Consider the following 57,671-nt stretch of genomic DNA (forward strand, 5'->3'; position numbering starts at 1 on the left):
CAATGAAGTATGTAAGGATGAACCTTTCAGGAAATTGATCAACCAGGGAATGATTCAGGGACGATCGAATTTTGTTTATCGTGATAAGAAATCCAATAAATACGTTTCTCACGGATTAATAGAGGAATATGATACCACAGCAATTCACGTTGATGTGAATATTGTGAAAAATGATGTTCTTGATTTGGAAGCCTTTAAAAACTGGATGCCTGAATATAAGAATGCAGAATTCATTTTAGAAGACGGAAAATACCATTGTGGCTGGGCTGTTGAAAAGATGTCTAAGTCCATGTTTAATGTGGTAAATCCTGACGTAATTGTTGAAGAATACGGAGCTGATACTTTGCGTTTATACGAAATGTTTTTGGGACCGTTGGAAGCGCATAAGCCATGGGATACAAATGGAATAGATGGAGTTCATAAATTCCTGAAAAAATTATGGCGGTTGTTTCATAATGAAGCAGGTGAATTTGAATTGGCAAGCAGTGAGCCAACACAAGACGAATTAAAGGTTCTTCACAAAACCATTAAGAAAATACAGGATGATATTGAGCGTTTTTCATTCAATACCTCAGTTTCAGCTTTCATGATTTGTGTGAATGAGTTGTATACTTTGAAGTGTAACAATAAAGCCGTTCTTGAAAATCTTTTGGTTATTCTTGCTCCTTTTGCACCTCATGTTGCTGAGGAACTATGGGCTTTATGTGGAAATACAACAAGTATAACGAAGGCAGATTTCCCGGAGTTCAACGAAAGTTTCGTTCAGGAAAATATTCATAAATATCCTGTTTCATTTAATGGTAAAATGAGATTTATATTGGAATTACCAGTAAATCTTAGCAAAGATGAAATTGAAAAGGAAGTTCTTTCTTTAGAAAAATCTCAAAAATGGATTGATGGAAAGACTCCTAAGAAAATTATTATCGTTCCTAATAAGATCATAAATATAGTAGTATAAATAAATTATTCAAATAAGTTCTTGGCTTTAAGCTTTGTTGACTATTTGACAACAAAACTTAAAGCTTTTTTTTTGATACGAGATGAAAATAAATTATTCTGAATTAAAATCCCTGGTAATAATTACAGTTGGGATGGCAATATATTGTTTTAGTTGGGCTGCCTTTTTAATCCCATCCGGTATAATCGGAGGGGGGGTTAGTGGTATTGGCACATTAATTTATTTTGCAAGCGCAAAAGCAATTCCTGTTGGTTATTCTTATTTTATTATTAATGCCTTTTTAATACTGATAGCTCTAAAAATATTGGGTAGTAAATTTGGTGTTAAAACAGTATTTGCAATTATTGTAGGGTCGGTATTACTTTCAGTTTTGCCTAAGCTTATTCCTGAACCTTTAGTGAATGAAAAATTTATGGCTGCAATTATTGGAGGTGCATTATCCGGGATTGGAGTTGGTATCACGATATCTCAAGGAGGTAGTTCCGGAGGTACTGATATTATAGCAATGATTATCAATAAATACAAAAATATCAGTCCCGGACGTATTATATTATATCTTGATATTTTTATCATTGCTTCATCTTATATCGTGTTTAAAGATGTACCTACTATTGTGTATGGTTACGTAGTAATGTCTATTACAGCTTACGCTATTGATATGGTAATTTCCGGATCGAAACAATCTGCTCAGCTTTTTATTATTTCGACAGAGTTTGAGAAGATTGCCAATGAAATTACCGGAACCATGAACAGGGGAGTGTCGGTGATGGATGCAACAGGTTGGTACTCAAAAGAAAATAAAAAAATATTGATGGTAGTGGTTCGAAAACATGAAGCACCATCAATATTTAAATTAGTAAAGCAAATCGATGGAAATGCCTTTATATCAATGGGATCGGTAATGGGGGTTTATGGCTTAGGTTTTGAAGAAATAAGAGGGTAGTTATTATGAAAAAAAGCAGTTCGATACAAATGTCAAAATTTGATTTTCAATCATACCTAATTATCACAATAGGCTTGTTGGTCGGTTCGCTTGCGTGGACCGGATTCATTATTCCTGCAGAAATTGTAGGTTCGGGTGTTGGTGGTATTGCAACCATGATTTACTATGTTACAGGTTTTAAGGTTGGATATAGTGTTTTCCTTATCAACTCTGTTTTTCTTCTTGTGGCATTGCGTGTATTGGGTTTTGGTTTTGGGATTAAAACCATTTATGGAATTACTGTTCTTTCCTTTTTTCTTTGGTTGTTTCAGTCTTTGATAACGGAACCGTTGGTTTCTGATCGATTCATGTGTGCTATCATTGGAGGAATACTGGCTGGTGCCAGTGCCGGAATGATATTGTCACGAGGAGGGAGTACAGGGGGAACTGATATTCTGGCCATGATGATTAATAAGTATAAGAATTACAGCCCCGGACAATTGTTACTTACAATTGATGTTGTTATTATTTCGTCTTCGTATTTGTTAGAGCATTCCATTGAACAGGTTGTATATGGATTTGTTACCATGGGAGTAAGTGCCTATTGTGTTGATATGATTATTGAGGGAAGTAAACAGTCTGTACAGATTTTTATTTTTACACGAAAGCCTGATGAGATTAGAAAAGAGGTTGTTTATTCTCTTGATCAGGGAATAACTGTTCTTAGTGCAACAGGTGGTTTTAGTGGGGAAGATGTTAAAGTATTAATGCTGTTGGCCAGGAAAAGAGAATCTCAAACTATTTTGAATATGATTAAGTTGGTGGATCCGGATGCATTTATTTCTCTGGGAAGCGTAATGGGAGTTTACGGAAAGGGATTCGATAAGATTAAATAGCAATTTCTTAAAAAAGCTTAAAACAGATATCTGTCAGTAATATTAGTTGTGTGACTATAAAAACAGTTATACCTTTAGGCCTCACAAAAATAAATATCCATGATAAAAAAATTCTTGAACTATAGGTTTCTATTAATTGCAGGTGCCGTTCTGTTAGGTTTAATTATATTTAAATGGTATTCAAACAGAGAGTTAGTAGAACAAATTGATCAGGAAGAAGTGGTAATTGACTCCACAGAGGTAGCGCAGGTGCATTTAAAATATGGATTTCCCATTGAAGAATTTTCTGTAGAAACTAATAAGGTAAAACGAAATCACAGCTTATCAACGATATTACGGCAATATGATGTTAGTTTTGGTACTATTGATAATATTGCAAGGAAAGCAAAGAAGGTTTTTAATGTCAGAAGGATTAAGTCCGGGCATGAGTATTCGGTTCTTTTCACCAAAGACAGTTTGAAAACGCCGGAGTACTTTATTTATGAAAACACTCCCGTAGAATATATCGTATTCGATTTACGCGATACTCTGGATGTATTTAAGGGTGAAAAGGAAATCATTAAATATAGGAAGCAAATAAAAGGGAGTATTGAGTCGTCATTGTGGAATGCAATGGTTGAAGCCAATTCTGATCCTTTACTATCGATTGAACTTTCAGATATTTACGCCTGGACTATTGATTTTTTTGGCATAGGGAAGGGTGATCAGTTTAATGTTATATACGAAGAATCATATGTGGATGACAAACCAATTCATCAAATAAAAGTGATTGCGGCAAATTTTGTACACCATAACTCAGATAATTATGCTTTTGCATTTGTTGAAGGTGATAAAGAAGGTTACTTTGATGAGGAAGGTAAAAGTCTGCAGAAAGCATTTTTAAAAGCTCCTTTGCGATATTCACGAATTAGCTCTAAGTTTTCTAATAACAGGTATCATCCTGTTTTAAAAAGGTATCGGGCTCATCATGGTGTTGATTACGCAGCGCCTACAGGTACGCCTGTTCACACAATTGGTGATGGTGTTATTACCAAAAGAGGATATCAGGCAAATGGAGGAGGAAACTATCTGACTATTAAACACAATAGCGTTTACACAACAACTTATATGCATCTTTCCCGGTTTGCTAAAAAAATGAATACCGGCACCAGAGTTAAGCAGGGTGAAACAATAGGATATGTTGGAGCAACCGGTCTTGCAACAGGTCCTCATTTAGATTTTAGAGTTTATAAAAATGGAACTCCAATAAATCCATTAAATATGAAATCACCTCCAGTGTCCCCAGTGAAAGAAGAAAACGTGCTTAGATATAAGCAGGAAATGGAAAAGTTGATGCAGGAACTGAATCCGAAGGAAGCAATTACTTTAGAGTAATTGCTCAATTATTTTAGGGAAGAATTCATGTTCCAGTTTATGAATTTTTTCAGCAACATCTTCTGCAGAATCATTTGGAGAAATACTGCATTTGGCCTGAAATACGATTTTCCCTTCATCATATTTCTCATTTACCATATGAATGGTAATACCGCTTTCGGTCTCTTTATTATCAACAACTGCCTGATGGACTTTCATGCCATACATTCCTTTTCCACCATATTTTGGTAAAAGGGCAGGGTGAATATTAACAATGGAATTGGGATATTTACGCAGTAAATTAAGAGGAAGCAGCCAAAGAAATCCTGCTAAAACAACAAAATCGACCTTTTTTTCAGCCAAAAAATCAATTATTTTATCCGTTTCATTAAATTCTGACCGGGAAAAAATTAAAGTTGGAATATTTAGGCTTCTTGCTCTGGAAAGTACAAAGGCATTGGCGTTGTTGGAAAGTATTGCCGAAATCTCAAATTCGGTTTTGTCGCTAAAATACCTTGCGATATTTTCAGCATTACTTCCTGATCCAGAGGCAAATATGGCTAGTCGTTTCATGTTGTATTTTCAAATGTAACTAAAACACACAAATATATGCAAAAGGCATTTCGCAGTGAAATAATTTCGCAGAAAAGGAAAAAGAATTACCTTTGACCGCAACTTTGTGAAATAAATTTGAATTATTTAGAGTAAATTTATTTCTTTGCACAGTTGAAAATTAATTAGTTTAAATATTTAATCACTTAAAATTTTAAAGTTATGTCTGATATTGCATCTAGAGTAAAAGCTATCATAGTTGATAAGTTGGGTGTGGACGAAACTGAGGTAACACTTGAGGCTAGTTTCACTAACGATCTTGGAGCTGATTCATTGGATACAGTTGAGCTTATCATGGAATTCGAAAAAGAATTTAATATCGCTATTCCAGACGATCAAGCAGAAAACATTGGTACTGTAGGTGACGCTATTTCTTACATCGGAGAAAACGCTAAGTAATTATTAACCAGAACCTTTTTTATGGAATTTAGAAGAGTAGTAGTAACTGGGCTCGGAACAATTAACCCAATTGGTAATTCTGTTGCCGAATATTGGGATAGTTTGGAGAACGGAGTGGGTGGATCAGGATTGATTACTCATTTTGATGCTTCAAAGTTCAAAACTCAGTTTGCTTGCGAAGTTAAAAATTTCGAGCCGAATGATCATTTCGACCGCAAGGAAGTTAGAAAATTAGATCTGTATGCTCAGTATGCTTTGGTTGCGGCCAAACAAGCTATTGAAGATTCAAATCTTGACCTTGAATCGGAAGATTTAACAAAGGCTGGAGTAATCTGGGGTTCTGGTATTGGCGGAATTAAAACTTTCTTAGATGAAGTTACAGGATATGCAAACGGGGATGGAACTCCTCGTTTCTCTCCTTTTTTCATTCCTAAGATGATTTCTGATATTGCCGCCGGTCATATTTCAATGAAATATGGATTCCAAGGACCTAATTATGGTACTGTTTCTGCATGCGCTTCGGCTTCACATGCAATGATTGATGCAATGAATTACATCCGTTTGGGTAAAGCTAATATCTTTATTACAGGAGGTTCTGAAGCATCTATCAATGAAGCAGGGTTGGGTGGATTTAATTCTATGCAGGCATTATCTACAAACAATGAAGAGTATAAAACTGCATCTCGTCCGTTCTGTAATACCCGTGACGGTTTTGTTATGGGTGAAGGAAGTGGTTGCTTGATATTTGAAGAATACGAGCACGCCAAAAAACGAGGAGCAAAAATTTACGCCGAAATTGTTGGTGGTGGAATGTCTGGTGATGCTTATCACCTAACAGCAACTCATCCGGAAGGAAGAGGTGCGATTAACGCTATGAAAATGGCGTTAGAAGACGCTTGTCTGAAACCAGAAGAAATTGATTATATCAATGTTCATGGAACTTCAACACCTGTAGGTGATATTCCTGAAACAAAAGCGGTTCAGACAGTGTTTGGCGATCATGCCTATAAATTGAACATTAGTGCTACAAAATCAATGACTGGTCACTTGCTGGGAGCAGCAGGAGCTGTTGAAGCTATTGCCTGTATTTTGGCAATAAACAATCAAACAGTTCCTCCTACAATTAACTTTAGCGAGGCGGATCCTAACATTGATGAAAAACTAAACCTTACACTTCATAAGGCTCAGAAACGCGAAATTCGCACTGCCCTGAGCAATACATTTGGGTTTGGTGGCCATAATGCTTCGGTTATTTTCAAATCATTCATTGAATAATTTGTGATAAAGTCTATATTTCAATCCATAAAACTTTTTTTCTATCCTGAAAGGGAGTTTTATGGATTGTTTTTTGATTCACTGGGGGTTAAACCTAATAATCCTGATTTGTATGAACTCGCTTTCATACACAAATCTGCAACCATCCAAAAAAAAGGTTACGGTTTAAATAATGAACGTCTCGAATATCTTGGAGATGCTATTCTCGGTGCCATAATCGCTGATATTTTATACAAGTACTTTCCCAATAAGGACGAAGGTTTTCTTACCCAAATCAGATCTAAAATTGTCAGCAGGCAATCCTTAAATAAGCTGGCGGTTAAAATTGAGCTCGACAAGCAGGTTGTCTCCAATGTGAACTTGAATAATAACAAGCATATTTACGGAGATGCATTTGAAGCTTTTATTGGAGCTATTTATCTCGATCAGGGGTACGACAGAACAAGAAAATTTATCGAGGATAAGATTTTTAGGACTCACATCAATTTGGAAGAAGTGGTTACTGTTGAAACCAATTTTAAAAGCAAATTGATTGAGTGGGCTCAAAAAAATAAGAAAGATGTTTATTTTGATACACACGAAGGTGGTATTGATGATGCATTGAATTTGCCATTGTTTACTTCTGAAGTTGAGGTGGAAGAAGTGAAAATGGGTACGGGGATGGGTACATCTAAAAAGGAAGCTCAACAAAAAGCTGCTCAAGAGGCTCTTGCACGAATAAGTCAAATGGAATTGGCTTGCTAAATCTCTCCTGTTACACTCTGTTAGTGATTTTCAAAAAAAGAAATTTGTGGTTGGTTTTAAGTTGAAGGTGGATTTTTTCATCTCCTTTTGCGAATAAAACTGTATAAAAAAAAGGACGGTAACCACAACCGCCCTTTCATCTAACTATTAACCAAAATTTTTAATCAAGGAGATTGTTTCTTATAGATTCGCTCTCCGTTGGCAAATATAGTGTCAAATTATTAACTTCAAAGTCGTTTTTGTGAAAATTTATCGAAAAACAGCCGTTTTTGTCTAAAATAGATTAAATCCAAATCTATAAAGTGGTGATGAGTTTTGGTAACCGAAATTTTGGTAATTGTATCCATTTAAACTTGTGTTAAAGATTGTTAAGCTGGAATAGCTACAGCTGGTTTTTTTTATATTTGTATCTATGAATCAAAAATATATTTGGCTTGTAACAATTGTACTCTGTATTTCCTTATCGGGATTGATATTGGTTCAGATTAACTTTTTTCAGTCAGCCTCTAAAATTAAAGAAGAACAACTTGCTCTTACTGTTAGTAAGGCTTTAGATCAGGTTGTCTCAGAATTAGAAAGAGCAGAGAAAGAGCAGATTATTTTGGAAGGTGATGTTTCCAACTTTAATAATGGTACAATAATCAGCTCTAAAAGTTCAGGGTTTAGTATTAATATTCCTATGGACTTCACTCATGAAAAAGCCAGATTGAGTTTTTACTCCGAAAACAAAGAATATAATATTGGGGAAGGGTATTTAAATCCAGAAGGTATATCCGGACTTTCAAAAATGCAGTCTCAGTTTAATAAAACTCTAAAATCGGGTAATTCCAGATATGCTCTAATTGCAGGACAATTAGCTAACTCGCAGCTCTCTTTGAGTGAAAGGATAAAAATGGAAAAGTTGCCGCAGCTTATTCAGGAAAAGCTGCGGGAGAACGGGATTAAGCTGAACTTTGAATATGCAGTGAAATCAAATAATAAATTTGAGAAGAGATCAAAAAATTATTTTCGAAATCCTTCTTTCGAAAAATACAGCAAGCAGTTGTTTCCCAATGATTTTTTCTCCAATCTAAACTTTTTATATATTTATTTCCCTGGTCAACAGAGGTATATGTTACAATCATACTCTTTGTTACTTCCATCTTTCATATTGACTCTGGTTTTAATTCTTTCCAGTGCATTCACGATTTTCATTATTTTTCGTCAGAAAAGGTTATCAAACATAAAGAATGACTTCATTAATAATATGACACATGAGTTTAAAACTCCTATTGCAACTATTTCGTTAGCTTCTCAGATGTTGAAGGATAATACTGTTACCACAACCGCATCAACAAGAGATCATATTGCTAAGATTATTAATGATGAAAGTCGGAGACTAACCTATCAGGTTGAGAAAGTTTTGCAGATGGCGGTTTTTAATGAGGTTAGAATGAAATTGAAATTGAAGACAATAAGTGTTCATAAAATAATTCAAAATTTATTACCTAACTTTACTATAAGAGTTGAAGACAAAAAGGGGAACATGTATCAGAATATTGATGCAGAGCATGATCTGGTAATGGCTGATGAGGTTCATTTAAGTAATGTAATTGCGAATTTATTGGATAATGCCATTAAATACTGTAAAGATGCTCCGGAACTTAGTATTAGTACAAGAAATAAAAATAAGGGTATTGTTATTACAGTTACAGATAACGGCATTGGAATTTCGAAAGAAGATCAAAAAATGATTTTTGAGCGTTTTTTTAGAGTGCATACGGGAAATGTTCATGACGTTAAAGGATTTGGTTTGGGATTGTCTTACGTTAAAAAGATAGTAGATGCCCATAATGGACAGGTTAGTGTTGACAGTATACCTGATAAAGGATCCAAATTTGAAATATATCTTCCCTTAAAAAAATAGATACATATGGAACAAGTTAAAATTTTATTAGCAGAAGATGACGCTAACCTAGGACTTCTGTTAAAAGAGTATTTGGTTGCAAAAGGCTACAACACCACACTTCGTGAAGATGGCGATAAGGCATACGATGAATTTTTAAAAAATCCATATGATCTGTGTATTTTTGATATCATGATGCCGCATAGGGATGGTTTTACTTTGGCCAAGGATATTCGTTTGATCAATAGTGAGATTCCAATCATTTTTCTAACTGCGAAGTCCATGAAAGAAGATGTTTTGGAGGGGTTTAAATTGGGAGCCGATGATTATATGACAAAGCCTTTTAGTATGGAAGAGCTATTGGTTCGTATCGAAGCTGTTTTAAGAAGAACTTCAGGGGTAAAAAGTGAAAATACCCAGGAAGAGTTTAAATTAGGGCGCTTTTTATTCGATTCAAAGAAGCAGTTTCTTCAGGATGGTGAATCAACAATTAAGCTGACAACGAAAGAATCAGAATTGTTAAAACTTCTCTGTAATAATGTGAATAAAGTTTTGGAACGAAATTTAGCTCTTAGAACGATCTGGTCCGATGATAATTATTTTAACGCCAGAAGTATGGATGTGTATATTACTAAGCTAAGAAAGCATTTAAAGCCTGAGCCGGGCATTGAAATCATCAATGTTCATGGTCGAGGATATAAACTAATCATGTAACAGTTACCTGATATAGAAAACGCCGGTCAAATGATCGGCGTTTTTTTATGAGATATTTATTCTGAAACCTTTTCAGTAGAATCAGATTGTTCTGCTTTCTCTTCTTTTTTAGCGACTTCTTTTTCGCGTTGTATCATATCCTGATACATACTCCGCATGAATTTAATCCCAAATTGCAAAGCGTCTTTTTTGCTCTGAAAATTTGATTTGATTAATTGATGCATGCTTAATTCTTCACTCGGATCATCGGTATAATAGAAAATATCAATATTAGGTCTGTTCCCTTTCTTTTTGATTTCCATTCCGAACCAGGTTTCGAATTCCTGGTCTCCTACTTTAATATGACGTACAAATTTTATCATCTTCTGATTTTTTTTTCCGTTGCGAAGATACTTTATTTTTTTTAAAGGATGAATATTCAAATTTGAGATGGTATAAAAAAGAGGATCTTCAATTGAAGATCCTCGAAATTTATAAAGTAACTTACTTATTATAATGAAAGCTGAGGGTTGGTAACATCAGAAAGTATCTCATGATAGCGACCCGAATAATTTTCCAGACACCAATTTTTAAGTTTCTCAAAATCAGTTGGTGTTAGCCACTGAAAGGCTTTTGTCAACTCTTTACGAAAAAGAGCAAAATCAAAACTTACATTAGCGAGGACGATTTTTGTTTGTTCAAGCATGATTATTCAAGTTTATAGTGTTTAACAGAACTTGTTCCACTAAGCTACAATTTTCTTTGAGGATTGAAGAATACATTAAGAAGTCTTAACATTTTTTACGGTTTTATTAATGTAAGCTTATTCATTTATTGTTCTCAGGTTGAAGGCGTAAAAAAAGGAGCTGCTATAGCTCCTCATTCTGTTTTTTTTCCAACTCTTTAATCTTCTTTTCCTGATTGTTCAATAATACCATCGAAATTGTAAGGATAAACATGACAATCAGTTCAATATAGATTCCGCTTCTGTCTGGGGTTTCTGCCGAAGAGTTCAGGAGGTTTAATATTGCAGCCACCATAATTAAAAAGGTGGACATGATTAGCAGGAGTTTAATTAGTTTCATGTGTTTTTAATTTTAGCGAATCTTAATAGATGAGTTGCTGAGTATTTATTCCAGATGAATTTTATTTATAGAATGAAATTATTAAAAAATCAGTTCAAAAAAAAATGGCCTTCCTGAGAAAGCCATAGTATTTTATTTTTCAGGGATAAAATCCGGTTTTTTTAATTCCAATCTGTTTTTTACAGGATTCGCATAGATTTCCAGGAATATATGATTTAATCTTTCTAGATTTCCTTCATCCGGATTAATTTTCTTTTCCATGTGCTTTAAGAAAAGATCTTTTTCTTCAGATGTATATTTATCCGCGAACTCATCCGTTTGGTTCACGATATCATAGGCAATGTAATTGTCAGGCCAAAGTTTGTAGTTCTTGTGTATTCTGTAGTCAATCAAATCAGCAAGAGCTTTGAATTTATCTCTGCTGTCATCCATTTCTTCAATAACATCGAGCATTGCAGAGATCGGTTTTCCGATAACAAAATTAACGCGGCCTTTTTCATTAACCATTCCTTTGATCATGCTTCGTAAATCGTCCTTAGGAGTTTTCTTAAAACCTTCTTCGGTTTCTTTTTTGTATACTTCTAAGGTTTTCATTGCATCGCATGGCTCGTATTCGTATGAAATGGCAACAGGAACAATTCGTAAGCTTTTAAAGTGCTCAGAGAAAGTAACATCTCCACTCATTTGCAGCATTTTCAACAAACTTTGCTGAGTTCTGTCATCACCATCTTTGGTACGGCCTTCTCGTTGCGCTATCCAAATAGATGATTTTTTAGTGTTTAATGCATACTGAATGTAAGATGATAATTGCTTAGAGCTGGTAAGCATCTGACGAACAGTTACGTTTCTTTGTACAACGAAGCTTTTGTTTAGTTTAACTAAATCGGCTATCCACGGTTGAATTAAAAGATTACTGCCAATAGCGATTTCAGTTGTTTCAAAACCATTGTTGTAAAGCATCACGTTAAGTAAGGCTGAATCCAAAATGATATCTCTATGATCCGAAATAAATAAATAACTTTCTTTTGGATCAAGATTTTCCAGTCCGTCAATGGTTATTCCTTTGGTGGTGTGGTCAATAATGTGTTGTGCCAGTCGTACAATGAAGTTGCTCTGAAATTCCTTTATTGTTTTTACTTCTCCCAATGCTTTCACAATCATCTCTTTCGAAAATCCTGGAAATAACTGTTGTGAGAATCGAATAAAAGCTTCTTCTTTTATTAAACGTCCGATGGTTTCTACAACTTCGGAATCGTTATATGGTCGAATAGCATCAAAATCTGAGTCAGTGAACATTGCTTGGTTCTTTTTGTTTTAAGGAAAGGCAAAAATAAGCAAATTATATGGAATGTCTAGGAAATGGTACCTGCTTTTTGTTTTTATTGATGATTAACTCCCTTGAAATTCAAATATTTACATTTGTGAATAGGTGTACTATCTAGCTGTGTTTGGGGAGGATGGCTCTTAATTAAGGTGCTGCAATAACTGTCAAATCGACATGAAATGTATTTGAATCAATCTTGGCAGAGAATTTGAGTTTTTTATCTAAAATGTCTGTTAAATTAATTGGAGGAATTGTAATGGGAGGAATTTGGATCATATTTATTGCTTTTACTTTGTTGAGCTGGCTGGTGAGTAGTCAATTAAAAGCAAGATTTAAAAGGTATTCTCAAATACCTACGGCAAATGGTATGACGGGACGCGAGGTGGTTGAGCAGATGTTGAGGGATCATGGTGTGAGAGGGGTACGGATCGGTTCTGTTGATGGTCAGTTATCTGATCATTACAATCCGGAAAATAAAACCATTAATCTGAGTAAGGATGTTTACTATGGTAGAAGTATAGCGTCAGCGTCAGTAGCTGCGCATGAAACCGGACATGCAATTCAACATGCTGAAGCATATGCATGGCTGCAAATGCGATCGGCTTTGGTACCCATTGTTAGTTTTAGTTCCAATTGGATACAGTGGTTGCTTTTGGCTGGAATTGTCATGGTGAATACTTTCCCTCAACTACTTTTGACAGGGATAGTACTGTTTGCCGGCACTACTCTTTTTAGTATTATCACCTTGCCTGTAGAGGTGGATGCTAGTCGAAGAGCCTTGGTTTGGCTGAAAACATCAGGTATTACAACCTATGAAACACAGAAAAGCGCTTTTGATGCATTGAAATGGGCGGCATATACTTATTTTATTGCAGCTCTGTCTTCCTTGGCAACATTACTTTACTATGTAATGATTTATATGGGAAGAAGGAATTAGACTCTTAAATGTGTGAAAAAAATTAAAAAGTATTGTCCTTTTACTATCAGAAAATTCAGTGGCTGATGTAAAAGGACTTTTTTGCTTATATCAATTTAATTTCAAAACAGACTTTAATTAAAATGAATTAATTTTAGCTGTATCAAGGCAAAAAAGTAAAGCAAAGCAATGTTACGTTGCATCTTTTTTAACGAAGATATAGCTGAAAAGAAACATTTTATAAGGCATGTTTTGATGTTAATTTGGTATTGTTTCCGTATCGATTGATTCCAAGTGTTTGTAATAGTTCTGCTAAAAAGTAAAGAATTAGAATCCTTTTTCTTATTTTTAATCTTTCAAAATAAGAAAAAGAGATATGACTAAAATAGCAAAATACGGATTTGTGCTTTCCTTCGTTTGGGTAGGGTTTTTATTGGCGATTAGCTTTATGGAAGCCTGGGTTAAGTTTCGGGCTGTGTCGCTCGACCTGCCAATAGGATTGGATGTGGGAGTTCATGTATTTGGCGCTTTAAATATGATTGAGCGCATCTTTTCAGCAATGCTTTTGGTTTATGTGTTTATCAATTATACCGATAAAGTTGTTGTGCTTACCGGCTTAACGATTTTCACCTTTGTAGTTGCTCAGTCGGGATATTTGCTCCCTGAATTAAATCAGCATGCACAGTTAATTATTATGGGAATGGTGCCTGAGAAAAATTCAATTCACCACATATACGTGCTTATGGAAGTTGTAAAACTGGTGGCATTGCTGGTTTTGGGGTTCAGACAAGTGAGAATATTCAAACAAGCATAGTTTCCCTGAAATTGTAATTTCGTAACGCTCTGTATTCCTAATAAATACAGATGGAAACCAAATATGGTATGGTTTCTTGCGCATTTGTTAAAAAACAAACAAATTAGTTTGTGGCAAAGTTCGGATTCTCCCAAAAATAATTTTAATAGCTGTTACTTTAAATAGGCAGATTTTACTTTTAATTTAATTGATTGTAGAGTTGTAAGCATTAAGATTTGAAGATTTTTTGTGAAAAACCGTTAAAACATTAAATGGTGTTGTAAAACATATTCGTCAATAAATGAAAAGGCGCATGTTGTATGACATGTTTTTGATGTGATAGTTTGTATAGCGTGCGATTAAAATTAACACTAATGTTAAAATAATAACATTAAAATAGTCAAAAATAGCCTTTTTGAACCTTTCTGCAAGCTTGTTTAGAATGAATAAAAAGACTGAAGAGTTTCATATTTGTGCCATTTAGAATGGGTCTTGATACGGAGTTCTGCAATCGTTTTCATCAATGAACTAAAAAATTATCTTTGTTTCGAAAATAGATTTAAAACTACTGTATTATTAAGAATTCAGAGTTTTTAAGCAAAATGTAAAAACAAATTTTCGATGAACAAGATAATCTCAATTAAAGAAGCAGTTGCCAAATTGCAGGATGGAATGACCATCATGATCGGAGGATTTCTTTCGGTTGGAACAGCAAATAATATGATCGATCAGGTCGTTTCTTCCAATGTTAAAAATTTAACTATCATTTGTAATGATACTGCTTTTGCTGATAAAGGTTTGGGAAAATTGATTGCCAACAGACAGGTTGTTAAGGTGATTACTTCTCATATTGGAACAAATCCTGCTACGATTGAGCAAATGAATAATGGAGAAATAGAAGTGGAATTTAGTCCTCAGGGTACTTTGGCTGAGCGCGTTCGTTCTGGTGGAGCTGGGTTAGGTGGAGTTCTTACTCCAACAGGTTTGGGAACCATGGTTGCCGAAGGTAAGGAGATTATAACTGTTGATGGAAAAGAGTTTTTGCTTGAGAAACCTTTGCGGGCAGATGTTGCCTTGATTGGAGCAAGCATTTCTGATACTCAGGGTAATCTTACTTATAGAGGAACCACTCAGAATTTTAATCCATTAATGGCTACTGCTGCCGATTTGGTAATTGTAGAAGCTAAGCAGATGGTAGAGGCTGGAACACTGAAGCCGGAAGAGGTGAAAACTCCATCTATTTTTGTAGATTTTATTGTAAACAACTAACTAATATAGACAAATGGAAAAGGCAATGATAAGAATGCGCATGAGTTCTCATGACGCTCATTATGGTGGAAATTTGGTTGATGGAGCAAAAATGCTTCAGTTATTTGGTGACGTAGCAACAGAATTATTAATCCGTCGCGATGGTGATGAAGGATTGTTTGCAGGATACGAAAGTGTTGAATTTTTAGCTCCTGTTTATGCAGGAGATTACATCGAAGCTGTTGGCGAAATTATAAAAGAAGGCAACTCAAGCCGTAAAATGACTTTCGAGGCCCGCAAAGTAATTGTGCCAAGAACAGATATTTCTGAATCGGCAGCTGATTTTTTAGAAGAGCCAGTTGTAGTTTGCAGAGCTGTCGGAACATGTGTTACTCCTAAGAAATCTCAACGTAAATAATTATAAGCCATGGAAAAACTGATCATCACAGCAGCCATTTGTGGCGCAGAAGTTACCAAAGAGCACAATCCAAATGTTCCTTACACTATCGAAGAATGCGTGCGCGAAGCAGGTTTGGCTTATGAGGCTGGAGCAAGTATAATTCATCTTCATGTGAGAACCGATGATGGAACTCCTACCCAGGATAAGAGCCGTTTTAAAATGGTGATGGATGCGATTCACGAGAAATATCCTGATGTAATTATTCAGCCATCAACTGGTGGTGCTGTAGGTATGACGAACGATGAAAGATTGCAGCCAACTGAGTTGAACCCGGAAATGGCAACTTTAGATTGCGGGACTTTGAATTTTGGTGGGGATGAGATTTTTGAGAATACTGAAAATACAATTAAGTATTTCGGTGAGAGAATGATCGAGAGAGGGATTAAACCAGAATTGGAAGTGTTCGATAAATCGATGATTGATATGGCACTTCGTCTTCACAAAAAAGGGTTTATTAAATCGCCGATGCACTTCGATTTTGTAATGGGAGTGAATGGAGGAATTTCGGGTACTCTTCGCGACTTCGTTTTCTTACGGGAAAGCATTCCTGCGGATGCAACTTATACGGTTGCTGGTGTTGGTCGTTTTGAATTCCCATTGGCCACTGCGGCCATTATTGATGGGGGGCATGTTCGTGTAGGATTTGAAGACAATACAATGATTTCGAGAGGAGTTGTGGCTGAGTCGAATGGTCAGTTGGTTGAGAAAGTAGTTCGTTTGGCGAAGGAATTAGGCCGCGGGATTGCAACACCAGCCGAAGCTCGGGAAATTTTAGGGTTAAAGCAAAAATAAGATTAGATCAAGGAAGTTGAGCAGGAGTCTTTTTCTCATGTCTCAAATCTCAAATCTCAAATCTAATAATAGGAAATGAACAAAGGAAATAAATACGGAACACACAGAGTACTTGAACCAAAAGGTACTCTTCCACAACCAGCTCAAAAGTTGGATAACAACATGTCGGTTTACGACAATGAGGTTTTAATTGATGTTCAAACATTGAATATTGATTCGGCAAGTTTTACTCAGATTAAGGGCGCTTGTGATGCTGATAAAGCAAAAATGGAAGAAATGATTCTTTCTATTGTTGCTGAACGCGGTAAAATGCAAAATCCGGTAACGGGTTCTGGTGGAATGTTGATAGGAACGGTTAAGGCAGTTGGTCCTAACTTCCCAAATCAGGATTTAAAAGTTGGTGATAAGATAGCCACATTGGTTTCTTTATCATTAACTCCTTTAAATATTCAAAAAATTAAAAATATTAATCTGTCTAACGATCAGGTTGATGTAGACGCTCAGGCGATTCTTTTTGCGAGTGGTTTGTATGCAGTTCTTCCAACAGACTTGCCTGAGAAATTGGCTTTGGCAGCTCTTGATGTTGCAGGTGCTCCTGCTCAGGTAGATCGTTTGGTGAAAGAAGACGACACGGTTTGTATTATCGGTGGTGGTGGAAAATCGGGTGTGCTTTGCTGCTATCAGGCAATGCAGAAGGTTGGGCCAAAAGGAAAAGTGATTGTTGTGGAGTATTCGAAAGAAAATGCACAGCGTATTAAAAATCTTGGTTTGGCTACTGATGTTTTGGTTGGTGATGCAACAGATGTAATGGATGTTTACACACGAGTAACCGAAATAACTGGTGAGGAAGGATGCGATGTGGTAATCAACAATGTAAATGTTGCTTCTACCGAAATGTCATCAATCTTAATTACCAAAGACAGAGGTTGTGTTTACTTCTTTTCAATGGCCACATCGTTTAGTAAAGCAGCTCTTGGAGCAGAGGGTGTGGGTAAAGATGTTGATATGATTGTTGGGAATGGTTATGCAATTGGACATGCCGACCTAACATTAGATATTATCAGAAATTCAAAAGGAATTAGAGAATTGTTCGAAAAATTATACGTGTAATGACTAACAACGACAGACGCAGAGAAATGTTTCCTGAGGTAACCGATATTCAGTGGAATGACTGGAAATGGCAGGTGCGTAACCGTATTGAAACATTGAATCAGTTAAAGAAATACATTAGTTTGACTGAAGAGGAAGAAGAAGGAGTTCGCAGATCATTGGCATCATTGCGTATGGCTATTACTCCATATTACATGACTCTAATTGATCAGAATAACCCAAATTGTCCGGTTCGTAAGCAGGCAATTCCAACAGCCGCGGAAGTATATCATTCTCCGGCAGATCTTTTGGATCCATTGCATGAGGATGAAGATTCTCCTGTTCCTGGTTTAACTCACCGTTATCCGGATCGTGTTTTGTTTTTGATAACTGATATGTGTTCGATGTATTGCCGTCATTGTACCCGCCGTCGTTTTGCCGGACAGTCTGATGCTTCAACTCCTCAGGATAATATCGAGAAAGCAATTGAGTATATCGCAAATACGTCGCAGGTAAGAGATGTTGTTCTTTCAGGTGGGGATGCTTTGTTGATCAGCGATGATAAATTAGAATATATTATCAGCCGTTTGCGAGCTATTCCTCATGTTGAGATTATTCGTATTGGAACACGTACTCCTGTTGTTTTGCCACAACGTATTACCGATAATTTGGTGAAAATGTTGAGTAAATATCATCCAATTTGGCTGAATACTCATTTTAATCACTCCGACGAGATGACTGAGGATTCTAAAAATGCATTGGCTCGCATGGCAAATGCAGGAATCCCTTTGGGAAATCAATCGGTTCTTTTAAAAGGGGTGAACGATTGTGTTCACATCATGAAAAAGTTAATGCACAACTTAGTAATGAACAGAGTTCGTCCTTACTATATTTATCAGTGTGATCTTTCGATGGGATTGGAGCATTTTAGAACTCCGGTTTCTAAGGGAATTGAGATCATTGAAAATCTTCGGGGGCATACTTCTGGTTTTGCGGTGCCAACTTTTGTAGTTGATGCTCCGGGAGGAGGAGGAAAAACTCCGGTGATGCCTCAGTATGTAATTTCTCAGAGTCCTGGAAAAGTGGTAATGAGAAATTTTGAAGGAGTGATTACAACTTATACTGAACCTTCTCATTACGATAATAAATGCACTTGTCCTGATTGTACGATGAATGAGAAACACGAAGGGGTTGCATCTCTTTTAAATGGAGATAGATTATCAATAGAACCAGATCATTTGGCTAGAAAAGACAGAAATAAAAAAATAGATGCCGTTTCTTAACGACATAGAAAATTATAAGAGTCTTTCGATTGTAGGACTTGAGAAAAATACCGGGAAGACCGAGTGTTTGAATTACGTGCTGTCCCGGCTTAGGGACAGCCGTAAACAAATAGCTCTGACTTCAATTGGTATTGATGGCGAAAGCTGTGATCAGGTTACACAAACAAATAAGCCCGAAATAGAGCTTCGTGAAGGGATGATTTTTGTGACTTCGGAATTGCATTACAAACAGCGAAAGCTGATATCTGAAGTGATAGATGTATCCCGTCAATCAACAAGTTTAGGTCGGTTGGTAAGCGCAAAAGTTTTAAGCAAGGGTAAGGTTCTTTTGTCGGGACCCGTTAGCAATCATTCCATTAAGGAGTTAATTGCTGATTTAAAAAATAAAGGAGTAGAGCTGTGCATTGTTGATGGTGCTTTATCCCGCAAAAGTATAGGTTCGCCAGCTGTAACCGAGGCCATGATTTTGGCGACGGGAGCAGCTCTTTCGGCAAATATTACGCAATTGGTTTATAAGACTAAATATGTGTATGATTTGATTCAGTTGCCGGAAATTGAAATGAATTTGAAAGCTCAATTATCTGAAGTAGATAATGGCATTTGGGCAATCGATTCGAAAGGCAAGTTTCAGGATACTGGAATTAGTTCTGTTTTGCTGATTAAAAAAGAAAAAGATAAGCTTTTTCAGTATGGCAATAGCTTTTTTGTGAGTGGCGCTGTAACCGATCAGTTTTTAGAATTCTTGAAAAATCAGAAGCAGATATCTGAAATAAAGCTGATTGTCAGGGATTTTACAAGAGTATTTGCAAATCCTGAAACCTATTATGCTTTTGTAAAGCGAGGCGGAAGAATACAGGTTTTAAATAAAACCAATTTGTTGGCGATTACAATTAATCCTGTTTCGCCTGATGGATACCGATTGAATTCGGATGAGTTGAAAAGTGCATTGCAGGATAAAGTAAATGTGCCGGTTTACGATATAAAAAGATTGTAGAAATGTTTCGGGAAGTAGTATCACATACAAGCGGATTGCAATTTCTGATGGAGAATCTGGATTTAAGATCTCCCATGGGAAGACGTTGTCTGCTGGATTCGAAAATGATGTGCTGCGAAAAGGAAATTACTGCCGAATTGAACTTGGTGGATCGGATAGTACAAGCTTTGGAGTTGAATTCAGATTTTATTTTTCAAATTCAGAATAAATTAGCTCAGTTGCGCGATATCCGTGGAAGCGTGAATAATTTGCTTGGTAATTTGGTGCTTGATGATGTTGAACTGTTCGAAATTAAGGTGTTTGCTTTAGTGGCTCAGGATATTGTTGAACTTCAAAAAGAAGGAAAGCAGAGTTTTCTGGAAATTCAGGATCTGAGTCAATTGATTCGTTTGCTTGATCCTCAAAATACAAAAATTCCATCTTTTTACATCTACGATAATTATTCAGAGGAATTGGCTGTAGCTCGTAAAGAGTTGAGATTCGCTAAGAGTAAAAATGGAGATTCTGAATTGGATATTGAAGTTTTATTTAGCAAATCACAAGAAATTGAGGCAAAGGTTCGTGAGGATCTATGTTCTAAAATCTCCTTACACGGATCCGGTTTAGCAAATGCCTTGCAGCAATTGGCTCATTTGGATTTATTGATCGCGAAAGCTGTTCAAGCTAAAAGTTTACAGCTGAGTAAGGGAGAAGTATCTAAGGGAAATACAATATATAGGGGCTTGTTCAACCCAATGATCAAAAATGAACTGGCAAACCAGAATAAAGATTACCAGACTATAGATATTGAGCTTGAAAGTTCGGTTTGTGTAATTACAGGAGCGAATATGGCTGGGAAAACGGTGGTGTTAAAAACACTTGCTCTTTGTCAGTATTTGTTTCAGTTTGGATTTTTTGTTCCGGCCGCATCGGCACAAATCAGCATTGTAGATAAAGTTATGATATCGGTTGGCGATGAGCAATCAGAATTGAATGGCTTGTCTTCATTCGCCTCTGAAATGTTGAATGTGAGCCGTATGGTAAAAGATTCTAAAAGCCATAAAAATGTTTTGGTTTTGATTGATGAATTGGCTCGGACAACAAATCCGGTAGAAGGTTTGGCAATTGTAAATGCCGTAGCGGATATTTTTTATCAAGGAAAAATAAAAAGCGTAATCACTACACATTACAGTGGTTTAAAATCCAAGTTCAGAAAACTTCGGGTGAAAGGTCTGGACAAGGATTTGGGTGCAAATGTAATCACCCATAAAAATATAAACAGTTATATGGATTATTCATTGGTAGAGGATCTGGAAGGGGAAGTTCCTCACGAAGCGCTTCGGATTGCTTCTTTATTGGGAATCGATAAAGAGATTATTGAAAGAGCGCAGAACCAATTAGCGAGTAAGAATAAATTATGAGTTATTAATTATAAATGATGAATTGTGTAATACAGTTTCCTGATTTATAATTCATAATTCTTAAATCATAATTAGGAAGAAATGGAGAGGAGTAAACTAGGTCTTGACTTTGAGAAAGTTGGACACGCAAAAGAGGTGTCGAAGCGAATTGCAGACGAGGTTCAGAAATTCGTAGAGAACTATTCAACTGTTTCAGTTGAGAGAACTTTGTGTCGTCTTTTGGGAATCGATGGAGTTGATAACAACGAGGTGCCGTTACCAAATGTTGTTGTTGATGAATTGCAGGAAAAAGGAGTTTTGAGCGAAGGTGTAATGTTCTTTTTGGGAAATGCTGTTTTGGAAACAGGTTTAAACCCGCAGGAAATTGCAGAGAAAATCGCTGTTGGAGAATTGGATCTAACTAAGATTCCGGTTCATTCAACTGAAGAAATTCACAAGGCAATTCAACCTTTTGTAATGAAAAGTATTCAGGTGATTAAGGATCGCAAAGCGAAAAGAGATAATTACATAGAAACAATAGGTGAAGGACCAAAGCCTTATTTATATGTAATTGTGGCAACTGGTAATATCTACGAAGATGTTGTTCAGGCAGAGGCGGCTGCTCGTCAGGGTGCCGATATTATTGCTGTAATTCGTACTACCGGACAAAGTTTGCTTGACTACGTTCCTTACGGAGCAACAACCGAAGGTTTTGGTGGAACTGTGGCAACTCAAGAAAATTTCCGAATTATGCGTACTCACCTTGATAAAATTGGTGAGGAAGAAGGCAAATACATCCGTTTGTGTAACTACTGTTCTGGTTTGTGTATGCCAGAGATTGCTGCAATGGGAGCAATTGAAGGTTTGGACGTGATGTTGAACGATGCATTGTACGGTATCCTTTTCCGCGATATCAACATGCAACGTACTATTGTCGATCAGTACTTTTCAAGATTATTGAATGGTTTTGCTGGTGTAATTATTAACACCGGAGAAGATAATTACCTGACAACTGCTGATGCATTTGATGAGGCTCACACTGTGTTGGCTTCCGATTTTATTAACGAGCAGTTGGCTTTGGTAGCAGGTTTACCTGAAGAACAAATGGGGTTAGGTCACGCTTTCGAAATGGAACCGGGACTAGAGAATGGTTTCCTTTATGAGTTGGGTCAAGCTCAAATGATCCGAGAGATTTTTCCTAAGGCTCCTCTAAAATATATGCCTCCAACAAAATTCATGACCGGGAATGTATTTAAAGGCCATGTTCAGGATGCATTGTTCAACCAAATTTCAATTTGGACCGGACAAGGAATTCAGTTGCTGGGAATGCTTACTGAAGCAATTCACACACCATTCATGTCCGACAGATATCTTTCTATTGAAAACGCTAAATACATTTTCAACAACATGAAGAGTATTGGTGATGAAATGGAATTCAAAGAAGGCGGAATCATTCGTCAGCGTGCAGCAAAAGTTCTTGATGATGCAACTGAATTGGTTGAGAAAATCGAAAAAGAAGGATTGTTTACAGCACTTGAAAAAGGAATTTTTGCTGATATCAAACGTCCGAAAAACGGCGGTAAAGGTTTGGCTGGAGTTGTGGAAAAAGGAAGCAACTACTTCAATCCGTTTATTGAATTATTGCATAAAAAGTAACAAGTATAAAGTAACAAGTACAAAGCATCAAGTAAAAAGTTCCAAAAAAATAAGTTTTGGGAGCTGGGAAGTCCCCCTTTCAGAGGGGATTAGGGGGGTGTTAAAAGACACGGGTGCGATTGCATTTGATATTTAAAATATAAAGGAGACAAAAAAATGAGTGGAGGTCTTTATTCAACTGATTCCAACGAATTTGATAAAACACTTGATCTAACTAAGATCAAGCCTTACGGCGATACCATGAACGATGGTAAAACTCAGGTTAGTTTTACTTTGCCGGTAGCCAAAGGCGACGAAGCCATCGAAGCAGCCAAGCAAATGATGAGGAAAATGGGTTTTGAAAATCCTCAGGTTGTATATGTGCAGGAGCTAATGGCAGGATTTACATTCTTCAATTGTTATGGAAATTGTATTCATACTGTCGATTTTACAGGAATAACTGTTCCTAAAGTGGAAGCAACGGCTATGGATATGCACGAAACGGATGATTTCATTAAAGAAAACATTGGTCGTCCGATTCGTGTTTTAGGCGCCAGTACAGGTTCCGATGCGCATACTGTTGGAATCGATGCCATCATGAATATGAAAGGTTTTGCCGGACACTATGGTTTGGAGCGTTACGAAATGATGGAAGCTTTAAACATGGGAAGTCAGGTGCCAAACGAAGAGTTTATTGCGAAAGCAATAGAATTTGAAGCTGATGTTCTTTTGGTATCACAAACAGTTACTCAAAAAGATGTTCACATTAAGAATTTGGTAGAACTGGTTGAGCTAATGGAAGCTGAAGGATTGCGCGAGAAAGTAATTTTAATTTGCGGCGGACCGCGGATTTCTCATGAGTTGGCAAAAGAATTAGGTTACGATGCCGGTTTTGGAATGAATAAATATGCCGATGATGTTGCATCATACGCAGCTCAGGAGTTAAGCAGAAGAATAAATAGATAAAAATTAGACATGAGATATTAGATATGAGAAAAGCAAGTCTCATATTTCAAGTCTCACATCTCACATCTAAAAATAGTCTCACATGGATAAAAATGAAATCAGAGAGGTAATTGCCAGAAGAGCAGCTCTCGAATTACACAATGGTGATGTAGTAAATCTTGGAATCGGATTGCCAACAATTATCCCCAATTACGTTCCTGAAGATGTGAATGTGATTTTACAATCGGAGAATGGATTGTTGGGGATGGGTGTTGCTCCTGCTGAAGGAGAAGAAGATCCTGATTTTGTAAATGCCGGTGGTGGATTTATTACTTGTAAAAATGGCGCCAGTAGTTTCGATAGTTCTGTTTCTTTTGGAATTATTAGAGGTGGTCATGTTGATGTTACTATTTTGGGAGCCCTTCAGGTAGACGAAAAAGGAAATTTAGCAAACTGGATTATTCCAGGCAAAAAAACTCCGGGAATGGGAGGAGCTATGGATTTGATCGTTGGAGCCAAGCGTGTGATTCTTGCCATGGAGCATACTGCACGCGGAAGTCATAAGATCATGACGGATTGTAATCTTCCATTAACTGCGGCAGGTCAGGTAAACATGATTATTACAGAAATGGGTGTTATGGATATCGTTCCGGAAGGAATTCTTTTAAAAGAGATCAATCCTTTATTTACCATTGAGCAAATTCAGGAAGCTACCGATGCAAAATTAATTATTGCTGAGGATTTAATTGAAATGAGAAAAAACTAGATATGAGAAACTAGATATGAGATATCAGACATGAGATATTAGATTTAAGAAATTAAATAGTCGTAAAGACAGATGGTTTTAATTTTAGGTCTCATATTTCAGTTTTCAGTTCTCACATCTTTCATCTCAAAATCTCAAATCTAAAAAAGATATGAGCAAAGTATATATTGTTGCAGCCAAGCGAACTGCAATCGGGAAATTTTTAGGAGCATTAACTCCTGTTAAAGCCACTGATTTGGCAGCCACAGTAATCAAGAACATCATTGAAGAAACCGGCGTTGATGCGGCTAAGATTGATGAGGTTGTTGTTGGTAATATCCTTATGGCTGGTCAAGGTCAGGGGATTGCCCGTCAGGCTTCCATTAAAGCAGGTATTCCTCAGGAAGTTCCTGCTTACGGAATCAACATGATTTGTGGTTCAGGTATGAAAACAATCAATTTGGCCTATGCGAACATTAAAGCCGGTGAAGCGAATTTAATACTTGCCGGAGGAACCGAGAACATGTCGGATGCTGGTTTTGTAATGCCGGGAACTGTTCGTACAGGACACAAAATGATGGATTTGAAAGCCGTTGATCACATGGTTTTTGATGGTTTAACAGATGCTTTTGAAGGATACCATATGGGAATTACGGCAGAAAACATTGCTGCTAAATATAACTTAACCCGCGAAGAGCAGGATGCTTTTTCTTTTGCTTCTCAGCAAAAAGCAATGGCCGCTCAGGATAAGGGAAATTTTAAGAATGAAATTGTTCCTGTAGAGATAAAATCCCGCAGAGAAACAATCATTTTCGATGCGGATGAATTCATTAATCGCGGAACCAGCGTAGAAAAATTAGCTGGCTTACGTCCCGCTTTTAAAAAGGATGGAACGGTAACTGCTGGTAATGCTTCAGGGATTAATGATGGTGCTGCTTTTGTATTGGTTGCTTCGGAAGAAGCAGTAAAAGAATTTGGTTTAACTCCTCTTGCAGAGATTGTGGCTACCGGTCAGGGTGGTGTTGATCCGGCAATTATGGGGATGGGACCTGTTCCTGCAATTGCAATTGCATTGAAGAAAGCGAATATGAAATTGGAGCAAATGGAAGTGCTTGAATTGAATGAAGCTTTTGCGGCTCAATCATTGGGAGTGGTGAAACAATTGTGCGAAGATCACGCTGTTGATGCTGATTTCTTTGCTGAAAGATGCAATGTGAACGGAGGAGCTATCGCTTTAGGTCACCCAATTGGTGCATCAGGAACCCGTATTACCGTAAGTTTAATTCACGAAATGAAGCGTACCGGAAAAGAGTTTGGTTTGGCTTCGCTTTGTATTGGTGGCGGAATGGGGACTGCAATTATTTTGAAAAATGTGTAATGAGAAGTGAGATATTAGATGTGAGACATGAGAAATTCTTGCACTTGATATCTTGAATCTTAAATTTCAACTTATCTGTGGTTTTAGTTCAGAGATTATTTAGAAAGATATATAACTTATGATGAGATATGAGTCACTGGATGTGAGCTGTGAATAAATCTCACATCTAAAATCTCATATCTGAAATCTATATTTAAACAATGAATTTTAGCTTAACAAAAGAACAGGAATTATTCCAGCAAATGATTAAGGATTTTGCTGAGAATGAAGTGAAACCTTTGGCTGCTGAAGTAGATGATTTGGAAAGATTTCCGGTTGAAACAGTTGAGAAAATGGCCAAAATTGGAATTATGGGTATTCCTATTCCAAAGCAATATGGTGGTGCAGGCGGAACAAATGTAATGTACTCGATGGCCGTTGAAGAACTGTCGGCAGTGTGTGCAACTACAGGGGTTATTGTATCGGCTCACACATCATTGTGTGCGGCTCCTATTTTGGAGCACGGAACAGAGGCACAAAAGCAAAAATACCTTCCAAAACTTGCTTCAGGAGAATGGATTGGGGCTTTTGGTTTGACTGAACCTAACGCGGGTACCGATGCTGCAGGACAACAGACAACCGCAATTGAGGATGGCGATAATTATATCATCAACGGAAGTAAAATATTTATTACCAATGCAGAATTTGCTCACGTTTATGTGATTTTGGCAATGACTGATAAATCACAAGGTACACGTGGTATCACTGCTTTTATCATTGAAAAGGGAACTCCTGGTTTTTCTATCGGAAAAAAAGAAAAGAAAATGGGTATCCGCGGATCTGCAACCTGCGAATTGGTATTCGAAAACTGTATTGTTCCTAAGGAAAACATGTTGGGTAAATTGAGTAAAGGTTTCGGTATTGCGATGAAAACTTTGGATGGCGGACGTATTGGTATTGCCGCTCAGGCTTTGGGTATTGCGCAGGGAGCTATCGACGAAACAGTGAAATATGTGAAAGAAAGAAAGCAGTTCGGTCGACCGATTTCTGCCTTCCAAAACACACAATTTCAGTTGGCTGATATGAATACCAAAACGGAAGCGTCGCGTATGCTGGTTCGCAAAGCAGCTTACAAAAAAGATGCTAAACTTCCTTATTCGGTTGATGCTGCAATGGCTAAACTATACGCTGCTGAAACAGCAATGGAAGTGACCAATAAGGCAGTTCAACTTCACGGTGGATATGGTTATACCAGAGAATATCCGGTGGAGCGTATGATGCGTGATGCAAAAATCACAGAAATCTACGAAGGAACATCAGAAGTTCAGAGAATGGTAATTTCAGCCAATATGTTAAAATAAGGATTTAATTATTCGTAGGGACACGACATGTCGTGTCCGTTTAACACGAAACGATTTAAGGACACGACATGTCGTGTCCCTACAATCCCAATAAAAAGAAAACAAAATGAAAATAGTTGTCTGTATTAAACAGGTACCGGATACAACCGAAATAAAAATTGATCCGGTAACGGGAACTTTAATCCGCGACGGTGTGCCAAGTATTATGAACCCTGATGATAAAAGTGGTTTGGAAATGGCATTGCAGTTAAAAGATGAAAAAGGAGCTCATGTTACCGTAATTACCATGGGACCTCCTCAGGCCGATTTAATTCTTCGTGAGGCTTACGCTATGGGCGTTGATCGGGCGATTCACTTAACGGATCGAAAATTTGCAGGAGCAGATACTTTGGCTACTTCGCACGCTTTGGCAGGTGCATTACGGAAGATCGATTTTGATCTTTTGATCACAGGTCGTCAGGCGATTGATGGTGATACTGCTCAGGTAGGTCCTCAGATTGCTGAGCATTTGGATTTGCCTCAGGTATCTTATTTGGAAGATTTAAAATTCGACGGAGATAAGACATTCACAATGAAACGTCATATCGAAGACGGATACCAAATGCTGGAGGTAGAAGCTCCTTGTGTGGTAACCGTTCTTTCATCGGCAAACACTCCACGTTACATGAATGTTGGCGGCATTGTTGATGCCTACCAAAAAGAGGTTGAGGTTTGGGGATTCAACGAAATTGAAGTTGATGAGAAAGATTTGGGATTAAAAGGATCACCAACAAGCGTACACAAAGCATTTGCCCGTGGTTTGAAACCAGCAGGTGAACTTTACGAAGTTGGTACTGATGAGGCCGTAGGAATCATCATCAAGAAATTAAAAGAGAAATTCATTCTAAACTAGTTACAGCTATGAAATTAGAGGATTACAAAGGTATATACGTCTTCATCGAACAACGTGAAGGTATCATTCAAAACGTAGCTTTGGAATTGTTAGGACAGGCTAGAAAGCTGGCTGATGAGTTGAGCGACAAAGTGTATGCGATGTTATTGGGGCATCAGATTACTGATCAGGCACAAGGCTTAATCGCTCGTGGTGCCGATGAGGTAATTGTTGTGGATGCTCCTGAACTAAAAGAATATACTACAGAACCATATACACAGGCAATTTGCCAAATTATCAGAGAAAGAAAACCGGAATCTTTATTTATCGGGGCAACCACTTTGGGTCGTGATTTGGGGCCAAGAGTTTCGGCTCGTGTAGGCACTGGTTTAACTGCTGATTGTACCAAGATTGAGATTGGCGAAAATGGCGAAATGTTAATGACTCGTCCTGCTTTCGGAGGTAACCTTATGGCGACTATTGTTTGTAAAAACCACCGTCCGCAAATGGGAACGGTTCGTCCGGGAGTATTGTTTGCAATGGATGCTGACGAAAGTCGTACCGGAGCTATCGTGAACTACGAGGTGAAATTCAATGCGGCTAAGTTTCGTGTGAAATTGTTGGAAACCGTAAAGGAAGACAACAATTTAATCGATATTACCGAAGCCAGAATTTTGGTTTCAGGCGGACGTGGAATTGGTAATAAAGAAGGGTTTGAAGCAATGGATGCATTGGCTACGACTTTAGATGCGGAAGTTTCGGCTTCCCGTGCTATGGTTGATGCCGGTTACATTGGTCACGATCGTCAGGTGGGTCAGACAGGGAAAACTGTTCGTCCCGACTTGTACTTTGCATTTGGTATTTCAGGAGCCATCCAGCATGTTGCCGGTATGGAAGATTCTGATTTGATTATTGCCGTAAACAAAGACAAACACGCACCAATTTTTCAGGTTTCCGATTTGGGTATCGTTGGGGACGCTAAACAAATCATTAAAAAGCTAACCGAGAGATTGGAAAAACAAAATTAATCACACCATTAACTACAAGTTGAAAGACTCGCTCGATTGTTTTCGGGCGGGTCTTTTTTTTAGGAAACCAGACAGGTTTACTTGCGTCTTGTAAATTTAACCTGTCTGGTTGAAGAATAAATTAAATCTCCAGCCATTCATCCATCTCCATAAAATCAACGTGTTGCTGATGCATAAATCTGAAGTTAGCTTCATCATCGAACCATTCAATTACATCTTTTCGTTTCAATTTTGTTGGTTTAACCGATAAACAAGTTAGATAGCTGCTCCACGGATAGTCCACGGCAATATCCGTAAATCCGTGATGAATGGGATTGTTGTGGATGTATAAGACCAGCGTTCGAAGATAGGTCTCGTCTTCTACCAGTTTTCTTTTGAAAGGTCTTTCGAAAAGGGATCCTGTTCGTTGGTACTTTTTATTAATGTATTTGGAGTAGGCATTAAAAAGATGTGAAAAGTGTTTTGTGGGATTTGGCTTTTTGATACCAACTCTATCAGGTTCTTCGAACTCTGACAGGTTTACACTTGGTTGGGTTTGAAACCTGACGGAGTCTTTAGACCCGTCAGAGTTTAAATTTTTGTAAATTCCAATTTCCTTCTCCGATTTTATTCTAATCAGCAAATGAAAATGATTAGGCATCAAAACCCAAACAAAAGTATCTGCGATTGGATCAATATACTTCTCGTAAAGTTTTAAGAAATGTTTGTAATCATTAATCTCCCGATATAAATTACATCCGTCAATACCACGATTATAAATGTGATAATAGGATTCGGATTCTAAAGGAATGGTTGCTGATGGCATATTAGACTGATTATTTTTAGGTGCCTTTATAAAGATTGTATGAAAGTGTTGAATTAATTACTTCACATATATTTAAAGAAAGGGTCAGACTTAACTAAAGTCTAACCCTGAAAATAGCAATTACACATTTTGCGGGATAGTGACTACTAATTAAAATTAACATTAATTTTTTTCTTACCTGAAACCATACTTCTGTCGTTAATGTAGATTTCGGCAGTTTCAGCAAATTCATTATCCGTAATATCACCATCTACGTATTCTTTTATTTTATCAATACTTGTTATGAATGCAACTGATTCTCCTTCCAAAGATGATGTAGAACTATCATATGGATCTTTACTACCATAAGTACAAATAAATCCAAAACGCATAATTTTACTGTTCCTGAAATGTTTAATAAGGTAATTTAATGACGGTAATACGTGATTAGTAATAATCTCTGCCGCTCTCTCTTTACTTGATAATTTTTGTATGTTATAAACTTCACGACACCACAATCCAGAGAATATGATTGTTAATTCGCCTTCTTTATCTACAGTAAAGAAACTAGGAATAAAATTGCTACTATAATAGAAATAATCAGCAAGAAAAAGACCAGATTCTTCGATATACTCTTTTATTGCTTCTTTATTTTCTAAAACTAATTCATATTGACCTTTGTATTTTTCATCTAATGAGTCTATATTTTTTTTATCAAAATTTGATATGTCAAACACTGTCTTGTCTAGGTCTTTAGCAATATTCTGTCCAAGACTCATACCACTCCAGAGAAAATTATTAACAGCGAAGGAACTATTTAAGTATTCCTTAGTTGTTAATAATGATGTTGTATCTAGTTGTGAGAATAAAAGTTGATTTGAGGTTATTAGGATGATAATTGATAATAGTATCTTCATTTCGTTTATTTTTTATAGATAACAACAGTAGTTAATTTCATCATAAAGTTGAATGTTAATAGGGTTAGGTGTTTATGTGATTTATTTAAAATACTTAACAGCCATACTGTGTATTCCTAACCCACCAGGGTCTAGTTTGTACCGTAATAAGATACCATTACTCGAAGTTTTCCACTCACGGCAGATGTAATCTCCATTTTTTGAAGCTGCGCATACTCCATATTTATGCTAAAACCAATGAATTAAGAAGGTTGTATTGTCGTAAGTACCATTAAAGTTTATCGAAACTTCGAATAACTCATCTTCACTATTAAAATTGTAATGTCTGGCAAATTCACCGTTTTTTTTACTAAAATAGAAAAGTCTATAACCTTTAGATAAGATATCAGATTGGACTAAAACTCCACCATCTGTATTATTACCTTCCCAATATGGAGCTCCAATTTTTGCCTTAATCTGTTGGAGGTTCGGAATAACTGGTGAGAGTGTGCATTTCCTCAGCAGTTAATTCCTCATCTTTTGAGCAAGAAAATAGGATACTAGCCAAAGCAAGAATAAAAAATGTTTTTTTCATTTTATATTATTTTAAATCAAATGATATATAAATGTATTAAGAACTAAAGACAATCTATCCTGTCAAACCTGCCAAGTTGAATAATTTGATAATAGATAAATCTCACAGCAGCAGATTAAATAAGAATGCCTGATTGTTGTTTGCCTAAATAACATCATTGAATGTTGTATGTTTCATTGTGGTTCTGTTTTAGGTCTTTCTGCTCGTGATATATTTAACAAAGTCTAAATGTATAAAAAAATAGAATGAGATTTTGCTGATTATAATGCATTGAATTGGCAGGATGAAATTACCTGTTCTGTACTTCCGATTCATTAGTGGCTAAGCAATGGTTTTGATAATGAGAAATATTTTATGTTTGCTCTTATTTAGATTTATTATTCGTAATAATTGCTTCCTGTTTGATTCTGTAGGGTGGTGCCAGATCTTGTTGCAGCAAGGTTTTATACCATTGTGCTGATATTATTACTACATCAGAAGAATAAACGAGAGTATTTGCGTAACAGATTATATACTCAGCTGAATAAATGATACTATTTGCGAATGATTTTATATTATCAGCTGAATATATAATCTGTTCAGATGACATCTGAGAACTGATTTTAGTCATCGGAAGATGATATTTTATTAGCTGATGATGCGATTTAATAAAATGAACTTGTAATTATTTAGCAGAGTAACTTAATTCATCAGTAGTATAAGATAATTATTAAGCTGAGTATATTATTTCATTTCGAATAAGTTGTGAGCCATGGCGGGCGAAAGAAATCTAAAAGTTTTAATAATTGCATGCCGTTTTGAAATCCAAAAAGGCAGATACATTTAACAATCAATAATAGCGGAATAGGTGTTGAGTTTGTTTCGATACAGAATTTTTGTGAAGCCTTTGCTGTATGCAATTGAGATCGTAAATAAAAAGGGAACCCGTTACAAACAGATTCCCTTCCCTCTAACTAAAATGTACTTCTACTACATTATTGCTTAACAATTTTGAAGCTGACAGCTTCGTTTTGGTTGATAAAGTGAACAAAATACAATCCTGCCGGATAACTTGTCAAGTCTAGAGTGGTTGTTGGTTCCAGTTGTTTGTACAAGATTAGTTTTCCGGCTGAATCGAACAATTCTACCTGTATGTTGGCTGAGTAATTGAAATTTTCATGCAAATCGATCACCAACTTTCCTTTTGTTGGGTTCGGATAAATGGAGATGTTCTTTTTGATAAGCTCTTCAATTCCTACCAAAATGACTTCTACCTGTTCCGATATTTCTGATTTGCATCCATATTGATTCCAAACCTCTACGGAATAGTTTCCATCCTGCGATGGCGAGAATTCCTGATTGGTGGTTCCATTCTGCACCTCGTTGTTTCTGTACCATTGGTATTCAGTTGCAGATGTAGAAGACAGAATGCCGTTGTTGTAAGTTGCGACAGGAATTTGCGGTAAGTCATGAACGGTTATCAATACTTGATCGGCAGCCGAACAGCCATTGCTGTTTTCTACACGAAGAGTGCAGGTGCCGGTTGAACCGATTTCATGCGCATTTGTGCCTTCCACGTCGTTCCAAAAGTAGTGAGCGTAGGCATCCGAAACCGTAAAAGTATGAGTTTCACCCTCGCAAAGATCAATATCGTCGCCCAAATTAATATCCGGACTTTCCTTAAAAGTTAGGCTCACCATGTCTGTTGCTTCGCAACCATTGGCATCAATCACTTTCAAGGTGTAATCTCCTTCAGCGGAAGCGATTAATTCATTGATGCCTTCTGTGTTGTTCCAGAAATACTGCGCAAAATTGTCTGCGGCACTAAAAGTATGCTCGCTGCCTTGGCAGATTTGTACATCAGCACCCAAATCAACCGATGGAGCAGTATGGAAGGAAAGATTTGCCACGTCAGTAGCTTCGCATCCGTTGTTGTCCACCACTTTTAGGGTGTAATCTCCTTCCACCGAAGCGATCAATTCATTTGTTCCTTCTGCATTGTTCCAGAAATACTGTGCGAAATTGTCTGCTGCACTAAAAGTATGCTCGCCACCTTGGCAGATTTGTACATCAGCACCCAAATCAACCGATGGAGCAGTATGGAAGGAAAGATTTGCCACGTCAGTAGCTTCGCATCCGTTGTTGTCCACCACTTTTAGGGTGTAATCTCCTTCCGCGGAAGCGATCAATTCATTTGTACCTTCTGTATTGTTCCAGAAATACTGCGCAAAATTATCGGCTGCACTAAAAGTGTGTTCGCTGCCTTCGCAGATTTGCACATCAGCACCCAAATCAACCGATGGAGCAGGGTGGAAAGAAAGATTTGCTATATCAGTAGCTTCGCAACCATTTGCATCAATTACTTTCAGGGTGTAATCTCCTTCCGCGGAAGCGATCAATTCGTTTGTGCCTTCTGCATTGTTCCAGAAATACTGAGCAAAATTATCGGCTGCACTAAAAGTGTGTTCGCTGCCTTCGCAGATTTGCACATCAGCACCCAAATCAACCGATGGAGCAGGGTGGAAAGAAAGATTTGCTATATCAGTCGCTTCGCAACCATTTGCATCAATTACTTTCAGGGTGTAATCTCCTTCCGCGGAAGCGATCAATTCGTTTGTGCCTTCTGCATTGTTCCAGAAATACTGAGCAAAATTATCGGCTGCACTAAAAGTATGCTCGCTGCCTTGGCAGATTTGCACATCAGCACCCAAATCAACCGATGGAGCAGCGTGGAAAGAAAGATTCGCTATATCAGTAGCTTCGCATCCGTTGTTATCCACTACTTTTAGGGTGTAATCTCCTTCCGCGGAAGCGATCAATTCGTTTGTGCCTTCTGCATTGTTCCAGAAATACTGAGCAAAATTATCGGCTGCACTAAAAGTGTGTTCGCTGCCTTCGCAGATTTGCACATCAGCACCCAAATCAATACTTGGAATTTCATGTATGCTAATAAAATCCGTTATACTTGAAACATCTGATAAGGAATAGGTATCATTGGTTGTTGTTAACGATACGGTAAACGAACCAGCTGTATCGTATGTGTGCAGAGGATTTTCTTCGGTACTTGTATTTCCGTCGCCAAAATCCCAAAGGTAAGTTTCTCCATCGCTTGAGTTGTTGGTAAACTGAACAGTCATTGAACCGCAGTTTTCTGTTTTATCGGCGGTGAAATTAGCAACAACCCGAGCTAACCTATTAATTGTATCGGTAGTTGCAACGCTCCATTGTTTGGTGTCATCAAGGAATTGAAAATGAATGAGCTGATTGTCTCCAATGGGAAGCTGATCGAGATGAATGGATTCTGACAAGGTGAATGGAGTAATCGATTCACTTAAATCAACCTGATTGATACTTGTTACATCATCATTGAACCAATATCGGTACGAAGTGATTTTTCGGGCAATGATTCCGGAATTGCTGCCATATTTTCGAATAAAAGATGTTGCAGGAACGCTCCATTGATTCGAATCATCTTTAAAGCGCATGTGTATGGAATGAAAGCCACTTGCCAGCAGTTTGGTATCCAAAACCTGATTGATGACTGCAGTATCGGCTAAAGGCAAAGATGAGGCGATTCGATTGTTGAAATCATCATCCATCCAGTATTCAAAACCATTAATTTTTCGTACGATACTTTCTGTTCCAATTTCGTATTTTCTGAAGAAAGAAGTTACCGGAGTGCTCCATTGCTTTGAATCATCGCGAAAGCGAAAGTGTATGGAATGGAATCCGGTTGCTAAGGTTTTTGTATCCATCACCTGATTCAGATTGGCGATGCCGGTAACAGGAATTGCCGAAGCATGTCTGTCTGCGAAATTATCATCAATCCAGTATTCAAAACCATTAATTTTCCGAACGATACTTTCTGTTCCAATTTCGTATTTTCGAAAGAATGATGTTACCGGAGTACTCCATTGCTTTGAATCATCGCAAAAGCGAAAATGAATGGAATGAAAGCCTGCAGCCATACTTTTTGTATCCATCACCTGATTGAGATTGGCAATGTTTGTCACAGGAATGGCTGAGACGATCCGACTGGCAAAATCATCGTCTATCCAATATTCAAACTTCGAAATATTGCGGGTGACCGCAACTGTTCCGTCAGGATATTTCCTGAAAAAATCAGTTACTGGTACGGACCATCTTTTGGAATCATCTCTGAACCTGAAATGAACAGAATGAAAACCATCGGATAATCCCGTAGTGTTAATATTATTGCTTAATTCAAGTGTTGCAACTCCCGTTTCTGTGACTGATATCCGAGATGTAAAATTATCATCGAACCAGTATTCATACTTGTCAATGTTTTGGGAGTAAAGAGTATGCGTAATTGAAAAAAGCAATAGTAATAGAATTACTTTTTTCATATTTAGTTGTTTTGAGCTGAGATTTTAAATTGAATTGGAAGATCGCCATCGGTATTGGTTGTTCTTGATATGGTTTTTTCTTCGATTAATGGAATAACAGGTGCACAATTGTCTTTGTAAGGAGTTGGATTATCTAAATTGTCTTTGGTTCCGTAAATTCCGATTTGAGTTCCATCGTCTCCGTTAATTGCATCGTAAGGGGCTTGTAGGTGTAAATCAAAATCGTAAGCGTAGATGGTTGTTGTTCCATCCCAGCTTGTAAAAACAGATGCGCCGTTTGATGCTGCTACGATTTGATTACTGGTAAAAGTATTGTCGGTTATTGGGTTAGTTTGGTAATCGTAGTCGCTGATGATAAGATTTTTGTGCAGTGTTATGTTGTTGCAGTTTCTGAGTAAATCTGCAGTGGTTGTTCCATTGTAATAAATAATATTACTTTCAAGAGTACATTCAGCGCAGTTATAACACTGGTAATTTACTGCACCATGTAAAAATATGTTGTTTGAGAATAATCCAAATTTTGCGTTTTGAACATATCCAGTGGAAATTATGTTTTTTTCGAAAATATAGGTCGTACAATTATTGATGTTGATATTGCCTCTGAAAATGCATTCCGAAACGATAAATGATGATGAAAAAGTAATGGTTGTGGGTAAGGTAATGTTTCTCATGTTGCACCGGCTAATGGTATATCCTGTTAGATCTGAGGCATTGTAACCAGCCATATCGATATCATCGCAGTAAACACCTTCTAATTTGCCTTTTATGGCACCGGCTCTAACATAAATAACACCTGAAATTTCTGTTATTCCTGTAGCTGCAGTAGTGCTTGGATGATGACCGGCGCCAAATATTGTGAGTTCTTTGTTAATGTGAAGATTTTCGATAAAGTTACCGGCTGAAATGTAAATGGTATCGCCGGCTGCGGATGCTGTTATGGCAGTGCTGATTGTATTGTACATACTTGCAGTACCTTGGTGGTGAAGAATAACCCGTCTTTGTGCTTGTCCGGTAAAAACGATTGTAAAGAAAACAGTGATTAAGAGTAGAAGTTTTTTCATTTTTTTGAGTTTTAGATTTGTATTTTCTTTTAAAAGTAGTTGGATTCAACGGCAAGTCACAGAAGAAAATAACAAGTGGTAATTTGCGGTAATAAGTGGGAGTTTTTTAAGAACCAAGCATATATATTCTGACAGTTTGTTTCCTTTGGATTGTCTTATTATTTACCACTTATTACTCTATCTGCTCACTTGTTATCTATTGAATCATAATTTAGAATAGAATTCCTATCTTGGTATTTGTATTTAAAAACCCCTTATATCTAAACTCAAAATGAGGAGAATCTGTCTCATCATGTTCCTGATTTTTTTGACTCTTTCTGTGTTTGCACAGCAGCGTCCATATATCAATTATACAACTCATTCGGGTTTGCCTCAAATTCAGGTTCGGGCAATTCATCAGGATCATTTAGGATATATTTGGGTGGGAACCAAGTCTGGTTTGGTGAAGTTCAACGGGGAAGAGTTTGAGAATTACCTGCCTAATAAAAGTATATACGAGATTGAAAGCGATTCGAAAGGACGGGTTTATGTAAAAACCTACGATCAGCTTTATCGGTTCGATGGCAGGGATATGCTGCTGTTAACAGGCTTCAAAAATCCTGCTGTGGTGATTATAGGTAATGAAGAGTATTGGATTTTATCTGAAAATTGCCTTTTTCAGTATCGGGATACAGCTGAAATACAGCGATACGTTTCGGATGTGGATTTTAAAGGAGTCATAAATTCGGTAGCATATGTAAAGAATAAAGCCAGGGTGTATTTTACAATGCAGGATTTAAATCAAATCTTTAGTATTGCGGATGGGAAAATAGAACGCGAAATTAAATTTGAAGGTTCTGTAAAACGAAAGGTTTTAGCTTTAAAGGGGGAGGAAATTGTCTTGGTGGAGGAAGAAAATGAAAACATTCATTACCTGAATCCTGTTGATAAAAGTAATTATTTTAGTGTTTACAGGATCAACAACCGGGTTGATAGTATTAAAATAAACCATTTGCCAGTAAAGGATTATCTGTATGTCAATGACTATTCTTTTTACCGTTTGGATAGTGTTACAAAATCCTCCACAAAATTCAATTTGGATTTTATAAAAGCACCATATCCGGCTATTTTAGATCGGGATAATAATATTTGGTCTGGTTCGGACAATGGCTTGTATCAGATATTTAATGGTCCCATATCCAATTTTCCCCGAAGCTTTATGAACGATATCTGGACAATGATTAAAGGGGATGACGGTCATTTTTATGGCGCTGTATATAAAGATGCTTTGTATCGTTTGGACATGAAATCTCAAACCAAGGAGGAAATTCTTGCTCCAGGACCATTCCACAGAAAGGAGACCGATTACTATTATGGTGCTTCAAAAGATAAAAAGGGTTTTTTGTATTTTCCTACGCATTACGGATTGGTGAAATACAACTACAAAAACACAAAGAAATTCGATACCGGAATTTCCTTGATCACGAAATACGATTCTGTTAGCAATCGAATTATATTCGGACAAATGAACGGACTTGGTTTTATTGATGAGAAGGAAAATATTGAGATTCTGATTGATTCAAGCAAGCAGTTGGTTCCTTCGCATCCTAAAGCTATAGATTTTGATGAAGAGGGAAATATTTGGATTGGGACTAATGGTTGTCTCACCAAATACGACCGAAAAAAGAAATGTTTTTCAAAAATAGAAGGCGGTCCTAAGTATGGTGTTTTTTCTATCCATAAAGATGTAAAAGGAAATTTTTGGATGGGAGGGAAGGACGGTTTGTGGTTTTACAATTCACAAAATGAGGAATTTAGAAGAGTCGACGATGGAATCATCGAAAACAATATTGCCGGAATTATCTCGAAAAGTGATGAATTACTGATTGTTGGAACTTCTTTGGAGGTTTTTGCGATGGATTTGGCATTATTTTATTCCAAAGGAAATATCCGCATGAAGCTGTTCAATTTTCGAAATGGATTTTTGTCCGAGGAGGTTTGTCAGAATGGGTTTTTACTGGATAAAGATTTGTTGTACGTTCCTTCTACAACTTGCACTTCAGTTATTGATCTGGATAAAGTCAATTTTGATACTGATTTTTATGATGTGCGAATTACAAGCCTAAATGATAAGGGAATAATTTATTCAGATACAATCTCCAGATCAGAAATTTGTATGGAAAATGGTTGTAACGAATTGGATTTATCTTTTGAAGCAATTGGTTTTGGTTTGCCAACCAATCCGATGTTCAAATACAAGTTGGATGGTGTAGATAAAACTTGGAGCGATTGGACAAAAAAGAAGTATGCAAACTATCGGAATTTGGCTTCAGGAAACTATTGTTTTCATGTAATGGCGCGCCCAGGCGGAAATCCAAATGTAACAACACAAAAAGAGGATCATTTGCATCTTAAAATTTCGTTGCCTTTTTATAAGGAGCCTCGTTTTTATCAGCATACTTTAATTGGTTTTGTAATATTGGTGTTGATACTTGGTTTTTTTGTTCATTCCAGAATCCATATTAAAATGAAAATGTTGGATCGGGAACGAAAAATAAAATTTCTTGAAATTGCGACTTTGCAGGCACAATTAAATCCTCATTTTGTTTTTAATATTTTGTCGTCAGTACAGAATTTAATCAGTTTGCATAAGCCCGAAAAGGCCAACGAATACTTAATTAAGTTTTCAAGATTGATTCGTGCTTACATGGAGGCATCTATTAAATCATCAAAGGTTTTACTGGGAGCTTCGGTTAGCAGTGAAATTACGATTAAAGAGGAAGTGGATTTATTGCAGATGTATATTGAATTGGAACAGGTAAAACATAAAGAACGGAAGTTTGATTTTGAAATTAAATTGGATTCTGATGACCTCCAAAACAAAACAATTCCGCCAATGATTTTGCAGCCTTTGGTAGAAAATGCAATTAAACATGGTTTGGAGCCTGGTGAGAAAATTGGATTTCTGCAGATTCGCTTTTCAGATCGGGAAGATGGTGTGGAATGTATGATTCGGGATAATGGAATTGGACGGGAACGCTCTCAGCAAAATAAAAAGGATTCGATCAAATTGTATCAGTCCAGAGGATTGGAACTAATCAATAAAAAAATTGAAATTCTCAACGATCTGGATTATAAAATTAAGATTGAATACAAAGACCTTGATGAAGGAACAGAAGTAAGAGTGACATTTACTAATTAGCAGGTTATGCAAGAAGTTTATACAGCATTGGTAGTTGAGGATGTCGAAGATACATCAAACTACATCAAACAAAGAATCGAAAAATTGTGTCCTTTAATCAGAGACATTCAACAAGCATTTAGTATCGATGATGCCTATGAAAAGATTAAAGAGAATCATTTCGATATCATATTTCTGGATATTCAATTGCCTAAAGGAACGGGTTTTGATCTTTTGCGAATGCTTTCGGATGAAGGCAAAATCGACTTTGAAATCATTTTTATAACAGGCGAAAGTGCAAAAGAGTTTACCCTTAGAGCCATTAAATATTCGGCTCTCGATTTTCTTTACAAACCTTTAGATGATACTGATTTAATACTTGCTGTAAACAAAGCAACGGAGAAACTGCGATCGCAGTATTTCAACCGGCAAATAAGCTTGCTTTTAGATCGGGTTGGGGACAGTAACATAAATAAAACCAATAAAATTGCTCTGCATCTGCACAATGGAATTGTTGAATTTGTGACTGTCGATGAAATTAAATACCTCGAGGCCGATGGTGTAATTGCCTACGTATTTTTAAGAAATGGGAATCGACTCACTACTACCAGAAATTTGGGTTACTATAAAGAGATGCTGATGATAGATTATAATTTCTATCCCATAAGCAATAGTTTATTAGTAAATCAAGATTATATTCTGCGTTACAATCATAAGGAACTGCAATTAACTCTTAACGATGGCACTGTTTTGTTTGCTTCAAAACGTTTTGGGAAAAGTTTTAAAGACACCTTTACTCAGCAAAATAATAATGGATCAAAAGTTTTGCGTAGTATCGCTCACTTGTGGAAACGAATGCTTGAGTAATATTTGAAAACCAGAAATCTTAAATAATGATTTTAGATATAATGATCTCGCTGTTCTCCATTCCGGTTAGTTGCAGGTTTGCGCTGTCAAATTGAGTAATCACCAGGAGGTTTCCCTGTTGCAGCTGATGAATTTTCTGATTTATAGTCAGACTAATTTCACCTGAGAAAATATATCCTATCAGGAAGTCTGTTGCTTTATCAAGAGGTAAATTTACAATTTGTTTCTTTTCAATAGAAAGAGCCTTGATTTCTCCTTTTGAAGTGCCGCGTGTCATCAAATTAAAATCGATGCATTTTCCAATCGATGAGGTTTTCCAATCTCCTTCAAAGCTGTCTGTATCGAATTTGCCAAGCTTTTTGCTGTAACGATTTTCGTGAATGATTTCTATTGCTCCATCTAAAATCATAATTTTTCGGGATACACCGGGTAGGGAAGTAAAATCTGATTCCTCAACTTCTACCATAGCTGTGCTTAGTCTAAAATCAAAATCTCTTCGCTGGTAATCTGATGTTGGCGGGTAGATATAAAGTTGAGTACTGGTTCCGCCCGACCAGTTAATTGTATTAAAATCATCTGCTTTTTTAATTTCGATATTCATGTTGTGGATTGTTGTGTTTGCAAATCAAAATTACAAAAGACGAATGAGAATAATAGTGCCCTTTTCTATTAAAAAAGAAAAGGGAATTCATCTTTACGAGTGAATTCCCTTCTTGTATAACTTTGAACCTTGCAGACTTATTCCATCTTTCTGTTTTTAACATACTTTTCAAGCCACTGATCTTGTTCCCACAACATATGAAGGATACTCTCTTTGGCTCTGTAACTATGACTTTCTTTTGGGAAAATAACCAATCGAACGTTAGCTCCCAATCCTTTTAGTGCGTTAAAATACCGCTCACTTTGCATTGGGTAAGTTCCTGAATTGTTATCTGCTTCGCCATGAATTAACAGCAAAGGAGTTTTCATTTCGTCGGCATTCATAAAAGGCGACATTTTGTAGTATACTTCAGGGGCGTCCCAATACGAGCGTTCTTCGCTCTGAAAGCCAAATGGTGTTAATGTTCTGTTGTAGGCACCGCTTCGGGCAATTCCGGCAGCAAACAAGTCTGAATGACTTAATAGGTTGGCCACCATAAAAGCACCGTAACTATGTCCGCCAACAGCAACTTTATTTCTATCGATATATCCCAAAGAATCTACTGCATCAATTGCAGCTTTTGCATTCGAAACCAGTTGCTTACAGAAAGTATCGTTTGGTTCTGTTTCACCTTCTCCAATAATAGGGAATGAGGCATCATCTAAAACAACATAACCCTTAGTTACCCAGTAAATTGGCGATGCCCAGTAAGGGTAGGTAAACTCGTTTGGATTTTGAGTGTTTTGAGAAGCACTTGCTTTGTCCTTAAATTCCTTTGGATAAGCCCACAAAATCATTGGCATTTTTTCTTTTTTGTTTGCATCATAACCTACAGGAAGATATAAGGTTCCGGATAGTTCTAAACCATCTTCTCGCTTGTAGTTTAAAACCTCTTTGTGCACGTTTTGGATGCTTTTAAAAGGATTCTCGAAGCTGGTTAGTTGCTGAAGTTCGTTCTTTCTTATATTTCGGAAGTAGTAGTTAGGGTATTCGGTTTTAGATTCAATACGCACCAATAACTTTTTGTTTACAGGATCAAAATCCTGAATGTCTTCAATTTTGTTTTCGTAAGTTGATTGATACAAGTGTTCGGTTTTTTCAGTCTTCAAATTTAACTGATCAACAAAAGGATATTGCCCCTTTTCACTGTAACCATCTCCTATTAAGAAGGCATTATTACCATCTAAAGCCAGTACATAGTTTCCGAATTTATTTCTTTTATGCACAAAGTTTCCCGGATCATTGTATTTGTCCTGATAGTTTCGATCTGAAATTATTTTGGGTTCCTGACTGGCATCCGATGGATTAAACACGTAGGTTTTTATATTTCTGGTATTCCACCAGTAATCCATGGCAATTGCGATATTGTCATTGCCCCAGTCAATAGTATAGAATCGATTGATCGTTTTTAAGATACTTTTTGGCGTGCCGTTAAATGGAGCTTTCAGTTCAAATACTTCATCTCGAAAATCCACTTTGTTTTCGGGATCTCCGCCATCAAGAGCTTCAGTATAAATTAGAGTGGCGGGTTTATCATCGCGCCAATTTAAATCTCTTCTTCCGGTTCTTATTGCCATAAATCCCTTTGGCAGTTCTTCAATCAAAGGCACTTCCAAAACGGTCTGCACCATTTCGCCTTTGCTCGAATATATTGTGGTTTTAAATGGAAATCTTGAGTAGGGAACCAGATAGGAAAATGGTTTTTCGATGGTGGTCAGCATTACATAGTTTCCGTCAGGAGAGAAGGTAATACTTTCAAACATTGCTGCACCTAACCATTTTTCTTTACCTCCGTTAAGCGATATTTTGTAAAGATCTGAAAGTGCCAATTGTTCAAAATTGTATTCGTCATTTTTGTTTTTCAGCAAATCCTGATAGGTTCTGTTTTGAGCTTTACTTCCTTCATTAACAGATATTGTTGGTCCGGTTGGAATACTGTTTTTTGTATCGATGAGTTCTTTTCTGTCTTCAGAAATCATTTTCACCAATAAGGATTTACTGTCTTCGAACCAATTAATTACATCGCCCATATTGGCATTAACATTGGCTTCTGTTAATTTTGAAGCAACAGCCTTTTTAAGATCCAAAACCCAAATTTCAACACCATCTTGGCTTGTATTAGTAAAAGCGATCATTTTCTGATCGGGCGACCATTTGAAATTGGCTAAACGAGGATTTTCCGGTAATCCTGTTACGGATTTCGGATTTGCATTTGTTTCTTTTAAATTGATTAATTTCAGATCGTTGTAATAGTTTGTTCTACTACCGATATTTGTTTTTGGGTTGATTCTCAAACCGCCCAGACGCAACTCAACTTCAGAAAGTTCAGCAATGGTTTTGTACGAATCACGATATCGTAAAACCATAAAATCTTTACTTTCATCAATAAGTACCGATGGAGCAGCCTTCACATCAACTAAATCTAAGATCTCAGAGGAAGGCTTCTGATAAGTTATGTTCTCCTGAGCATTCGCACTTGAAAAGCCGAGGAGTAAAGCCAGATAAATGAATCGTTTCATAATAAAATTTTTATTTTCGGTGAACTTTTATGTGTAGTTGTTTTGTTTGTTATTACTTTATATCATCAGCTTGTTAAATTAACAATAAAATTGTTTATTCTAAAATATACCAAGACTGTTTTTTAGGATGTTGTAAATAAAAAGCCGAAAATAACAACGGCCCCTATTCCGTGTTATTTTCGGCAAATTATGTCTGTTCAGGTTTTGAAAAAAGTAGGAGAACAGACCCCTATAATTCCGTTTGCCAATAGGTTAATAAAAGCGGTCAGGAATATCTCTTGAAATTTTATTTTACATTGTTAATTAACAAAAACCATACCAGTAAAATGAGATCGAAACTCAATTCATTTGAGGTGATCAAAGGAGGGATGAGTTCCGTCTCATTTACACTTAAGGTTCAGTTTATTCAGAATATGTAGTTCTTGTTGTTAATCGTATTTAATACATTTTAATCTGATTCCAGTTGTGAGCTGTTTGTTTCGTACACGAGATGTCTTTTGCCTGCAGAACACTTCTTCCATCAGGAAGAAGTGTTTGATTGCAGGTTCATTGATTTCACAGACTATTTTTCATCAATTTCTTTTAATAAAGACTCAACCGCTTTTTTAAGTTGCTGATCATCACCTTTGGTTACAACTTCGTAGTCATTTCTAACTTTAATATCCGGTTCTATTTGGTGATTTTCAATGTATTTTCCTTTGGTGTCTTTTACTCCAACCATTGGCATACCAAAATACAAAGTCGGATCCTGAAGAGTTTCCCACCATACAGCAGTCATAGTGCCGGGAACTGGCATTCCAACCAGTTTTCCGATTTTTAATGTTTTGTATACATATGGGAATGCACAGGCATCAGAATAATTACTCTCACTAATTAAAACAGCAGATGGTTTTTTCCACTTGGAAAGAGGTTCTGTTCCAAAATCCTGTCCTCTGGGTGAAAGGGTAGAGTATACTTCACCGCTAAGCAGAGTTGCTAAATCGTCGTGCAGCCATCCTCCGCCATTAAATCTGGTATCAACAACAATAGCTTCGTAAGTACCATATTTACCCAGAATTTCAGAATATACTTTTCGGTAGCTTTGCGAATCCATTCCTTTTACATGAACATATCCAATTCGTCCGTTCGACAGGCGCTCGCATTCTTCCTGACGCTTTTTTACCCAACGTTCGTACAATAAAGTATTAATGCCCGAAACAGGTTTTACAGTTTCTTCCCATCGTTCTTTTGTGTAAGGATTGTAAAGAGATAAGAGTACTTTTTTATCAGCTTTGTGATTTAGTAAAGGATAATAACTCTCGTTTTTAGGAATCACATTTCCATCAATTTTTTCGATGATAGTTCCTGCTTTAATCTTTGAATCGGCTTGGTTAAGGGGGCCTTTTTCCAGTACTTCGGCAATTCGTAAACCATCACCTTCGTAATTCCAATCGAAGAATGCACCTAATTTGGCTGTTTGATCAGGATTTTTTGATCTGGCCCGATAACCGGAACCGGTATGCGAAGCATTTAACTCACCCAATAATTCACTTAGCATTTCTGCAAAATCGTGATTGTTATTAATATAAGGTAAAAATCGCTTGTATTCACTTTTGTAAAAATCCCAGTCAACTTGATGCATTTCAGGATCATAAAACTTTCTTAACATGGTGCGCCAAACATGTTCAAAAAGATATTCTCTTTCTTTGGCTTTATCCAAATACATTTCGGCAGTGTAGCTGATGTCTTTTCGTTTGTTTGTCGCAACATCTACTTTAATGATGCTGTTGCCTGACATTAAAAACAGGTTTTTTGCTTCCTTGTCGAACTGCATAGCGCCACCGCCACCTTTTAAGTCAAGAACTTTTTTCGTTTCTTTCTCTTCCAAATCGTTTACCCAAAGATCGTATCCACCTTCGAATTTGCTTAGGTAAAATAATTTTTTCCCATCAGGAGTCAGAATTGCATCAGAAAGTTTGGAAGGATTGATTGTTAAACAAATCTGACGATCTTCCATTCCTGAAAATTCAATGTTTAAATCTTCAACTTTGTCTTTGTCTTTTTTGTCCTTCTTATCCTTTTTCTTGTCTTTGTCATCGCCATTATCTTCCTCTTTCTTAGCTTTTTCAGCTTCTTCTTTTAATTCTTTTTCTTCCTTTGAAAGTTTGAAATCATCAAATGCTTTCTGGTTAAAGAATTGAATGTAAACATCCGATTGCGAGCCCCAGCTTCCATGACTGCGATATCCACGTTTGTCGGTGAACCAGATCATTGCATTTCCTTTTAATGACCATTTGGCATCAGAATCACTGTAGCCGCTTTCAGTAAGGTTAATCACCTTCTGATTTCCCTGAGCATCCACCATTGCTGCGTCAGGCATAAAAATAGTATGAGGATAAATATTAACAAGAAACCATTTGCCGTCAGGCGACCAGTCGTAATGCTGATCTCCGTCGGAATAAGAGTAGTTCCATTTTTTGCCTAGTATCGTTCTAACTTTTTTCGATTCTAAGTTGATTACTTTTAGGATAACGCGATCTTCAAGAAAAGCAATTTCTTTGCCGTCAGGAGAATATTTTGGTTGAAAGGTTTCTGCATCAATTTCCAAAACTGCCTCTTCTTTTAAAATGGTAGAGTTGGCAAACTGAGTTTCATCTTCCCGGGTCATTTTGGTTTGGTACAAATTCCAGCTGCCGTTTCTTTCCGAAGCATATAGTAAAGCTTTTCCATCAGGACTAAAGCTTACCGAGCGTTCCTGTTCCGGAGTGTTGGTAATTCGTTTTGTAGTTCCATATTCAACAGAGGTCACGAAAACTTCTCCACGTACAATGAAAGCAACTTCTTTTCCGTTTGGAGAAACGCTCATTTCGGTAGCGCCACTGCTTAGTTTTTCAAAGCTCACTTCATTTTCTTTGCTGTCAATAGCGATGGCTACGTTTAGTTTTACAGGTTCTTTTCCCTCTTCCTGAGTGTAAATTTCACCATTCCAGGAATAACAAAGTTTGTTGCTGTTAGAAATGCTTAAGAAACGAACCGGGTGTTTCTCAAATGTACTGATTTGAGTCAGTTGGGTTTTATCTTTTACAGGAGCTTTCCAAACATTAAAACTGCCTGATTTTTCTGTTAGATAGTAGATCTCATCATTTGATGCATTAAATACAGGATACAAATCCTCACCTTCAAATGTTGAGAACATACTGTGTTTTTTATTTGCAACATCATACAACCAAATGTCTCTGGTAACTGCCGAGGTATGATGCTTTCTCCAATGATCTTCATATCCTTTACTGTCACGGTATAATATGTACTCCATATTTTTACTGTACTTTGCATCCAATGCCGGCGAAGTCAGTATCTGTGAAACTTTGCCGCCATTTACCGGTACACTGTACAATTCAGGAAGTACGCCTGACGGAAACATTGCATTTTTGAAATCATCACTAATTGTTGAAGAAAATAGTATGTTTTGTCCGTCTGGTGTAAAACTAGATGGTATTTCTCCTTTTGAATTAAATGTAATTCTGTTCGGAGTCCCTCCTTCAACAGGTATTGTAAAGATGTCAAAATTCCCGTATCGGTCAGAAGCAAATGCGATAGTTTTGCTGTCGGGAGACCAAACCGGTTGGTAGTCGTAGGACTGGTTGCTGGTAAGTGCTGTGGCATTACCACCTTCCGAAGAAATGGTAAATAAATCGCCGCCATATTCAAAAACAACAGTTTGACCATCCGGAGAGATTGACGGATACCTCAACCATTGAGGATTATCCATACCGAGAAGACTTTGTGCAAGAGCAATTAAAAATGTGGTGATGAAAAACAACTTTTTAATCATGTTTTGTCGAATTGTGTTAAAAATTAGGACATAGGTTTTCCATGAACAATAATATTAATTCGATGGTAGTATCATAATTTGTACCAAAGCTAATAAGCTGTTGATTGTGTGTGTGGTTGTGTTGAAAGTGTTGTACTGCAGATAATTATTATTGTTCGGATGTGAACAAAGTACTGTTCGTTTTCGGACTGCTTGTCTGCAGTTATAATAAATAATTACAGTGAAAATTGTGAGATTTACAGGTCGTTAAATTCCTTTGGGTATTCAACACATCCGGAAACGGTTTTTAGAGCATCTTTTTCCAATTCAAGTGCCATAAAAACTTCGTTTGGTACTTCAAAAGTACATGTGATATTGAATTTAGAAGCTGGAGTAAAACCAAATTCAGGGTAATATTTATCGTGCCCCAATACAATTACAGATTGGTGCCCCATTTTTTTTGCCTTTGCCAATCCATTCTCTACCAATTGTGCCCCAATACCTAATCCTTGCAATTCAGGTATTACCGACATAGGTGCCAAGGCTAAAGAATCAAATGTGTTATTCTCAGATTTAATTTCGATTGGAAAGAATAAAATATGACCAACAATTTCATTTCCCATACAAGCAACTAAGGAAAGATCTTTGATGAACTTTTTGTTTTTTCGAAGTTTTTCAACTAATAATCCTTCAGTTTCTCTACCAAATGCCATGTCGTTAATCATGGATATAGTCTTGTAATCATTCTTGTTTTCCGGTCGAATCTGAATTTTCATAGTAGTAAGGTTTTGATGCAGGCTGTCTGGTAAAAATACCAAAAAAATCCAACACAACTGAATAATTCAGCCTTGTTGGATTTTAATATGTGTTTTCAGATTAAACAGCGTCTCCTACAAGAGTTGCTTTGGTACATTCGTTAATAATTACATTTGCCAAATCACCAACACGGTAGTTCTTTTTTGGAAATACAACCACTTTATTTTGTGAAGTTCTTCCATATACATCCTGTTCAGATCTTTTGGAAATTCCTTCAATCAAAACTTCGAAAACTTTTCCAATATCACCTTGATTGTTTTCCAAAGATATTTGGTTTTGCAGAGCAATCATCTCTTCTAATCTTCTTTGTTTTACCTCTTCGGGAACATTGTCTTCTAAATTCTTGTAAGCAAATGTACCCGGACGTTCTGAATATTTAAACATGTAGGCTAAATCGAATTTCGCCCATTTCATTAATTCAATGGTTTGATTGAAATCTTCTTCGCTTTCATTATGGAATCCACAAAAAATATCGGAGGAAATCCCGCATCCTGGTATAATTTTTCGGATGGCTGCAATTCTGTCTTTATACCATTCCTGAGTATATTTTCTGCGCATGTCTTTCAAAACGGAATCACTTCCTGATTGCACCGGCAAGTGAATAAACTTACAGATATTATCATGCTTGGCAATGGCTCTTAATGTGTCATCACTCATGTCTTTAGGGTGTGATGTTGCGAACCTGATTCTCATTTCAGGAACGGAAACAGCAACCATCTCTAAAAGCTCAGGAAAGCTGACTTCGGAAACAGAATTCTTAAAAGCAAATGAATTTACATTTTGGCCTAAGAGAGTAACTTCTTTGTATCCTTTTTCAGCCAAATCTTTAACTTCTTTTAATATACTCTCCGGGTTTCGGCTGCGTTCACGTCCTCTTGTGTAGGGAACAATGCAGTAGGTGCAGAAATTATTGCAGCCTCTCATGATAGAAACAAAACCAGATATGGAGGTTTCATCAATTCTCGACGGACAAATATCTTTGTATGTTTCGGTAAGGGAGAGTTCTATGTTGATTGCTTTTTCTCCATTTTCTGCTTTTTTCACCAGAAGAGGAAGATCCATATAGGCATCAGGCCCTACAACAATATTTACATTTTTTTCCTGATCAAATAGTTTTTCTCCGAGTCGTTCAGCCATGCAGCCAATAACTCCAACCAATAGTTTTGGGTTCTTTTTCTTTAATTCGCTAAAGCCTTGAACTCTTCCACGAACTCTGGTTTCTGCATTTTCACGAACCGAGCAGGTATTTACTAAAATTACATCAGCTTCTTCGCGGTTTTTTGTAATGATAAAACCATCATGTTCCATTATCGAAGCTACAACTTCACTATCAGCAACATTCATTTGGCAACCGTAAGTCTCCAAAAATAATTTTTTGTTGTTATTGCTCATTTTTGTATTTCCCTTATAATAAATTTTGTGCAAAGTTATATTATCTCAACTGAATGACAAGAAAAGGAGAGGTGATTTAGAATGGGTAAAAAATAATGGATTGCGTTTCAGAATTCGGGATGTAAGCTTATGATTATTAATTGGATGGTTTTTAGTTGATTAATTTGTACTTTTAGTAGGAGATCGAAATGATTTTCATCAATATTTAAGCAATGGATATTTAAGTTTATATTGGCTTGGTAATTGTGTTTGTTGCTAAATATTTTTGTGTATTTTTATCCCGCAAATAAGGGGTTCAGGAAGAACTTGATTTAGAGTGGGTTTGTGAGAAATTAATCTCTTTTTAAACCCGTTTGGATGGTATGTCGTTCAAATTTAGGAATAGTTCTTGTGTTACGGTTATAAAGTGTTAATGTAAAAGTAGACATCATGAAACGTATTTTAGTTCCAGTTGATTTTTCTGGTGATTCTCTCAAGGCATTGAGGTTTGGCATTTATTTGGCAAATAAATTGGATTGTCATCTTAGGATGATTCATGTGCAGAAATCTGAGAAATTCGAAATCCCTTTTCACTTTGAGGAATTGAAAAATGAAATCATTCATACCGTACAAGAATATTTCGAGAAATTGACTGAGCTTCATTCTGCTGACTATTGTGTTAGGAATGGAGTTTTTGATTTTAAAATAAGAACAGGAAGTGTTTACCGCGAAATTGTAAATCAAGCAAAATACGGCGATGCATATATGATTCTTATGGGAGCTTACGGAGCTTCCGGTTTCGAAGAATTTTTTATTGGAAGTAATGCTGTTAAAGTCGTTACGAATGCCACTTGTCCTGTTATAACGGTACAAAAAGAATTCACTAAGGGGCAGGTAAAAACAATTGTAATGCCTATTGATGCAAGCACTGATACAAGAAAGAAAATTCCATTTGTGTCTGAAATTGCTTCCCGATGTAATGCGAAAGTTCATATTTTGGGTGTTCATGAAACTTCCGACACCAATGTGATCGGGAAGATTGAACATTATATGAGACAGGCTGAAGACTACTTAAAGGATGGGAATATTGACTATGTGAAGAGCATTCGTAAAGGAGACAATAATACTTTCTCTTCTCTGGATTATGCTCGTGAAGTAGATGCAGATTTAATTGCAATTATGACAGAACAAGCTGAAAGCTCGATTAATATGTTTTTTGGATCTTACGCTCAACAAATGATAAATCGTTCTGAAATTCCAATATTATCTGTTCCTAACAATTAATTAATGAATCCGGCAGCTGGTTTAACAGGTGATTCATCTTCTGTTTTTATTAGGTGTTTATAAACAACAAAAAATGCAGTACATTAAAATATTATTCTTATCTGTCTTTATTCTGTTAGGTGTCTCATCAAATGCACAATTTGTTGAAGACGTGAAATCTAGTGGTGAACAAAGAGTAGACTCGCTGGGGAGTGTTAGGCTCATTCAGGATGATCGAATTAAAGAGCTGCTCGATACAGATAAAATGATTAGCTCAAAGGATCCTGGATTTTCAGGATATAGAATTCAGATTTTTTCAGGTAGAAGTACCGATCGGGAAAAAGCATTTAAGATTAAGGAAGAATTTAAAGAGCTGTTTCCTGAAGAAAGGGCTTATGTAGTATATAAGGCTCCTGATTTTAGGGTTAGTGTTGGTAATTTTCGAAGTAAAATAGAATCAATCGAGCTTTACAAAGCTTGTTTAAAGTTCTTTCCGAATTGTTATCCGGTTAAGACTTATATTTTATTTTCAGATTTGACACCAAACGAGCAAGATCTTGAAGAGCTTATTCTTGATGAAGAGGATAAACAACAAAATGCAAACTAAATAACCATTTAAGAAGTTAATAATGAGTGACCAACTAAAGCACGAGTGTGGGATAGCAATGATTCGATTGCTAAAACCTCTTGAGTACTATCAGGAAAAATACGGATCGTGGAGATATGGTATTCAAAAACTCTATCTGTTGATGGAAAAACAACACAACAGAGGCCAGGAAGGTGCTGGAGCTGTTGGGTTGAAATTGGACATGCCTCCAGGGAACAAATACATTCATCGTGAGCGTTCATGCAGTGATCAGCCAATAAAAGATGTTTTTGACGGTGTCTATAAAGAACTGGCGGTCGCAGAGGCAAAATATCCGGATAAATTTAATGACCCTGTTTGGGCCAAAGCAAATTTACCCTTCGCAGGTGAAGTGTATTTGGGACATTTACGATACGGGACTTTTGGACGAAACAGTATTGATTTCGTTCATCCGGTAATGAGAGAAAATAACTGGAAGTCGAGAAATCTGGTGTTGGCCGGAAACTTTAATCTGACTAATGTTGATGAGCTATTTGATTTGTTGGTTGGATTGGGACAACATCCTAAAAATTATACTGATACAGTAACAATTCTTGAAAAAGTAGGGCATTATTTAGACGAAGAAAATCAAATGCTATTCCGTCAGTATAAAAATGATGGTTTATCGAATCAGGAGATATCCCCTCAAATAGAAAAGAATATAGATATACAAAAGGTGCTTTCGGGAGCCAGCAGAGATTGGGATGGAGGATATGCAATTGCAGGTATGTTTGGCCATGGCGATTCTTTTGTGATGAGAGATCCTTGGGGTATTCGTCCGGCATTTTATTATCATGATGATGAGATTGTTGTAGTTGCTTCGGAAAGACCGGTTATTCAAACAGCTTTAAATGTTAGAGCAAATTCGATTAAAGAAATTGCTCCGGGAAATGCAGTTATTGTTCGTAAGAATGGTGATGTTGCCGAGGTTCCTGTGCGTGTTGCTCAAAAAAGAAGATCTTGTTCTTTCGAAAGAATCTATTTTTCCCGGGGGAGCGATAGGGATATTTATAAGGAAAGGAAGAGACTGGGGCAATTGTTGACTCCGGCTATCTTGGATTCTGTTGATCATGACATTAAAAATACTGTTTTTTCATTTATTCCAAATACTGCTGAAACAGCATTTTATGGCATGATGGAAGGTGTTCGACATCACTTAATGGAGCAAAAAAAACAGCAGATTCATGATTTGAACGGAAGTTGGACAGAGGAAAAACTTCAGGAGATTATCTCTGTTGAGCCCAGAGTAGAAAAAATAGCTATTAAGGATGCGAAAATGAGAACCTTCATTTCCAATGATGAAGGGCGTGACGATTTGGTAGGTCATGTTTATGATGTTACTTACGGGATTGTTAAGAATCAAGAGGATAACCTGGTTGTTATTGATGACTCTATTGTTAGAGGGACAACTTTAAAGCAAAGTATTCTTAGGATCTTAGATCGTCTTCATCCAAAAAAGATTGTAATTGTTTCTTCAGCTCCTCAGATTCGTTATCCTGATTGTTATGGAATAGATATGACCCGAATGGGTGAATTTATTGCTTTTAATGCTGCAATTGCAATGCTGAAAGAGCGTGGTTTGGAGGCTGTAATTGATGAAACATATAAGAAGTGTAAAGCTCAGGAAAATTTGCCTAAAGAAGAGGTAGTTAACTTTGTAAAAGAAATTTACAAGCCTTTTACTGCGGAAGAAATATCGGATAAAATTGCGGTGTTACTAACTCCGGAAGTGATGGATGCTGAGGTGAGGATTGTTTATCAGACAGTTGAAAATCTTCATGTAGCTTGTCCTGAGCATACTGGTGATTGGTATTTCACAGGAAATTATCCAACTCCAGGAGGAAATAAAGTGGTGAATACTTCTTTTATTAACTATTGTGAAGGAAATGACAGACGGGCTTACTAAAATAAGTTCGATATAAAATGGAAACCCGTCTTGCAAAAGGCGGGTTTTTTGTTTGAATGTGTTACAAAAAAAAGCATTCTTTTCAGAATGCTTTTTGAGATTATTTCTTTTTAAAAATATTCAGTTTTGTTTTTGGAAGCTTGATGTGCAGTAAAGAAAGGTAAGATGCCGTGTGCCGGTCTTTTTTGTTCTCGTAAACATCGGCAATTGTAATCATGATACCTGTTTCTTCAACATCTCCAAAATGTGTGTTGATGGCTGTGCCAAAGCACTTCATTGTAGGGGATAATCCCATGTAAGCATTAATGAGTGGGGGAACATTTTCTCCATTCTTACGAACATTTTGTGATAGAACTTTGTAGTTCTCCTCAAAAGTATCTTTGCAAAAATCTTTTGCTAACAGCTCTGTGTCCATATTGGTTACAAGAGGAGTTGTAGGAGTGGCAAGTTTGTCCGGATCGTTGAACATTTTATTCATGAAATACAGGATGTGATTTCGGGCATCTCTGTTGTAATCAGGATACATTGTTACTTTGCCAAAGAAATATTTAATTTCAGGGTAATCAATAATTAATGCACCTAAGCCATCCCATAAATTATCAAGTGCATATAAACTTTTACGGCCTTTTCTGATCGATTGATATTCCGGTTGTACAAACGACCGCCCCAATTCGATCATGTGAGGCATATAGTTCTTTTTAAATTCATCTGAGAAATTAAACAATCTGGAAGTTGCAAGATAGATTTCTCCATTTTCATCTTTAGGAGCCTCGCTGCACAAAATATAACGGTAGCCGCCAAGAATTTCTTTTGCTTTAGGATCCCAAACAATTAATTGATGATATGGTTTTTCATCCAGATCAAAGTCATCAATATCAATATCTTTACCTGTACCTCCTCCGGCTTTACGGAAAGTGATTTCACGTAAACGTCCAACTTCTCTCATCAGATTAGGAGAATCATGATGTGTGAAGCAATAGATTTCATTCGATCCCTTGTTGGTCTTGCGTACAAATCTTTCTTCAGTCAGTTCTTTCTCAAGCTCCTCTCGTGGTACAGGGGGAATAATTTCTTTCATCAGTCGTTGTATTGATTCCTTTGTAAGGATAATTATTATTTTGGTTTTTTTTGCTAAAAATGATTTTCAAAAATACTTACATTATCGATAATAATGAATAGTACCGTGGCTAATATTTGATCAAACGAATAGAACCTTAGGGATAAGGATTTATTGATTTGCTAAATTATATGTTTTCTCTTTCATTTTTTCAGCCCACTTGTCATACGACATACTTTTGTCAAAGGTTTGGTATGAGACAGGCTTACCTACGCAAATAGTGAATTTTTTTCCTCTTTGCTTAAAAAGCTCGTTTGGCAAATATAACATTTCCAAATTAGATTTTAACCTTAGGAATTTCCTAAGATTGGCAAGGTTATAAAAGAAATTAGAGTTTCTTCCGTTAATATGAATAGGTACTATATCGCGTTTGTATTTTTTTGCCTTCGAAATAAAACTTTTTTTCCATTCTAAATCTTCAATTTTCCCTTTTTGTTTTCGGGAAACTAAACCTGCCGGAAAGGTGAGTATTGTTGCTTCCGATTGGTAGGCTTCTACTATTGTTCTTGCAGCTTCTTTTGCTTGCCCTCCATGTTTGTTTATCGGCACAAAAACGTCTGATAAGTTTTTGATATTCATTAGGATATCATTAACCAAAAATTTAATTTTCGGAAAATGCTTGCCAAAAATGCTGATTAAAATAATCCCGTCGGGACCACCTAATGGATGATTGGAAGCGAAAATATATCTGCCTTCTTTATTGATGTTTTCAAGACCTTTAATCTCAAAAGTAATTTGAAGTTCTTCTAAAACACTATCTGCAAATTCAATACCTTCTTTTTGATAGTTTCTTGATAAGAAATCATTAAGCTCATTCTGATGGATGATTCTTTTAAGGTATCGAATTATAAACTTAGGGAGTAGTTTCGAAATTCTTTCACTTTTACTTGCAAAAACCTTCTCTATATCAATTTTTAAATAGCTCTCGGGAGTGTTTTCTTTTTGCATAAAAATCTTAAATATTTTAATATAGTTAGCAAATATCGCAATTTTCTTGCTTTGTTTTTCAAAGATTTATAACAATCTCAATATAATTGAGTGATAATTAGTTGGGCTGCTTGTTAAAAGTTATTAACAAAACTATAAAAGTGGGAGTATGTGGTTGAAAGTGGGTAAATTTTTCTCTAATTTTACAATTGTAAATTATTTTTCCCAATGGTAACATTTATAGGTGATTATCCTTGTAGATTGGACTCAAAAGGCCGTGTTTTGTTGCCTTCTGCTTTTCGGAAGCTCCTTAATGGAGGTTCTGAAAGTCGTTGTGTTCTAAGAAAAAATCTTTACGAGAAATGTTTAGACCTCTACTCTATTTCGGAATGGGAGAAGCAAACCGAGATGGTACGGGCGAAGGTGAATCCTTTTAATAAGAAGCATGCAGGGTTCTTGCGGGAGTTTTTTAGAGGCACTGCAGAGGTCTTAGTTGATGGGAATGGACGGATTTTAATTCCTAAGAAATTTTTTGATTTTGCCGGATTTTCAAAAGATGTTACCCTGGCCGGACAAGATGGGAAAATCGAAATATGGGATACTGAAACTTACGAAAAATCAGCTCTTGGGCAGGATGGATTCAGTACTTTGGCTGATGAAATTTTAGGAGGAGATTTAAATAACGGGTAATCGTTGAGTATGAGCATTTAGAGTTGTTCCTTTGTGTTTCAATTAAAAGATAAAAATATGAGTACATATCATATTCCAGTTTTACTAGGAGAGAGTATTGAAGGGTTGGATATAAAGCCAGATGGAATCTATGTAGATCTTACTTTTGGTGGAGGAGGCCATTCAAGAGAGATTTTAAAGCATCTTACTACAGGCAAATTGATTGGCTTTGATCAGGATGTGGATGCAGAAGAAAATGTACCAAAAGATGATCGGTTCATATTTGTCCGTCATAATTTCAGGTACTTTAAGAATTTCATGAAATATTTAGGTTACCCTAAAGTGGATGGAATTTTAGCCGATTTGGGTGTTTCTTCTCATGAATTTGATGTAGCCGAACGAGGTTTTTCTTTTCGTTTTGACGGCGATCTTGATATGAGAATGAATCAGGATTCAAATTTTACTGCTGCTGATTTATTGAATGAGTATAGTGTTGAGGATTTGTTTCGAATCTTCAAATTTTACGGAGAGGTTAAAAATCCAGGAAAGCTCGTGCGGGTAATTGATAATCAAAGAAAAGAAACGCCGTTTACTACTATTCAGCATTTTAAGGAGGTGATTGCTCCTTGTACGCCTAAGTTTAAAGAGCATAAATATTTAGCTCAGGTATTCCAGGCTATTAGGATAGAGGTGAATCAGGAGATGGATGTTTTGAAGGAAATGTTATTGCAGTCTGCAGAAATGTTAAAGCCGGATGGAAGATTGGTTGTGATCACTTACCACTCTTTGGAGGATAGATTGGTGAAGAATTTTATTCGGGATGGAAAATTTGAAGGCAATGCAGAAAAAGATTTCTTTGGGAATGTGCAAACGCCGTTAACCGCGATTAACCGAAAGGTAATTCTTCCGGGTGAAAAAGAGATTGAGCTAAATGGAAGAGCGCGAAGTGCGAAACTTCGGATTGCTCAACCTAAATCATTATAAGGATGTTTAAATTTCGAAAAAAATACAACGATTTCATTAAGCCTAGTGAGGAACTGAAAGAGACATCTTCAGGTTCGGTCAAGGATTTTATTGATGGAAGTATTTTAACGAAAACGGAAGTGGTGCAACAGTTGCCTTTTATCATTTTCTTAGTTGTTTTAGGAATTTTTTATATCAGCAACAGGTATCGTTCCGAAAGAGTTTATCGTGATATGGTCGGTTTGGAGCAAGAGTTAAAGGAGCTAAGGTTTGAGTCGATAACAACAGCCTCCGATCTGATGTATATGAGCAAG

The 57,671-nt window shown here is 36.7% G+C and carries 50 protein-coding genes (2 of these 50 running past the window's edge); 33 read left to right on the forward strand and 17 right to left on the reverse strand.

Annotated elements, in window-relative coordinates:
• The 4 genes from leuS to ACY0M5_RS05230 all read left to right on the forward strand — a co-directional run.
• Positions 1–958, forward strand: partial view of a leucine--tRNA ligase gene (gene leuS, locus ACY0M5_RS05215; protein ID WP_461631032.1) — the 3' end only. 1,805 nt of this gene lie to the left of the window's left edge; the window shows 958 of its 2,763 coding nt (coding positions 1,806–2,763); its start codon lies off the left edge, out of view; the stop codon is at positions 956–958.
• Between the two features lie 82 nt (positions 959–1,040).
• Positions 1,041–1,901 carry a YitT family protein gene (locus ACY0M5_RS05220; protein WP_124993957.1) on the forward strand — a complete coding sequence of 287 codons (861 nt, stop codon included), beginning with the start codon at positions 1,041–1,043 and terminating at the stop codon, positions 1,899–1,901.
• Positions 1,902–1,930: 29 nt separating this feature from the next.
• Positions 1,931–2,776, forward strand: a complete 846-nt coding sequence (locus ACY0M5_RS05225) for a YitT family protein (RefSeq protein ID WP_225441441.1) — start codon at positions 1,931–1,933, stop codon at positions 2,774–2,776.
• Between the two features lie 99 nt (positions 2,777–2,875).
• The gene (locus ACY0M5_RS05230) at positions 2,876–4,150 is read left to right on the forward strand and encodes a M23 family metallopeptidase (RefSeq protein ID WP_156196745.1); all 1,275 of its coding nucleotides are present in this window, start codon (positions 2,876–2,878) and stop codon (positions 4,148–4,150) included.
• Here the strand turns inward: ACY0M5_RS05230 and purN are convergent.
• Positions 4,142–4,702, reverse strand: coding sequence for a phosphoribosylglycinamide formyltransferase (gene purN, locus ACY0M5_RS05235; protein ID WP_461631033.1), 561 nt, complete (start codon positions 4,700–4,702; stop codon positions 4,142–4,144). The genes ACY0M5_RS05230 and purN overlap by 9 nt on opposite strands.
• Positions 4,703–4,903: 201 nt before the next feature.
• Here purN and ACY0M5_RS05240 point away from each other — a divergent pair, with 201 nt between their 5' ends.
• From ACY0M5_RS05240 to rprY, 5 genes are all read left to right on the forward strand, one after another.
• Positions 4,904–5,140: an acyl carrier protein gene (locus ACY0M5_RS05240; RefSeq protein WP_096429419.1), complete on the forward strand. Its 237-nt coding sequence runs from the start codon at positions 4,904–4,906 to the stop codon at positions 5,138–5,140.
• 21 nt (positions 5,141–5,161) lie between these two features.
• Positions 5,162–6,415, forward strand: coding sequence for a beta-ketoacyl-ACP synthase II (gene fabF / locus ACY0M5_RS05245; RefSeq protein ID WP_101309439.1), 1,254 nt, complete (start codon positions 5,162–5,164; stop codon positions 6,413–6,415).
• Between the two features lie 3 nt (positions 6,416–6,418).
• Positions 6,419–7,159: a ribonuclease III gene (gene rnc, locus ACY0M5_RS05250; RefSeq protein WP_124993953.1), complete on the forward strand. Its 741-nt coding sequence runs from the start codon at positions 6,419–6,421 to the stop codon at positions 7,157–7,159.
• Between the two features lie 412 nt (positions 7,160–7,571).
• The gene (locus tag ACY0M5_RS05255; protein WP_124993952.1) at positions 7,572–9,065 is read left to right on the forward strand and encodes a sensor histidine kinase; all 1,494 of its coding nucleotides are present in this window, start codon (positions 7,572–7,574) and stop codon (positions 9,063–9,065) included.
• A gap of 6 nt (positions 9,066–9,071) precedes the next feature.
• Positions 9,072–9,758 (forward strand): response regulator transcription factor RprY, encoded by a 687-nt coding sequence (gene rprY / locus ACY0M5_RS05260; protein ID WP_101309436.1) that lies wholly within the window; start codon positions 9,072–9,074, stop codon positions 9,756–9,758.
• 56 nt (positions 9,759–9,814) lie between these two features.
• On the opposite strand, the gene ACY0M5_RS05265 is transcribed toward rprY, so the two are convergent.
• The 4 genes from ACY0M5_RS05265 to ACY0M5_RS05280 form a co-directional block, all read right to left on the reverse strand.
• Positions 9,815–10,120: a hypothetical protein gene (locus ACY0M5_RS05265; protein ID WP_124993951.1), complete on the reverse strand. Its 306-nt coding sequence runs from the start codon at positions 10,118–10,120 to the stop codon at positions 9,815–9,817.
• A 128-nt stretch (positions 10,121–10,248) separates the two neighbouring features.
• On the reverse strand, positions 10,249–10,443 hold the full coding sequence (locus ACY0M5_RS05270; protein WP_101309434.1) for a hypothetical protein: 195 nt from the start codon (positions 10,441–10,443) through the stop codon (positions 10,249–10,251).
• 163 nt (positions 10,444–10,606) lie between these two features.
• Positions 10,607–10,822 carry a hypothetical protein gene (locus ACY0M5_RS05275; protein ID WP_124993950.1) on the reverse strand — a complete coding sequence of 72 codons (216 nt, stop codon included), beginning with the start codon at positions 10,820–10,822 and terminating at the stop codon, positions 10,607–10,609.
• Between the two features lie 132 nt (positions 10,823–10,954).
• Positions 10,955–12,118, reverse strand: coding sequence for a 1-acyl-sn-glycerol-3-phosphate acyltransferase (locus ACY0M5_RS05280; protein ID WP_124993949.1), 1,164 nt, complete (start codon positions 12,116–12,118; stop codon positions 10,955–10,957).
• 254 nt (positions 12,119–12,372) lie between these two features.
• On the opposite strand from ACY0M5_RS05280, the gene ACY0M5_RS05285 reads away from it, so the two are divergent.
• The 16 genes from ACY0M5_RS05285 (at position 12,373) to ACY0M5_RS05360 (ending at position 29,042) form a co-directional block, all read left to right on the forward strand.
• Entirely contained in the window at positions 12,373–13,083 is a 711-nt protein-coding gene (locus ACY0M5_RS05285) for a zinc metallopeptidase (protein ID WP_225441440.1), read from the forward strand.
• 355 nt (positions 13,084–13,438) lie between these two features.
• Positions 13,439–13,876 (forward strand): hypothetical protein, encoded by a 438-nt coding sequence (locus ACY0M5_RS05290; protein WP_461631034.1) that lies wholly within the window; start codon positions 13,439–13,441, stop codon positions 13,874–13,876.
• A gap of 600 nt (positions 13,877–14,476) precedes the next feature.
• Positions 14,477–15,124 carry a CoA transferase subunit A gene (locus tag ACY0M5_RS05295; RefSeq protein WP_124993947.1) on the forward strand — a complete coding sequence of 216 codons (648 nt, stop codon included), beginning with the start codon at positions 14,477–14,479 and terminating at the stop codon, positions 15,122–15,124.
• 13 nt (positions 15,125–15,137) lie between these two features.
• The gene (kal, locus tag ACY0M5_RS05300) at positions 15,138–15,521 is read left to right on the forward strand and encodes a 3-aminobutyryl-CoA ammonia lyase (RefSeq protein WP_321320472.1); all 384 of its coding nucleotides are present in this window, start codon (positions 15,138–15,140) and stop codon (positions 15,519–15,521) included.
• A 9-nt stretch (positions 15,522–15,530) separates the two neighbouring features.
• Positions 15,531–16,355: a 3-keto-5-aminohexanoate cleavage enzyme gene (gene kce / locus ACY0M5_RS05305; RefSeq protein WP_461631035.1), complete on the forward strand. Its 825-nt coding sequence runs from the start codon at positions 15,531–15,533 to the stop codon at positions 16,353–16,355.
• Between the two features lie 75 nt (positions 16,356–16,430).
• Entirely contained in the window at positions 16,431–17,465 is a 1,035-nt protein-coding gene (kdd, locus tag ACY0M5_RS05310; RefSeq protein WP_461631036.1) for an L-erythro-3,5-diaminohexanoate dehydrogenase, read from the forward strand.
• On the forward strand, positions 17,465–18,727 hold the full coding sequence (gene kamA, locus ACY0M5_RS05315) for a lysine 2,3-aminomutase (protein ID WP_461631037.1): 1,263 nt from the start codon (positions 17,465–17,467) through the stop codon (positions 18,725–18,727). Before kdd ends, kamA begins: the two co-directional genes overlap by 1 nt.
• Positions 18,714–19,721 carry a lysine 5,6-aminomutase reactivase subunit KamB gene (kamB, locus tag ACY0M5_RS05320; protein ID WP_461631038.1) on the forward strand — a complete coding sequence of 336 codons (1,008 nt, stop codon included), beginning with the start codon at positions 18,714–18,716 and terminating at the stop codon, positions 19,719–19,721. The genes kamA and kamB overlap by 14 nt, the downstream gene beginning before the upstream one ends.
• Positions 19,722–19,723: 2 nt before the next feature.
• Complete coding sequence (kamC, locus tag ACY0M5_RS05325; protein WP_461631039.1) at positions 19,724–21,121, forward strand: lysine 5,6-aminomutase reactivase ATPase KamC; 1,398 nt, start codon at positions 19,724–19,726, stop codon at positions 21,119–21,121.
• 81 nt (positions 21,122–21,202) lie between these two features.
• Positions 21,203–22,756 carry a lysine 5,6-aminomutase subunit alpha gene (gene kamD, locus ACY0M5_RS05330; RefSeq protein WP_124993940.1) on the forward strand — a complete coding sequence of 518 codons (1,554 nt, stop codon included), beginning with the start codon at positions 21,203–21,205 and terminating at the stop codon, positions 22,754–22,756.
• Between the two features lie 156 nt (positions 22,757–22,912).
• Positions 22,913–23,701 (forward strand): lysine 5,6-aminomutase subunit beta, encoded by a 789-nt coding sequence (gene kamE / locus ACY0M5_RS05335; RefSeq protein ID WP_124993939.1) that lies wholly within the window; start codon positions 22,913–22,915, stop codon positions 23,699–23,701.
• Between the two features lie 82 nt (positions 23,702–23,783).
• Positions 23,784–24,446, forward strand: a complete 663-nt coding sequence (locus tag ACY0M5_RS05340) for a 3-oxoacid CoA-transferase subunit B (RefSeq protein ID WP_461631040.1) — start codon at positions 23,784–23,786, stop codon at positions 24,444–24,446.
• 151 nt (positions 24,447–24,597) lie between these two features.
• Positions 24,598–25,803: an acetyl-CoA C-acetyltransferase gene (locus ACY0M5_RS05345; protein WP_461631041.1), complete on the forward strand. Its 1,206-nt coding sequence runs from the start codon at positions 24,598–24,600 to the stop codon at positions 25,801–25,803.
• Positions 25,804–26,003: 200 nt separating this feature from the next.
• Entirely contained in the window at positions 26,004–27,143 is a 1,140-nt protein-coding gene (locus ACY0M5_RS05350) for an acyl-CoA dehydrogenase (RefSeq protein WP_461631042.1), read from the forward strand.
• A 106-nt stretch (positions 27,144–27,249) separates the two neighbouring features.
• The gene (locus ACY0M5_RS05355; protein WP_124993936.1) at positions 27,250–28,035 is read left to right on the forward strand and encodes an electron transfer flavoprotein subunit beta/FixA family protein; all 786 of its coding nucleotides are present in this window, start codon (positions 27,250–27,252) and stop codon (positions 28,033–28,035) included.
• Between the two features lie 8 nt (positions 28,036–28,043).
• Complete coding sequence (locus tag ACY0M5_RS05360) at positions 28,044–29,042, forward strand: electron transfer flavoprotein subunit alpha/FixB family protein (RefSeq protein WP_461631043.1); 999 nt, start codon at positions 28,044–28,046, stop codon at positions 29,040–29,042.
• Positions 29,043–29,163: 121 nt separating this feature from the next.
• Here ACY0M5_RS05360 and ACY0M5_RS05365 read toward each other — a convergent pair whose 3' ends face one another.
• The 5 genes from ACY0M5_RS05365 to ACY0M5_RS05385 all read right to left on the reverse strand — a co-directional run bounded on the left by ACY0M5_RS05365 (position 29,164) and on the right by ACY0M5_RS05385 (position 36,724).
• Complete coding sequence (locus ACY0M5_RS05365) at positions 29,164–29,847, reverse strand: transposase (protein WP_461631044.1); 684 nt, start codon at positions 29,845–29,847, stop codon at positions 29,164–29,166.
• Positions 29,848–29,993: 146 nt separating this feature from the next.
• Positions 29,994–30,743, reverse strand: a complete 750-nt coding sequence (locus tag ACY0M5_RS05370; protein ID WP_461631045.1) for a hypothetical protein — start codon at positions 30,741–30,743, stop codon at positions 29,994–29,996.
• 451 nt (positions 30,744–31,194) lie between these two features.
• On the reverse strand, positions 31,195–31,317 hold the full coding sequence (locus ACY0M5_RS05375) for a hypothetical protein (RefSeq protein ID WP_262885277.1): 123 nt from the start codon (positions 31,315–31,317) through the stop codon (positions 31,195–31,197).
• A 974-nt stretch (positions 31,318–32,291) separates the two neighbouring features.
• Complete coding sequence (locus ACY0M5_RS05380; RefSeq protein ID WP_461631046.1) at positions 32,292–35,663, reverse strand: PKD domain-containing protein; 3,372 nt, start codon at positions 35,661–35,663, stop codon at positions 32,292–32,294.
• A gap of 2 nt (positions 35,664–35,665) precedes the next feature.
• The gene (locus ACY0M5_RS05385; protein WP_461631047.1) at positions 35,666–36,724 is read right to left on the reverse strand and encodes a right-handed parallel beta-helix repeat-containing protein; all 1,059 of its coding nucleotides are present in this window, start codon (positions 36,722–36,724) and stop codon (positions 35,666–35,668) included.
• 292 nt (positions 36,725–37,016) lie between these two features.
• Between ACY0M5_RS05385 and ACY0M5_RS05390 the strand changes: the two genes are divergently transcribed.
• Together ACY0M5_RS05390 and ACY0M5_RS05395 are read left to right on the forward strand one after the other, a co-directional pair.
• Positions 37,017–39,905, forward strand: a complete 2,889-nt coding sequence (locus tag ACY0M5_RS05390; protein WP_461631048.1) for a sensor histidine kinase — start codon at positions 37,017–37,019, stop codon at positions 39,903–39,905.
• Between the two features lie 6 nt (positions 39,906–39,911).
• Positions 39,912–40,751, forward strand: coding sequence for a LytR/AlgR family response regulator transcription factor (locus ACY0M5_RS05395; RefSeq protein WP_461631049.1), 840 nt, complete (start codon positions 39,912–39,914; stop codon positions 40,749–40,751).
• Positions 40,752–40,770: 19 nt separating this feature from the next.
• Here ACY0M5_RS05395 and ACY0M5_RS05400 read toward each other — a convergent pair whose 3' ends face one another.
• From ACY0M5_RS05400 to miaB, 5 genes are all read right to left on the reverse strand, one after another.
• Positions 40,771–41,352, reverse strand: a complete 582-nt coding sequence (locus ACY0M5_RS05400) for a HutD/Ves family protein (protein ID WP_461631050.1) — start codon at positions 41,350–41,352, stop codon at positions 40,771–40,773.
• Between the two features lie 137 nt (positions 41,353–41,489).
• Entirely contained in the window at positions 41,490–43,910 is a 2,421-nt protein-coding gene (locus ACY0M5_RS05405) for an alpha/beta hydrolase family protein (RefSeq protein WP_461631051.1), read from the reverse strand.
• A gap of 562 nt (positions 43,911–44,472) precedes the next feature.
• Positions 44,473–47,721 (reverse strand): S41 family peptidase, encoded by a 3,249-nt coding sequence (locus tag ACY0M5_RS05410; protein ID WP_461631052.1) that lies wholly within the window; start codon positions 47,719–47,721, stop codon positions 44,473–44,475.
• A gap of 236 nt (positions 47,722–47,957) precedes the next feature.
• Positions 47,958–48,476, reverse strand: coding sequence for a GNAT family N-acetyltransferase (locus ACY0M5_RS05415; protein WP_124993926.1), 519 nt, complete (start codon positions 48,474–48,476; stop codon positions 47,958–47,960).
• A 100-nt stretch (positions 48,477–48,576) separates the two neighbouring features.
• Positions 48,577–49,908 (reverse strand): tRNA (N6-isopentenyl adenosine(37)-C2)-methylthiotransferase MiaB, encoded by a 1,332-nt coding sequence (miaB, locus tag ACY0M5_RS05420; RefSeq protein WP_461631053.1) that lies wholly within the window; start codon positions 49,906–49,908, stop codon positions 48,577–48,579.
• A 429-nt stretch (positions 49,909–50,337) separates the two neighbouring features.
• Between miaB and ACY0M5_RS05425 the strand changes: the two genes are divergently transcribed.
• From ACY0M5_RS05425 to ACY0M5_RS05435, 3 genes are all read left to right on the forward strand, one after another.
• Positions 50,338–51,171: a universal stress protein gene (locus tag ACY0M5_RS05425; protein ID WP_124993924.1), complete on the forward strand. Its 834-nt coding sequence runs from the start codon at positions 50,338–50,340 to the stop codon at positions 51,169–51,171.
• A gap of 73 nt (positions 51,172–51,244) precedes the next feature.
• Positions 51,245–51,757 (forward strand): hypothetical protein, encoded by a 513-nt coding sequence (locus tag ACY0M5_RS05430; RefSeq protein ID WP_156196957.1) that lies wholly within the window; start codon positions 51,245–51,247, stop codon positions 51,755–51,757.
• A 22-nt stretch (positions 51,758–51,779) separates the two neighbouring features.
• Positions 51,780–53,681, forward strand: a complete 1,902-nt coding sequence (locus tag ACY0M5_RS05435) for an amidophosphoribosyltransferase (RefSeq protein WP_461631054.1) — start codon at positions 51,780–51,782, stop codon at positions 53,679–53,681.
• 100 nt (positions 53,682–53,781) lie between these two features.
• On the opposite strand, the gene ACY0M5_RS05440 is transcribed toward ACY0M5_RS05435, so the two are convergent.
• Positions 53,782–54,759: a GNAT family N-acetyltransferase gene (locus ACY0M5_RS05440; RefSeq protein ID WP_124993921.1), complete on the reverse strand. Its 978-nt coding sequence runs from the start codon at positions 54,757–54,759 to the stop codon at positions 53,782–53,784.
• A gap of 150 nt (positions 54,760–54,909) precedes the next feature.
• Positions 54,910–55,746, reverse strand: a complete 837-nt coding sequence (locus ACY0M5_RS05445) for a 1-acyl-sn-glycerol-3-phosphate acyltransferase (RefSeq protein WP_461631055.1) — start codon at positions 55,744–55,746, stop codon at positions 54,910–54,912.
• 207 nt (positions 55,747–55,953) lie between these two features.
• Between ACY0M5_RS05445 and ACY0M5_RS05450 the strand changes: the two genes are divergently transcribed.
• The 3 genes in view from ACY0M5_RS05450 to ACY0M5_RS05460 are tightly spaced (at most 57 nt apart) and all read left to right on the forward strand, a layout consistent with a single transcriptional unit that may run on beyond the window.
• A complete protein-coding gene (locus tag ACY0M5_RS05450; RefSeq protein WP_461631056.1) occupies positions 55,954–56,415 on the forward strand; it encodes a division/cell wall cluster transcriptional repressor MraZ in 462 nt (153 codons plus the stop codon).
• Positions 56,416–56,472: 57 nt separating this feature from the next.
• Positions 56,473–57,378 (forward strand): 16S rRNA (cytosine(1402)-N(4))-methyltransferase RsmH, encoded by a 906-nt coding sequence (gene rsmH, locus ACY0M5_RS05455; RefSeq protein WP_124993918.1) that lies wholly within the window; start codon positions 56,473–56,475, stop codon positions 57,376–57,378.
• 2 nt (positions 57,379–57,380) lie between these two features.
• On the forward strand, positions 57,381–57,671 hold the 5' portion of the coding sequence (locus tag ACY0M5_RS05460) for an FtsL-like putative cell division protein (protein WP_101309401.1). It continues 90 nt past the right edge of the window; 291 of the gene's 381 nt are visible here — the first part of the coding sequence; its start codon is at positions 57,381–57,383; its stop codon lies off the right edge, out of view.

The organism is Labilibaculum euxinicum, assembly GCF_963678175.1.
Lineage (GTDB): Bacteria > Bacteroidota > Bacteroidia > Bacteroidales > Marinifilaceae > Labilibaculum > Labilibaculum euxinus.

Bases quoted from the DNA above. Each gene is read 5' to 3' on its own strand.
- kamD (WP_124993940.1), top strand. From the start codon at position 21,203: ATGGAGAGGAGTAAACTAGGTCTTGACTTTGAGAAAGTTGGACACGCA.
- ACY0M5_RS05410 (WP_461631052.1), bottom strand. From the start codon at position 47,721: ATGATTAAAAAGTTGTTTTTCATCACCACATTTTTAATTGCTCTTGCA.
- miaB (WP_461631053.1), bottom strand. From the start codon at position 49,908: ATGAGCAATAACAACAAAAAATTATTTTTGGAGACTTACGGTTGCCAA.
- ACY0M5_RS05345 (WP_461631041.1), top strand. From the start codon at position 24,598: ATGAGCAAAGTATATATTGTTGCAGCCAAGCGAACTGCAATCGGGAAA.
- kal (WP_321320472.1), top strand. From the start codon at position 15,138: ATGGAAAAGGCAATGATAAGAATGCGCATGAGTTCTCATGACGCTCAT.
- ACY0M5_RS05230 (WP_156196745.1), top strand. From the start codon at position 2,876: ATGATAAAAAAATTCTTGAACTATAGGTTTCTATTAATTGCAGGTGCC.
- ACY0M5_RS05255 (WP_124993952.1), top strand. From the start codon at position 7,572: ATGAATCAAAAATATATTTGGCTTGTAACAATTGTACTCTGTATTTCC.
- ACY0M5_RS05280 (WP_124993949.1), bottom strand. From the start codon at position 12,118: ATGTTCACTGACTCAGATTTTGATGCTATTCGACCATATAACGATTCC.
- kamE (WP_124993939.1), top strand. From the start codon at position 22,913: ATGAGTGGAGGTCTTTATTCAACTGATTCCAACGAATTTGATAAAACA.
- kce (WP_461631035.1), top strand. From the start codon at position 15,531: ATGGAAAAACTGATCATCACAGCAGCCATTTGTGGCGCAGAAGTTACC.
- ACY0M5_RS05340 (WP_461631040.1), top strand. From the start codon at position 23,784: ATGGATAAAAATGAAATCAGAGAGGTAATTGCCAGAAGAGCAGCTCTC.
- kamA (WP_461631037.1), top strand. From the start codon at position 17,465: ATGACTAACAACGACAGACGCAGAGAAATGTTTCCTGAGGTAACCGAT.
- fabF (WP_101309439.1), top strand. From the start codon at position 5,162: ATGGAATTTAGAAGAGTAGTAGTAACTGGGCTCGGAACAATTAACCCA.
- ACY0M5_RS05380 (WP_461631046.1), bottom strand. From the start codon at position 35,663: ATGAAAAAAGTAATTCTATTACTATTGCTTTTTTCAATTACGCATACT.
- ACY0M5_RS05220 (WP_124993957.1), top strand. From the start codon at position 1,041: ATGAAAATAAATTATTCTGAATTAAAATCCCTGGTAATAATTACAGTT.
- ACY0M5_RS05225 (WP_225441441.1), top strand. From the start codon at position 1,931: ATGTCAAAATTTGATTTTCAATCATACCTAATTATCACAATAGGCTTG.
- ACY0M5_RS05350 (WP_461631042.1), top strand. From the start codon at position 26,004: ATGAATTTTAGCTTAACAAAAGAACAGGAATTATTCCAGCAAATGATT.
- ACY0M5_RS05445 (WP_461631055.1), bottom strand. From the start codon at position 55,746: ATGCAAAAAGAAAACACTCCCGAGAGCTATTTAAAAATTGATATAGAG.
- ACY0M5_RS05295 (WP_124993947.1), top strand. From the start codon at position 14,477: ATGAACAAGATAATCTCAATTAAAGAAGCAGTTGCCAAATTGCAGGAT.
- rsmH (WP_124993918.1), top strand. From the start codon at position 56,473: ATGAGTACATATCATATTCCAGTTTTACTAGGAGAGAGTATTGAAGGG.
- kamB (WP_461631038.1), top strand. From the start codon at position 18,714: ATGCCGTTTCTTAACGACATAGAAAATTATAAGAGTCTTTCGATTGTA.
- kdd (WP_461631036.1), top strand. From the start codon at position 16,431: ATGAACAAAGGAAATAAATACGGAACACACAGAGTACTTGAACCAAAA.
- kamC (WP_461631039.1), top strand. From the start codon at position 19,724: ATGTTTCGGGAAGTAGTATCACATACAAGCGGATTGCAATTTCTGATG.
- ACY0M5_RS05270 (WP_101309434.1), bottom strand. From the start codon at position 10,443: ATGCTTGAACAAACAAAAATCGTCCTCGCTAATGTAAGTTTTGATTTT.
- ACY0M5_RS05370 (WP_461631045.1), bottom strand. From the start codon at position 30,743: ATGAAGATACTATTATCAATTATCATCCTAATAACCTCAAATCAACTT.
- ACY0M5_RS05375 (WP_262885277.1), bottom strand. From the start codon at position 31,317: ATGAAAAAAACATTTTTTATTCTTGCTTTGGCTAGTATCCTATTTTCT.
- ACY0M5_RS05355 (WP_124993936.1), top strand. From the start codon at position 27,250: ATGAAAATAGTTGTCTGTATTAAACAGGTACCGGATACAACCGAAATA.
- ACY0M5_RS05275 (WP_124993950.1), bottom strand. From the start codon at position 10,822: ATGAAACTAATTAAACTCCTGCTAATCATGTCCACCTTTTTAATTATG.
- ACY0M5_RS05385 (WP_461631047.1), bottom strand. From the start codon at position 36,724: ATGAAAAAACTTCTACTCTTAATCACTGTTTTCTTTACAATCGTTTTT.
- ACY0M5_RS05290 (WP_461631034.1), top strand. From the start codon at position 13,439: ATGACTAAAATAGCAAAATACGGATTTGTGCTTTCCTTCGTTTGGGTA.
- ACY0M5_RS05240 (WP_096429419.1), top strand. From the start codon at position 4,904: ATGTCTGATATTGCATCTAGAGTAAAAGCTATCATAGTTGATAAGTTG.
- purN (WP_461631033.1), bottom strand. From the start codon at position 4,702: ATGAAACGACTAGCCATATTTGCCTCTGGATCAGGAAGTAATGCTGAA.
- ACY0M5_RS05430 (WP_156196957.1), top strand. From the start codon at position 51,245: ATGCAGTACATTAAAATATTATTCTTATCTGTCTTTATTCTGTTAGGT.
- ACY0M5_RS05450 (WP_461631056.1), top strand. From the start codon at position 55,954: ATGGTAACATTTATAGGTGATTATCCTTGTAGATTGGACTCAAAAGGC.
- ACY0M5_RS05395 (WP_461631049.1), top strand. From the start codon at position 39,912: ATGCAAGAAGTTTATACAGCATTGGTAGTTGAGGATGTCGAAGATACA.
- ACY0M5_RS05435 (WP_461631054.1), top strand. From the start codon at position 51,780: ATGAGTGACCAACTAAAGCACGAGTGTGGGATAGCAATGATTCGATTG.
- ACY0M5_RS05390 (WP_461631048.1), top strand. From the start codon at position 37,017: ATGTTCCTGATTTTTTTGACTCTTTCTGTGTTTGCACAGCAGCGTCCA.
- ACY0M5_RS05405 (WP_461631051.1), bottom strand. From the start codon at position 43,910: ATGAAACGATTCATTTATCTGGCTTTACTCCTCGGCTTTTCAAGTGCG.
- ACY0M5_RS05415 (WP_124993926.1), bottom strand. From the start codon at position 48,476: ATGAAAATTCAGATTCGACCGGAAAACAAGAATGATTACAAGACTATA.
- ACY0M5_RS05400 (WP_461631050.1), bottom strand. From the start codon at position 41,352: ATGAATATCGAAATTAAAAAAGCAGATGATTTTAATACAATTAACTGG.
- ACY0M5_RS05285 (WP_225441440.1), top strand. From the start codon at position 12,373: ATGTCTGTTAAATTAATTGGAGGAATTGTAATGGGAGGAATTTGGATC.
- ACY0M5_RS05265 (WP_124993951.1), bottom strand. From the start codon at position 10,120: ATGATAAAATTTGTACGTCATATTAAAGTAGGAGACCAGGAATTCGAA.
- rprY (WP_101309436.1), top strand. From the start codon at position 9,072: ATGGAACAAGTTAAAATTTTATTAGCAGAAGATGACGCTAACCTAGGA.
- ACY0M5_RS05365 (WP_461631044.1), bottom strand. From the start codon at position 29,847: ATGCCATCAGCAACCATTCCTTTAGAATCCGAATCCTATTATCACATT.
- ACY0M5_RS05425 (WP_124993924.1), top strand. From the start codon at position 50,338: ATGAAACGTATTTTAGTTCCAGTTGATTTTTCTGGTGATTCTCTCAAG.
- ACY0M5_RS05440 (WP_124993921.1), bottom strand. From the start codon at position 54,759: ATGAAAGAAATTATTCCCCCTGTACCACGAGAGGAGCTTGAGAAAGAA.
- ACY0M5_RS05360 (WP_461631043.1), top strand. From the start codon at position 28,044: ATGAAATTAGAGGATTACAAAGGTATATACGTCTTCATCGAACAACGT.